Origin of the sequence: Cellulomonas humilata (genome assembly GCF_013359775.1) — a bacterium.
Classification (GTDB): Bacteria; Actinomycetota; Actinomycetes; order Actinomycetales; family Cellulomonadaceae; genus Cellulomonas; species Cellulomonas humilata.
In genome coordinates this window covers 1-56,382 of record NZ_JABMCI010000060.1, presented here as the reverse complement: position 1 = coordinate 56,382, position 56,382 = coordinate 1, and the positions used below count along the sequence as shown (strand labels likewise).

The 56,382-nt window shown below is 73.2% G+C and carries 55 protein-coding genes and 2 riboswitches (1 of these 57 only partly in view); of the genes, 21 read left to right on the top strand and 34 right to left on the bottom strand.

Going from position 1 to position 56,382, the window contains the following annotated elements; translation table 11 throughout:
- Both HP550_RS07850 and HP550_RS07845 read right to left on the bottom strand, forming a co-directional pair.
- Nucleotides 1-247, bottom strand: partial view of an exonuclease SbcCD subunit D gene (locus tag HP550_RS07850; RefSeq protein WP_175347033.1) — the 5' portion only. 917 nt of this gene lie to the left of the window's left edge; only the first 247 of its 1,164 coding nucleotides appear in the window; the start codon lies at nt 245-247; the stop codon falls past the left edge of the window.
- 57 nt (nt 248-304) lie between these two features.
- Entirely contained in the window at nt 305-649 is a 345-nt protein-coding gene (locus HP550_RS07845) for an STAS domain-containing protein (protein ID WP_175347032.1), read from the bottom strand.
- A 134-nt stretch (nt 650-783) separates the two neighbouring features.
- Here HP550_RS07845 and HP550_RS07840 point away from each other — a divergent pair, with 134 nt between their 5' ends.
- Nucleotides 784-1,176: a PPOX class F420-dependent oxidoreductase gene (locus tag HP550_RS07840; protein ID WP_175347031.1), complete on the top strand. Its 393-nt coding sequence runs from the start codon at nt 784-786 to the stop codon at nt 1,174-1,176.
- Here HP550_RS07840 and HP550_RS07835 read toward each other — a convergent pair.
- A complete protein-coding gene (locus tag HP550_RS07835) occupies nt 1,166-1,672 on the bottom strand; it encodes an aminoacyl-tRNA deacylase (protein ID WP_175347030.1) in 507 nt (168 codons plus the stop codon). The genes HP550_RS07840 and HP550_RS07835 overlap by 11 nt on opposite strands.
- A gap of 75 nt (nt 1,673-1,747) precedes the next feature.
- Between HP550_RS07835 and HP550_RS07830 the strand changes: the two genes are divergently transcribed.
- The gene (locus tag HP550_RS07830; RefSeq protein ID WP_175347029.1) at nt 1,748-2,821 is read left to right on the top strand and encodes a protein kinase family protein; all 1,074 of its coding nucleotides are present in this window, start codon (nt 1,748-1,750) and stop codon (nt 2,819-2,821) included.
- A 40-nt stretch (nt 2,822-2,861) separates the two neighbouring features.
- Nucleotides 2,862-7,019 (top strand): ATP-dependent RNA helicase HrpA, encoded by a 4,158-nt coding sequence (hrpA, locus tag HP550_RS07825; RefSeq protein WP_175347028.1) that lies wholly within the window; start codon nt 2,862-2,864, stop codon nt 7,017-7,019.
- Here hrpA and HP550_RS07820 read toward each other — a convergent pair.
- Nucleotides 7,013-7,795 (bottom strand): ABC transporter permease, encoded by a 783-nt coding sequence (locus HP550_RS07820; RefSeq protein ID WP_175347027.1) that lies wholly within the window; start codon nt 7,793-7,795, stop codon nt 7,013-7,015. The genes hrpA and HP550_RS07820 overlap by 7 nt on opposite strands.
- Nucleotides 7,795-8,697 (bottom strand): ATP-binding cassette domain-containing protein, encoded by a 903-nt coding sequence (locus HP550_RS07815; RefSeq protein ID WP_175347026.1) that lies wholly within the window; start codon nt 8,695-8,697, stop codon nt 7,795-7,797. Before HP550_RS07815 ends, HP550_RS07820 begins: the two co-directional genes overlap by 1 nt.
- 81 nt (nt 8,698-8,778) lie before the next feature.
- On the opposite strand from HP550_RS07815, the gene HP550_RS22225 reads away from it, so the two are divergent.
- The 6 genes from HP550_RS22225 (at nt 8,779) to HP550_RS07785 (ending at nt 15,744) form a co-directional block, all read left to right on the top strand.
- Nucleotides 8,779-9,918 (top strand): TetR family transcriptional regulator, encoded by a 1,140-nt coding sequence (locus tag HP550_RS22225; RefSeq protein WP_175347025.1) that lies wholly within the window; start codon nt 8,779-8,781, stop codon nt 9,916-9,918.
- 68 nt (nt 9,919-9,986) lie between these two features.
- Nucleotides 9,987-10,589, top strand: a complete 603-nt coding sequence (locus HP550_RS07805; protein WP_175347024.1) for a DNA-3-methyladenine glycosylase I — start codon at nt 9,987-9,989, stop codon at nt 10,587-10,589.
- Nucleotides 10,590-10,661: 72 nt separating this feature from the next.
- Nucleotides 10,662-10,877 carry a hypothetical protein gene (locus HP550_RS07800; RefSeq protein WP_175347023.1) on the top strand — a complete coding sequence of 72 codons (216 nt, stop codon included), beginning with the start codon at nt 10,662-10,664 and terminating at the stop codon, nt 10,875-10,877.
- A 91-nt stretch (nt 10,878-10,968) separates the two neighbouring features.
- A riboswitch (SAM riboswitch) is annotated at nt 10,969-11,064 on the top strand.
- Between the two features lie 64 nt (nt 11,065-11,128).
- Nucleotides 11,129-12,166, top strand: a complete 1,038-nt coding sequence (locus HP550_RS07795) for a methylenetetrahydrofolate reductase (RefSeq protein ID WP_175347022.1) — start codon at nt 11,129-11,131, stop codon at nt 12,164-12,166.
- A 7-nt stretch (nt 12,167-12,173) separates the two neighbouring features.
- On the top strand, nt 12,174-14,516 hold the full coding sequence (gene metE, locus HP550_RS07790) for a 5-methyltetrahydropteroyltriglutamate--homocysteine S-methyltransferase (protein ID WP_175347021.1): 2,343 nt from the start codon (nt 12,174-12,176) through the stop codon (nt 14,514-14,516).
- A gap of 64 nt (nt 14,517-14,580) precedes the next feature.
- Complete coding sequence (locus HP550_RS07785) at nt 14,581-15,744, top strand: MalY/PatB family protein (protein ID WP_343048045.1); 1,164 nt, start codon at nt 14,581-14,583, stop codon at nt 15,742-15,744.
- Nucleotides 15,745-16,038: 294 nt separating this feature from the next.
- Here HP550_RS07785 and HP550_RS07780 read toward each other — a convergent pair whose 3' ends face one another.
- The 5 genes from HP550_RS07780 to gcvP all read right to left on the bottom strand — a co-directional run bounded on the left by HP550_RS07780 (nt 16,039) and on the right by gcvP (nt 21,524).
- Entirely contained in the window at nt 16,039-16,464 is a 426-nt protein-coding gene (locus HP550_RS07780) for a (deoxy)nucleoside triphosphate pyrophosphohydrolase (protein ID WP_175347020.1), read from the bottom strand.
- Nucleotides 16,465-16,543: 79 nt separating this feature from the next.
- Nucleotides 16,544-16,777, bottom strand: a complete 234-nt coding sequence (locus HP550_RS07775; protein WP_175347019.1) for a helix-turn-helix domain-containing protein — start codon at nt 16,775-16,777, stop codon at nt 16,544-16,546.
- 285 nt (nt 16,778-17,062) lie between these two features.
- A complete protein-coding gene (gene gcvH / locus HP550_RS07770) occupies nt 17,063-17,437 on the bottom strand; it encodes a glycine cleavage system protein GcvH (protein ID WP_175347018.1) in 375 nt (124 codons plus the stop codon).
- A gap of 35 nt (nt 17,438-17,472) precedes the next feature.
- Complete coding sequence (gene gcvT, locus HP550_RS07765) at nt 17,473-18,612, bottom strand: glycine cleavage system aminomethyltransferase GcvT (RefSeq protein ID WP_175347322.1); 1,140 nt, start codon at nt 18,610-18,612, stop codon at nt 17,473-17,475.
- Nucleotides 18,613-18,623: 11 nt separating this feature from the next.
- Nucleotides 18,624-21,524, bottom strand: coding sequence for an aminomethyl-transferring glycine dehydrogenase (gene gcvP / locus HP550_RS07760; RefSeq protein ID WP_343048067.1), 2,901 nt, complete (start codon nt 21,522-21,524; stop codon nt 18,624-18,626).
- A gap of 277 nt (nt 21,525-21,801) precedes the next feature.
- A riboswitch (glycine riboswitch) is annotated at nt 21,802-21,907 on the bottom strand.
- 94 nt (nt 21,908-22,001) lie between these two features.
- Between gcvP and HP550_RS07755 the strand changes: the two genes are divergently transcribed.
- Genes HP550_RS07755 through moaA form a run of 3 tightly spaced genes read left to right on the top strand, consistent with a single transcriptional unit; the run spans nt 22,002 to nt 23,994 of the window.
- Nucleotides 22,002-22,493 carry a MogA/MoaB family molybdenum cofactor biosynthesis protein gene (locus tag HP550_RS07755; RefSeq protein WP_343048044.1) on the top strand — a complete coding sequence of 164 codons (492 nt, stop codon included), beginning with the start codon at nt 22,002-22,004 and terminating at the stop codon, nt 22,491-22,493.
- Nucleotides 22,490-22,903 carry a molybdenum cofactor biosynthesis protein MoaE gene (locus HP550_RS07750; RefSeq protein WP_175347016.1) on the top strand — a complete coding sequence of 138 codons (414 nt, stop codon included), beginning with the start codon at nt 22,490-22,492 and terminating at the stop codon, nt 22,901-22,903. The genes HP550_RS07755 and HP550_RS07750 overlap by 4 nt, the downstream gene beginning before the upstream one ends.
- Nucleotides 22,900-23,994 carry a GTP 3',8-cyclase MoaA gene (moaA, locus tag HP550_RS07745; RefSeq protein ID WP_175347015.1) on the top strand — a complete coding sequence of 365 codons (1,095 nt, stop codon included), beginning with the start codon at nt 22,900-22,902 and terminating at the stop codon, nt 23,992-23,994. The genes HP550_RS07750 and moaA overlap by 4 nt, the downstream gene beginning before the upstream one ends.
- 146 nt (nt 23,995-24,140) lie before the next feature.
- Here moaA and HP550_RS07740 read toward each other — a convergent pair whose 3' ends face one another.
- From HP550_RS07740 to HP550_RS23005, 10 genes are read right to left on the bottom strand one after another with little or no spacing between them, the layout of a single operon-like run.
- The gene (locus HP550_RS07740) at nt 24,141-24,377 is read right to left on the bottom strand and encodes a MoaD/ThiS family protein (protein ID WP_175347014.1); all 237 of its coding nucleotides are present in this window, start codon (nt 24,375-24,377) and stop codon (nt 24,141-24,143) included.
- A complete protein-coding gene (locus HP550_RS07735; protein WP_175347013.1) occupies nt 24,374-24,634 on the bottom strand; it encodes a DUF6457 domain-containing protein in 261 nt (86 codons plus the stop codon). The genes HP550_RS07740 and HP550_RS07735 overlap by 4 nt, the downstream gene beginning before the upstream one ends.
- A complete protein-coding gene (mobA, locus tag HP550_RS07730) occupies nt 24,631-25,245 on the bottom strand; it encodes a molybdenum cofactor guanylyltransferase (protein ID WP_343048043.1) in 615 nt (204 codons plus the stop codon). The genes HP550_RS07735 and mobA overlap by 4 nt, the downstream gene beginning before the upstream one ends.
- Entirely contained in the window at nt 25,242-25,718 is a 477-nt protein-coding gene (gene moaC / locus HP550_RS07725) for a cyclic pyranopterin monophosphate synthase MoaC (RefSeq protein ID WP_175347012.1), read from the bottom strand. The genes mobA and moaC overlap by 4 nt, the downstream gene beginning before the upstream one ends.
- Complete coding sequence (locus HP550_RS07720) at nt 25,715-26,932, bottom strand: molybdopterin molybdotransferase MoeA (protein ID WP_343048042.1); 1,218 nt, start codon at nt 26,930-26,932, stop codon at nt 25,715-25,717. Before HP550_RS07720 ends, moaC begins: the two co-directional genes overlap by 4 nt.
- Nucleotides 26,914-28,020: a molybdopterin-synthase adenylyltransferase MoeB gene (gene moeB, locus HP550_RS07715; RefSeq protein WP_175347011.1), complete on the bottom strand. Its 1,107-nt coding sequence runs from the start codon at nt 28,018-28,020 to the stop codon at nt 26,914-26,916. Before moeB ends, HP550_RS07720 begins: the two co-directional genes overlap by 19 nt.
- A 10-nt stretch (nt 28,021-28,030) precedes the next feature.
- Nucleotides 28,031-28,501, bottom strand: a complete 471-nt coding sequence (locus tag HP550_RS07710; protein WP_175347010.1) for an ACT domain-containing protein — start codon at nt 28,499-28,501, stop codon at nt 28,031-28,033.
- Nucleotides 28,498-29,556, bottom strand: a complete 1,059-nt coding sequence (locus HP550_RS07705) for a lactate/malate family dehydrogenase (protein ID WP_175347009.1) — start codon at nt 29,554-29,556, stop codon at nt 28,498-28,500. Before HP550_RS07705 ends, HP550_RS07710 begins: the two co-directional genes overlap by 4 nt.
- 24 nt (nt 29,557-29,580) lie before the next feature.
- Entirely contained in the window at nt 29,581-30,744 is a 1,164-nt protein-coding gene (locus HP550_RS07700; protein WP_175347008.1) for a pyridoxal phosphate-dependent aminotransferase, read from the bottom strand.
- Nucleotides 30,745-30,799: 55 nt separating this feature from the next.
- Nucleotides 30,800-30,973, bottom strand: a complete 174-nt coding sequence (locus HP550_RS23005; RefSeq protein WP_175347007.1) for a DUF1508 domain-containing protein — start codon at nt 30,971-30,973, stop codon at nt 30,800-30,802.
- Between the two features lie 102 nt (nt 30,974-31,075).
- Here HP550_RS23005 and HP550_RS07690 point away from each other — a divergent pair, with 102 nt between their 5' ends.
- Entirely contained in the window at nt 31,076-32,071 is a 996-nt protein-coding gene (locus HP550_RS07690; protein ID WP_175347006.1) for a CorA family divalent cation transporter, read from the top strand.
- On the opposite strand, the gene HP550_RS07685 is transcribed toward HP550_RS07690, so the two are convergent.
- Genes HP550_RS07685 through HP550_RS07675 form a run of 3 tightly spaced genes read right to left on the bottom strand, consistent with a single transcriptional unit; the run spans nt 32,068 to nt 35,385 of the window.
- Nucleotides 32,068-32,550, bottom strand: a complete 483-nt coding sequence (locus HP550_RS07685; protein WP_175347005.1) for a glutathione peroxidase — start codon at nt 32,548-32,550, stop codon at nt 32,068-32,070. The two genes, HP550_RS07690 and HP550_RS07685, sit on opposite strands and share 4 nt — an antisense overlap.
- Nucleotides 32,551-32,557: 7 nt before the next feature.
- Nucleotides 32,558-33,049, bottom strand: a complete 492-nt coding sequence (locus HP550_RS07680) for a low molecular weight protein-tyrosine-phosphatase (RefSeq protein WP_175347004.1) — start codon at nt 33,047-33,049, stop codon at nt 32,558-32,560.
- A 23-nt stretch (nt 33,050-33,072) separates the two neighbouring features.
- Nucleotides 33,073-35,385: an esterase-like activity of phytase family protein gene (locus HP550_RS07675; RefSeq protein ID WP_175347003.1), complete on the bottom strand. Its 2,313-nt coding sequence runs from the start codon at nt 35,383-35,385 to the stop codon at nt 33,073-33,075.
- Nucleotides 35,386-35,527: 142 nt separating this feature from the next.
- On the opposite strand from HP550_RS07675, the gene HP550_RS07670 reads away from it, so the two are divergent.
- The 4 genes from HP550_RS07670 (at nt 35,528) to HP550_RS07655 (ending at nt 39,225) form a co-directional block, all read left to right on the top strand.
- Nucleotides 35,528-36,454, top strand: a complete 927-nt coding sequence (locus HP550_RS07670) for an NADP-dependent oxidoreductase (protein WP_175347002.1) — start codon at nt 35,528-35,530, stop codon at nt 36,452-36,454.
- Nucleotides 36,455-36,568: 114 nt separating this feature from the next.
- The gene (locus HP550_RS07665; RefSeq protein WP_175347001.1) at nt 36,569-37,234 is read left to right on the top strand and encodes a PadR family transcriptional regulator; all 666 of its coding nucleotides are present in this window, start codon (nt 36,569-36,571) and stop codon (nt 37,232-37,234) included.
- Nucleotides 37,235-37,402: 168 nt separating this feature from the next.
- Entirely contained in the window at nt 37,403-38,410 is a 1,008-nt protein-coding gene (locus HP550_RS07660; RefSeq protein ID WP_175347000.1) for an ABC transporter ATP-binding protein, read from the top strand.
- Nucleotides 38,407-39,225 (top strand): ABC transporter permease, encoded by an 819-nt coding sequence (locus HP550_RS07655; RefSeq protein WP_175346999.1) that lies wholly within the window; start codon nt 38,407-38,409, stop codon nt 39,223-39,225. The genes HP550_RS07660 and HP550_RS07655 overlap by 4 nt, the downstream gene beginning before the upstream one ends.
- 119 nt (nt 39,226-39,344) lie before the next feature.
- Here the strand turns inward: HP550_RS07655 and HP550_RS07650 are convergent, their stop codons facing one another.
- The gene (locus tag HP550_RS07650; RefSeq protein ID WP_175346998.1) at nt 39,345-40,862 is read right to left on the bottom strand and encodes a CoA-acylating methylmalonate-semialdehyde dehydrogenase; all 1,518 of its coding nucleotides are present in this window, start codon (nt 40,860-40,862) and stop codon (nt 39,345-39,347) included.
- Between the two features lie 214 nt (nt 40,863-41,076).
- Entirely contained in the window at nt 41,077-41,841 is a 765-nt protein-coding gene (map, locus tag HP550_RS07645) for a type I methionyl aminopeptidase (protein ID WP_343048041.1), read from the bottom strand.
- 331 nt (nt 41,842-42,172) lie between these two features.
- Between map and HP550_RS21940 the strand changes: the two genes are divergently transcribed.
- On the top strand, nt 42,173-42,940 hold the full coding sequence (locus tag HP550_RS21940) for a VOC family protein (protein WP_343048040.1): 768 nt from the start codon (nt 42,173-42,175) through the stop codon (nt 42,938-42,940).
- An 82-nt stretch (nt 42,941-43,022) separates the two neighbouring features.
- Entirely contained in the window at nt 43,023-43,907 is an 885-nt protein-coding gene (locus HP550_RS22220) for a DUF2510 domain-containing protein (RefSeq protein WP_343048039.1), read from the top strand.
- Between the two features lie 4 nt (nt 43,908-43,911).
- On the opposite strand, the gene HP550_RS07625 is transcribed toward HP550_RS22220, so the two are convergent.
- The 3 genes from HP550_RS07625 to aceA all read right to left on the bottom strand — a co-directional run bounded on the left by HP550_RS07625 (nt 43,912) and on the right by aceA (nt 47,849).
- Complete coding sequence (locus tag HP550_RS07625; protein ID WP_175346996.1) at nt 43,912-44,694, bottom strand: SDR family oxidoreductase; 783 nt, start codon at nt 44,692-44,694, stop codon at nt 43,912-43,914.
- 100 nt (nt 44,695-44,794) lie between these two features.
- Nucleotides 44,795-46,438, bottom strand: coding sequence for a malate synthase A (aceB, locus tag HP550_RS07620; RefSeq protein ID WP_175346995.1), 1,644 nt, complete (start codon nt 46,436-46,438; stop codon nt 44,795-44,797).
- A gap of 112 nt (nt 46,439-46,550) precedes the next feature.
- Complete coding sequence (gene aceA / locus HP550_RS07615) at nt 46,551-47,849, bottom strand: isocitrate lyase (protein ID WP_175346994.1); 1,299 nt, start codon at nt 47,847-47,849, stop codon at nt 46,551-46,553.
- 150 nt (nt 47,850-47,999) lie between these two features.
- Here aceA and HP550_RS07610 point away from each other — a divergent pair, with 150 nt between their 5' ends.
- On the top strand, nt 48,000-49,451 hold the full coding sequence (locus tag HP550_RS07610; RefSeq protein ID WP_175346993.1) for an XRE family transcriptional regulator: 1,452 nt from the start codon (nt 48,000-48,002) through the stop codon (nt 49,449-49,451).
- 1 nt (nt 49,452) lies between these two features.
- Here the strand turns inward: HP550_RS07610 and HP550_RS07605 are convergent, their stop codons facing one another.
- The 5 genes from HP550_RS07605 to HP550_RS07585 are packed head-to-tail and all read right to left on the bottom strand — an operon-like array spanning nt 49,453 to nt 55,447.
- Nucleotides 49,453-50,667, bottom strand: a complete 1,215-nt coding sequence (locus HP550_RS07605; RefSeq protein ID WP_175346992.1) for a lipopolysaccharide biosynthesis protein — start codon at nt 50,665-50,667, stop codon at nt 49,453-49,455.
- The gene (locus HP550_RS23000; protein ID WP_175346991.1) at nt 50,664-51,770 is read right to left on the bottom strand and encodes a glycosyltransferase; all 1,107 of its coding nucleotides are present in this window, start codon (nt 51,768-51,770) and stop codon (nt 50,664-50,666) included. Before HP550_RS23000 ends, HP550_RS07605 begins: the two co-directional genes overlap by 4 nt.
- Nucleotides 51,767-53,257 (bottom strand): glycosyltransferase family 39 protein, encoded by a 1,491-nt coding sequence (locus tag HP550_RS07595; RefSeq protein ID WP_175346990.1) that lies wholly within the window; start codon nt 53,255-53,257, stop codon nt 51,767-51,769. Before HP550_RS07595 ends, HP550_RS23000 begins: the two co-directional genes overlap by 4 nt.
- A complete protein-coding gene (locus HP550_RS07590; RefSeq protein ID WP_175346989.1) occupies nt 53,244-54,659 on the bottom strand; it encodes a glycosyltransferase in 1,416 nt (471 codons plus the stop codon). The genes HP550_RS07595 and HP550_RS07590 overlap by 14 nt, the downstream gene beginning before the upstream one ends.
- Nucleotides 54,656-55,447, bottom strand: a complete 792-nt coding sequence (locus HP550_RS07585; protein WP_175346988.1) for a glycosyltransferase — start codon at nt 55,445-55,447, stop codon at nt 54,656-54,658. Before HP550_RS07585 ends, HP550_RS07590 begins: the two co-directional genes overlap by 4 nt.
- A gap of 395 nt (nt 55,448-55,842) precedes the next feature.
- Between HP550_RS07585 and HP550_RS07580 the strand changes: the two genes are divergently transcribed.
- Complete coding sequence (locus HP550_RS07580; protein ID WP_175346987.1) at nt 55,843-56,115, top strand: helix-turn-helix transcriptional regulator; 273 nt, start codon at nt 55,843-55,845, stop codon at nt 56,113-56,115.
- A 9-nt stretch (nt 56,116-56,124) separates the two neighbouring features.
- Here HP550_RS07580 and HP550_RS07575 read toward each other — a convergent pair.
- Nucleotides 56,125-56,382: excalibur calcium-binding domain-containing protein (locus HP550_RS07575; protein WP_175346986.1), on the bottom strand; the 258-nt coding region annotated here is incomplete at its 5' end.

Sequence of the window (56,382 nt, the reverse complement as noted above, 5' to 3'; positions counted from 1 at the left end):
GGTTGCCGGACGTGACCACGACCGTGGTGAGCTCGGCCAGCCGGGCGAGCGTCTCGGACAGCAGCGTCACGGCCTCCACCGGCGGGATCGCCCGGTCGTACACGTCCCCCGCGACGACGACCGCGTCGACCTGCTCGGCGCGCACGACGTCGACCAGGTGTGCCAGGTACGCCGCCTGGTGGTCGAGCAGATCGACCCCGTGCAGCGTCCGGCCCAGGTGCCAGTCCGACGTGTGCAGCAACCGCATGCCGCGAACGTAGACCAGCCCACCGACACACCCGCCGACCCCGGCAGGAGTGTTGCGTCAGACGCGCGTCACAGGCTCCGCGGGCAGCTCTCCGGACAGTCCGACCATGTCCAGCACGTCCCGCAGCACGCGGTTCGGGTCCAGGAGCGTGACGGGGATCCCCGCCTCGGACGCCGCCAGGTGCAGCTGGAGCACGAACGCGATGCCGGACGAGTCGATGAACGTCGCCTGGGTGGAGTCGATGACGACCGGGTCGCCGGTCACGAGCGCGAGGCCCATGCAGGCACTGGCCTCGTCGCGCAGCGCCGCGTCGATCTCTCCGACGAGGACGATGACGGTCCGAGCTCCCTGCGCCTGGACCCGGATGGTGCCGGCCGCGGCCGCGTGCTCGATCAGGTCCATAGCTCCTCGGTTCATGCCCGACGCGGCACCGGAGCTCCTTTCCGGCGGGACGACGCTACCCGTCCTGCGGGATCGCGCCATCCGAGGGGAGAAACGGACACCGACCGCGGGCGGTTCCCGGTTAGCCTCGAGCGATGGCCCACCACGAGCTCCCGCCCAGCCACGCCGACCTGCTCGAGCGCCCGCTGTTCGCGCACCTCGCCACGGTCGCGCCCGACGGCTCGCCGCACAGCAGCGTCATGTGGTTCGTCTGGGACGGCGAGGTGCTCCGGTTCACGCACACGTCCACGCGGCAGAAGTTCAAGAACCTCCAGCACGAGCCCCGCGTCGCGATCTCGATCCACGACCCGGAGGACCCGTACCGCTCGCTCGAGGTCCGCGGCACCGTCGAGTCCACGGTCCAGGACGACGAGGTCGCCAGCTTCTACAAGTCGCTCCAGGCGCGGTACGGCCAGGCCTACGAGATCACCGACGCCGCCCGTCGCGTGATCTTGACGGTCCGGCCGACCACCTTCGTCACGAAGTAGCGGGCGGTTCGGGGTCGGTCACGTCCGCGACCGTCGCGTCGAGCGCGTGCACGAGCTCTGCCCCGTCGACGTTCGCCGCCACCCCGTGCGCCCCGCCCCCGATGGAGACGGTCCGGGTGGGCACCCGGGAGTCCGCGACGACGGGCCACGCGACCAGCGACCCGAACGGGGTGATCGTGCCGCGCTCGTAGCCGGTGACGTCCTTGGCGGTGGCCGCGTCCGGCATCGAGAGCCGGGACACGCCCAGCAGCGCGCGCAGCTTGGGCCACGAGATGGTCCGGTCGCCCGGGACGAGCACGAACAGGAAGTCGTCGTCGCCGCGTCGCACCACGATCGTCTTGACGATTCCGGCCGGATCGACGCCGCGCGCCTCGGCCGCCTCTGCCAGCGACCGGACCGGTCCGTGGCGGGTGACCTCGAACGCGACACCGGAGGTCTCCAGGCCCGCGAGCGCCCGGCGCTCCCCCTCGGTCGGTGCAGCGGCTGCGTCGCTCATGCGGTCACTGTAGGACGGCCGTGTCGGGCTGACCGGCCTGCGACATGCTGGGCGCCCCACGATGAGAGGTCGCGCATGACCGACGACATCCTCCTGCTCGCGAGCGCTGCCCTCGGCGGCCCAGTGTCTGACGCGAGGCCGCTCGACGGGTCCGAGCGGTCGGTCGTGCTCCGCGCGCACGTGCCGGGAGGGACCGTCGTCGTCAAGAAGTACCCGGACGGGACGTCCGCGGCGTTCGCCCGGGAGGCGGCGGGGTTGTCGGCGCTCGCCCACACGCCCGAGCTGCTGGCTCTCGACCGCGACCACGGTCTGCTGGTCATGAGCGACCTGGGCACGGGTCCCACGCTGGCCGAGCTCCTCCTGGGTGACGACCCCGAGGCTGCGTGGGAGGGCGCTCTGTCCTGGGTGGCTGCCCTCGCCGACGCCCTCGGCCGGTCCCGGGGTGCGACGTCGGTGTTCGTCGCCGCGCTGGGCGACCTGCCTGCCGACGAGCCGTCGGCCGCGGCTCGCGTCGGGGTGCGCAGGCTGCTCGACGACGTCCTCGGCCTGCCCGCCGACCGCGAGATCGACACCGAGATCGACGTGATCGCCACGCTCGACCACCGCGACCCCGCCTCGGACGTCGTCTCCCCCACCGACACGTGCCCCGACAACGCGGTCCGCACGCCCGACGGCTGGCGCTTTCTCGACCTCGAGGGCGCGACCGTGCACCACGTGGCCTACGACGCCGCCTACGCGGCGATGCCCTTCTCCACCTGCTGGTGCGTGTTCGACCCGCCGCCGGGCTTCACCGACCGCCTGCTCGACCGGTTCACCACCGCCCTCGCGCCCCACCTGCCCGACGTGGTCCGGGAGCCGGGGTGGACGCTGGCCGTCGACCGCGCCTGTGCTTCGTGGATCCTCGCCATGACGGGCTGGCTGATCGACGGGGCCGACGAGGACCGCCCCCGCGTGGGTCCGCCCGGTGTCCCGTCGCCGTCCTACCGGCAGCTGCTCACCACCCGCTGGCGCTGGGGCGCGGTCCGGCTCCGTTCCACGCTGCCCGCCGTGGCGGGCCTCCTGGCGGCCGCCGCGGCGTGGGCCGACGACGAGTGGGGGTCGTCCGCCGCACCCGTCGGGCCGTACCGCGCGTTCGCCCGCGACGAATGAACGAGCGGTCCGCGCCCTGCACCTGGGAGACTGGGCCGTCGTGAGCGCGCCGTCCCCCTCCCCCGCCGACCCGTCCGGGTCCGGTGGCGGGCGACCCCCGAGGCGCCGGGGCCGCGGGCGCCGCAGGCCGACGGCCGCCGAGCCGAAGGCCCAGCCCGCCGGCGCGGGTCGACGCTCCTCGGGTCGCGACGACCCCGCGCGCACCACCGCCCGCCGCGAGCGGGCCGCCACGATCCGGCGAGCCGTCGACCTCCCGCCGATCGTCTACCCCGAGCAGCTGCCCGTCAGTGCCCGTCGCGCCGAGATCAGCGACGCTCTCCGCGACCACCAGGTCGTCGTGGTGGCGGGCGAGACGGGCTCGGGCAAGACGACCCAGATCCCCAAGATCGCCCTCGAGCTCGGCCGCGGACGCGCCGGCCAGATCGGGCACACCCAGCCACGCCGGATCGCGGCCCGCAGCGTCGCGGAGCGGATCAACGAGGAGCTGGTCGGCGATGCGCCCCTGGGCGGCGTCGTCGGGTACCAGGTGCGGTTCACCGACGAGTCGAGCGAGTCGACGCTGGTCAAGGTGATGACCGACGGCATCCTGCTGGCCCAGATCCAGCGCGACCCGATGCTCTGGGCCTACGACACGCTCATCATCGACGAGGCCCACGAGCGGTCGCTCAACATCGACTTCATCCTCGGGTACCTCACGCGACTGCTCCCCCAGCGCCCGGACCTGAAGGTCGTCATCACGTCGGCGACGATCGACTCGGACCGGTTCGCCCGCCACTTCGCTGACGCGGACGGGGTCGCCGCTCCCGTCGTCGAGGTCACGGGTCGCACCTACCCCGTCGAGATCCGGTACCGCCCGCTGTCGCCCGACGTCGAGGAGGGCGCACCGGTCAGGAAGCGGGGCGCCGAGGACCGCGACCCGATGACGGCGATCTGCGAGGCGGTCGACGAGCTCTCCCTCGAAGGGCCCGGCGACATCCTCGTGTTCCTGTCGGGCGAGCGGGAGATCCGCGACGCCGAGGACGCCCTGCGCTCCTCGCTCGGCGCCCGCGTCAGCGACCCGCGCACCCCCGGCGCCGTCGAGCTGCTCCCCCTGTACAGCCGGCTGTCCGCCGCCGAGCAGCACCGCGTGTTCGAGCGCCACCAGAACCGCCGCGTGGTCCTGTCCACCAACGTGGCCGAGACGTCGCTGACCGTCCCCGGCATCCGGTACGTGATCGACCCCGGCACCGCCCGAATCTCCCGCTACTCCAAGGCGACGAAGGTCCAGCGGCTGCCCATCGAGCCCATCTCCCAGGCGTCGGCAAACCAGCGCTCCGGGCGTTGCGGGCGCGTCGCGGACGGCATCGCGATCCGGCTGTACTCGCAGGACGACTTCGACGCGCGACCGTTGTACACCGAGCCAGAGATCCTTCGTACATCACTGGCGTCGGTGATCCTCCAGATGATCGCCGTCGGGGTCGCCGCGACGCCCGAGGAGATCGGCGACTTCCCGTTCGTCGACCCGCCGGACACCCGCGCGGTGCGCGACGGCGTGCAGCTGCTGACCGAGCTCGGCGCCCTGGGGGACGGGCGGCTGACCGACGTCGGACGCGCCCTCGCCCAGCTGCCGATGGACCCGCGGCTGGCACGGATGATCGTCGAGGGCGGGCGGCGCGGGGTCGCGCGCGAGGTCATGATCATCGCCGCGGCGCTCTCGATCCAGGACCCGCGCGAGCGGCCCGTCGAGGAGCGCGAGAAGGCCGACCTCTCGCACTCCCGGTTCGCGGATCCGACGTCCGACCTGCTCACCTACCTCAACCTCTGGCAGTACCTGAAGGACCAGCAGCGGGACCTGTCGGGGTCGGCGTTCCGTCGGATGTGCCGGTCCGAGCACCTCAACTACCTGCGGATCCGCGAGTGGCAGGACGTGGTCACGCAGCTGCGCGAGCTGGCCAAGCCGCTGGGGATCGTGATGAACGCCCCGCGGCCCCCGTCCGAGGACGACGGCCTCCAGCTCGAGTGGGACGGCGACCGGATCCATGTCGCGATCCTGGCCGGGCTGCTGTCGCAGATCGGGATGCAGGAGGCGACCGAGGTCTCGACGCGGGGCAAGACGCCGGGGCGGCCGGACCGTCGGGGTCGCAACGAGTACCTCGGCGCCCGCGGAGCACGGTTCGCGATCTTCCCCGGGTCCGGCCTGGCCCGGAAGCCGCCCGCCTGGATCATGGCCGCCGAGCTCGTCGAGACGTCCCGCCTGTGGGGCCGCGACGTCGCCCGCATCCAGCCGGAGTGGGCCGAGGAGGTGGGCGCCCACCTGGTGAAGCGCACGTACTCCGAGCCTGCGTGGTCGACCCGGCAGGGGGCGGCGACCGCGTTCGAGAAGGTCCTGCTCTACGGCGTCCCGATCGTGAACCAGCGCCGGGTCCTGTTCGCCAAGGTCGACCCCGAGCACGCACGCGAGCTCTTCGTCCGGCACGCCCTGGTGCAGGGCGAGTGGACCACGCACCACGAGTTCTTCCACGAGAACAGGCGCCTGCTGGCCGAAGCCGAGGGCCTGGAGGCGCGGGCGCGCCGTCGGGACCTCGTGGTCGACGACGACACCCTCTTCGCGTTCTACGACGAGCGCGTCCCGGACGACGTGGTCTCCAGCCGGCACTTCGACCAGTGGTGGAAGACCGCGCGCCGCGAGCACCCCGACCTGCTGACGTTCACGCGCGAGCTCCTGGTGGGGGAGGCCGGCGCGATCGACGAGTCGGCGTTCCCGTCGCGCTGGCCGCAGGGCGACCTCCGCCTCCCGCTCACGTACCAGTTCGAGCCTGGTACAGAAGCCGATGGCGTGACTGTACATATCCCCCTCTCGACGCTCGCCCGCCTGACGCCCGACGGCTTCGGCTGGATGGTCCCCGGCCTGCGCGAGGAGCTGATCACCGCCACGATCCGCTCGCTGCCCAAGCCGGTCCGCGTCCAGCTGGTCCCGGCGCCCGACGTGGCGCGTGGCGTCGACGCCTGGATCACCGCGCACGCCGCCGACTGGGAGGACACCGTCCGCGCGGGCGACGCCGCTCCGTCGTTCCGCGAGGTGTTCCAGCGTGCGGTCCGGGAGCTGCGGGACGTCGACGTGCCCGACGACGCCTTCGACGACGACCGCCTGCCAGCGCACCTGCGGATGACGTTCCGGGTGGTCGGCGACCGCGGGGGAGTGGTGGACGAGGGCAAGGACCTGCTGGTCCTCCAGCGCCGCCTGGCCGACCGGACGCAGAAGGCGGTCGACGACGCCGTGCGCACCGCCGTGCGCGCGGCGATGGAGGAGGCCCGCAAGGCAGCTCCCCCGGCGACTTCCGTCGAGACACCGGCACCTGCTCCGGCGATCGACGTCGAGCGCACCGGGCTGACCACCTGGCCCGCCGACCTGCCCGAGCTCCCCGAGGTCGTCGAGGTCGGCCGCGTCCGCGCGTTCCCGTCGCTGGTCGAGGAAGGCCAGTCCGTCGCCGTCCGCGCGCTCGCCGACGAGTCCGCCCGCCCCGAGGCCTCGCGCCGCGGGCTGCGCAGGCTGCTCCTGCTCGACGTCGGCCTGACGCAGGGCCGGATCACCACCCGCTGGACGGGAACGCAGGCCCTGACGCTCGCCGCGAGCCCGTACCCGAGCACGGAGGCCCTGGTCAGAGACGTACAGCTGGCCGCGATCGAGAGCCTGCTGACCGAACCGGCGTCGAGCATCCGCACCGCGCAGGCCTACCGGGCGCTGCGCACGACGACGCGGGACCGCCTCGAGGACACGGTGTTCGCCGTGGTCACCGACCTGGTCGCGGTGCTGACCGCCTGGCGCGAGCTGGACGCCGAGATCCGCACTCGGTCCAGCCTCGCCCTGCTGGCCACGGCCCAGGACGTCCGCGCGCAGGCCGCCCGGCTGGTGCACGACGGGTTCGTTAGCGAGGTCGGCGCCGCGCAGCTCCCGCACCTGACGCGATACCTCCGGGCCGCCCGGCACCGGCTGGTCAAGGCGGCCGACAACCCGCAGCGCGACGCCGACCTGGCGTGGCAGGTGCGGGATGTCGAGGACCTCTACGCCGCCGTCGTCGCCAAGCGGCCGCAGGACGCCGGGCTCCGCGACGTGCGCTGGATGCTGGAGGAGCTCCGGGTCAGCCTGTTCGCCCAGCAGCTGGGCACCCCGGGCCCCGTGTCGACCACCCGCATCAAGAAGGCGCTCGCCGCCTACTGACCCCGTCGGAACAGCACGGCCGCTGCCAGCCGCGCGACCACGAAGATCCCCAGGCACCACACCACGGCCGCGAGCGCCGAGTCCCCCGCGCCGGCGCCGAGCAGCAGCCCGCGGAGCGTGTCGGTGATCGGGGTGATCGGGTTGTAGGTCGCGATGGCCTCCAGCACCGACGGCATCGACTCCGGCGGCACGAACGCGCTGGACACGTACGGCAGGAACAGGATCGCGAACGTGAACCCGCTGGCCGCCTCCGGCCCGGACGCGACGACCCCGATGGCGACGGCCACCCACGTGAGCGCCAGGACGAACAGCCCGATGAGGCCGATCGCGGCCACCCACTCCCACGCGGTCGCCGACGCGTCGAACCCGATGAGGAAAGCGATGCCGATCACCAGGGCGGTCGAGACCGCGTTGCGCGCCATGCTGGCGACGACGTGCCCGGTGAGCACCCCGGTGGAGCGGATGGGCAGGGACCGGAACCGGTCGATGATGCCGCCGGTCATGTCGCTGGCGACGTCCACGGCCGTCGTCGACGAGCCGTAGCCCGCGGTGAGCAGGACGATCCCGGGGACCACCCAGTTCACGTAGTCGCCCCCGGTCTGGATGGCGCCGCCGAACACGTAGACGAACAGGAGCAGCAGGATCACCGGGAGCATCACCGCCATGAGGACGGTGTCGAGCTGGCGCAGCGACCGACGGATGCACCGACCGATCAGCGCGGTCGTGTCGTGCGTGGTCCAGCCGAGGGCCGGAGGTGCAGGGGTGAGCGTGGTCATCAGGACTCCCGGGAGGCGACGAGGACGGGGGACTCGGCCGGGCGGCCGGTCAGGGTGAGGAAGACGTCGTCGAGCGTGGGGGAGCGGACCTCCCAGTGCTCGACGTCGATCCCGCGGCGCTCGACGTCGGCGAGGATCCGCCGCACGTCCGCCACCGAGCCGTCGGTCAGCAGACGCTCCTCCGTGCCGTCCTTGCGCCGCAGCTCCACGTGCGCCGAGCCGACCGCCCGCTTGAGCTCGCGCGCCGTGCCGTCCGCGATGACGCGCCCGTGGTCGATGACGGCCACGCGATCCGCCAGCTGGTCGGCCTCCTCCAGGTACTGCGTGGTGAGCAGCACCGTCGTGCCCTCCGCGACCACGGACCGGATGACGTCCCACAGGTCGTTGCGGCTGCGCGGGTCCAGCCCGGTGGTCGGCTCGTCGAGGAACACCACCTGCGGCCGGGACAGCAGGCCCACCGCGAGGTCGAGGCGCCGCCGCATCCCGCCGGAGTACGTCTTGACCACACGCTTGCCTGCGTCGGTGAGGTCGAACAGCTCGAGCAGCTCGGCGCTGCGGGTGCGCACCTCGGCGCGCCCCAGGTGCGCGAGCCTCGCCATGAGGTGCAGGTTCTCGGTGCCCGTCAGCAGGTCGTCTACCGCCGCGAACTGCCCGGTCAGGCTGATCGCCGCCCGGACCTCGGCAGGCTGGCGCACGACGTCCTTGCCGGCGACGTGCGCCGTGCCGCCGTCGGGCCGCAGCAGGGTGGACAGGATGCGCACGGTGGTGGTCTTGCCCGCGCCGTTGGGGCCGAGCAGGGCGAGCACCTCCCCCTTGCCGACGTCGAGGTCGACGCCGTCGAGCACGGTCAGGTCGCCGTAGGACTTGCGCAGCCCCCGGGCGACCACGACAGGAGCAGTCATCGCACTCTCGCTTTCTGTGTATGTCGTAAACTGTGTGTGTACTTCATACACACTTGTAGGATCACGGGTCAAGGAGGTGTCGTGGACGACGACGAAGCACGGGAGGCCGAGGAGGCCCGCCGCGAGGCCGAGCTCCTGCGACGCGACCGGGAGAAGGCCGAGCGCGCGGAGGCCAAGGAGGCCGAGCGCCTGCGGCGCGACCTCGAGAAGGCCGACCAGGCCGCCCGCAAGGACGTCGAGCGCCGCGAGCGCGACCGGCAGAAGGCCGAGCAGGACGCCGCCAAGGAGCGGGACCGGCGCCGCAAGGAGCAGGAGAAGGCCGCTCAGCAGGCCGTCCGGGAAGCTGCCCGGCAGCTGCGCGAGGCGGAGAAGGCGCAGCGCGCCGCCGCGTTGGCGCAGCAGCAGGCCGCGCGCGAGGCGGAGAAGGCCCGTCGCCACGCCGTGCGGGTGGCGGGGTCCGAGGGCGTCCCCGTGGACCTGCCCCCGGGGATCGCCGTCCTCTGGCGCACCCCTCCGGCGGGCCGGCCCGGGCCGCGACCGAGCCTCACGCTGGAGCAGATCGCCGACGCCGGCATCGCCCTCGCGGACGCCGAGGGGCTCGAGTCCGTCTCGATGGCGCGGCTCGCCGAGTCGCTGGGGTTCACCACCATGTCGCTCTACCGGTACGTGTCGTCCAAGGACGAGGTGCTCAGCCTCATGTCCGACCGGGCGACGGGCCGTCCCCCCGTCGTCGGGGCCGAGGTGGGCGGCTGGCGCGACCGGCTCGAGCTCGTGCTGGCGGTCCAGCAGCCGATCCTGCGCGCGCACCCCTGGCTGGCGCGGACGTCCACGGTCCTGCACGCGGTCGGGCCCGGACGGCTCGCCTGGATGGAGGCGATGCTCTCCGCGCTCGACGGCACACCGCTCGCGGAGCACCAGAAGGTCGGCGCCATCGGCCTGCTCGCCTCGCACGGCCTCGACCAGCTGCGGATCGGCGAGGAGCTGAGCGGTGCCGGACGCACCGCCGCGGTCGGCACCACCGCCGAGGGTGCTCCGGCGCCGGACCTGGGCGAGCTCATCTCGATGCTCGCCTCCGCCGACGAGCATCCCGCGCTGCTCCGGGCGGCCGGCCAGGGCGCGTTCTCCTCCCCGGAGGACGCTCCCCAGGACGACGACGGGCTCGACTTCGGCACCGTGCTGATCCTCGACGGCATCGAGCGGCTCATCGCCCAGGCCTCCTGAGCCGCCCACAGCCCCGGCGCGGCACAGGGCTCGGCCGTGGTGTCGGCGGCGCGGGGCAGACTCGACGCATGACCTCGCTCGACGCCCCGATCTCCGGCCGCTGCTTCGGCGACGGCACCCCGCTGTACGAGCAGTACCACGACGAGGAGTGGGGCAAGCCCGTCCACGACGAGCACGCCCTCTACGAACGGCTCGCCCTGGAGGGCTTCCAGTCGGGCCTCGCCTGGATCACGATCCTGCGCAAGAGGCCCGCGTTCCGCACGGCGTTCGCGGACTTCGACCCGGAGGTGGTCGCGGAGTTCGGTGACGACGACGTGGCCCGCCTGATGGCCGACGCCGGCATCGTGCGCAACCGCGCCAAGATCGAGGCGACGATCGCCAACGGCCGCGCCCTGCGTGAGCTGCACGCTGCGGGCCGCTCGCTCGACCAGGTCCTGTGGTCGCACGCGCCCGACCGGACCGGGTACCAGCGCCCCACCGGCTGGGCGGGCGTGCCCGCGCAGACGCCGGAGAGCCGCGCGCTGGCCAAGGAGCTGAAGACGCTCGGGTTCCGGTTCATCGGCCCGGTCACCGCCTACGCGGCGATGCAGGCGTGCGGTGTCGTCGACGACCACCTCGCCACCTGCCCGTCGGCGGCAGGCTCCGTCGGTACCGGGACGCCTCCCGGGTGAGATTTGCTCCTGGCGGGTGATCGTGCGACCCGCCCTCTCGGCACCGCGCGTGTCGCGCACTACAGTGCCGCCATGACGGAGATGCCCGACCCCGACGTTCGGCGTGACGCCGAGCGCGCGGCGGCCGAGGCGCTGACGGACAACGTCGTCCCCGATGCAGAGATCCTCGAGGCCGTGCAGGTCGGGCTGCTGTCCGTCCCCGCGGGCTCGCCGAACTCCTGGTTCGACGTCCCGTCCCAGCGCAGCCGCGTGCGCTCCACCCACCTCGCCCCGCGCCGACCACACTGACGCCTTCGGGCACCTGCATGACCTGCGGACGCCCGCGTCTCACAGGTCGAGCACGGTTGCCCAGCATGTGATCTGCGGACTACCATCGCGCCTACCATCCAGAGCGGCCGAGAGACCTGGCTCGACGACGCCGCAGCAACCCCCCTCCTCGCGAGGGTGTGGGTGCTTCCGCCAGGGGCGATGGAGTGAGTCATGTTCCTACAGGTCAGGTGTCCCCACACCGCTCCGGCGGCGACCCCGCCGGTCGCGCCATGAGCGCCGCCGTGGCCGAGCCGCGCACCCCCGGCCTGCATGCCGCGACCGCGCGCCGGGCGCAGACCGCGAACGACCGACCGACCATCTCGTTCGAGCTCTTCCCGCCCCGGAACCCCGATGCGGCGCCGCGCCTGTGGTCCACCATCCGGGCCCTGGAGTCGGTGCACCCGGACTTCGTCTCCGTCACGTACGGCGCCTCGGGCAAGACCCGGGTCACCACCCGCGCGCTGGTCCGCCGGCTGCTGCGGGAGACGACGCTCAACCCCATCGCCCACCTGACCTGCGTGGGGACCTCGCGCGAGGAGATCACCACGATCGTGGGGGAGTTCCTCGACGAGGGCCTGCGCTCGTTCCTCGCGCTGCGGGGAGACCCACCCACGGACCAGAGCGACTGGGCGGCCCACCCGGAGGGCCTGCAGACGGCGGGCGAGCTGGTCGAGCTGCTGCGCGACATCGAGGCCCAGCGCTGCCTGGACAGCCCGTCGCAGGCGGTGCGGGCGCGGGTGCGCCCCTTGTCGGTCGCGGTCGCGGCATTCCCGCGCGGCAACCACGCCACCGGCGGCACCCGCGCGCAGGACGTCGCGTCGTTGCTGGCCAAGCAGCAGGCGGGCGCCGACTTCGCGATCACCCAGGTGTTCTTCGACGCGGACGACTATCTCGGTATCGTCGCGGAGGCCCGTGAGGCCGGCGTGACCATCCCGATCATCCCCGGCATCATCCCCACCACCGACCCGGCCCGGCTGCTGCGCGTGCAGGAGCTGACCGGCGTCCCGGTGCCGTCCGACCTGATCGACCTGCTCGGCTCCGCCGACGACGAGCTCGACCGTCATCGCCGGGGCATCCGGGCCAGCGTCGACCTGGTCAACGGCGTCCTGGACGGCGGCGCACCCGGCGTCCACCTCTACACGTTCAACCAGCACCACGCCGCACTTGACCTGCTCGAGGGTGCACACCTCGACGGCGGAGCTCGGACAGCTCCCGACCTGGCCAGCTGGCCGCAGGACACGGCACCCCGCCCGACCCCGAGGGACTGAGATAAAGATGAGCAGCACACCCCCGCTGAGCCCGCACTTCCCCGCCAGCTCCGTGCTCGGCTACCCCCGCATCGGCCCGCGCCGCGAGCTGAAGAAGGCCCTCGAGGCGTTCTGGGCCGGCCGCACGACGGCCGACGAGGTCGAGGCCACCGCCGCCGAGCTGCGTCGCCGCACCCGCACGCGCCTGGCCGAGCTCGGCCTGGCCACCGACGTGCCGGCCATCCCGAGCGCGTTCTCGTTCTACGACCACGTGCTCGACGCCACGGCGGTCGTCGGTGCCGTGCCGGCCCGCTTCGCGGACGTCGTGGGCGCCGACGGCACGCTCGACCTGGCCGGGTACTCCACCGTGGCCCGCGGTCGCGGCGACGACCTGCCGCTCGAGATGACCAAGTGGTTCGACACCAACTACCACTACCTGGTCCCCGAGATCGGCCCGGAGACCACCTTCCGGTACGCCAGCACGCGCCCGGTGCGCGAGTTCACCGAGGCCCTCGCGGACGGTGTCCTCACGCGTCCGGTCATCGTCGGCCCCGTCACCTACCTCGCGCTGGCCAAGGCCACCGAGGACGCCCCCGAGGGCTTCGCCCCGATCGACCGCCTGGCGGACCTGCTGCCGGTCTACGCCGAGCTGCTCACGGACCTCGCCGCAGCGGGTGCCACCTGGGTCCAGCTGGAGGAGCCCGCGCTGGTCTCCGACTCGGTCGCCGTCCCGGCCGAGCAGCTGCTCGCGGCCGTGATCGAGGCGTACCGCGCGCTGGCCACCGAGCTCACCCGCCCGCAGCGCCCGGCCATCCTGGTCGCGGCGCCCTACGGCGACCTCGGCGCGGCCTTCCCGGTGCTCGCCGCCACGGACGTCGACGCGATCGGCATCGACCTGGTCCGCGGCCACGCGCCCGCCGAGTCCGTGCCGGGCCTGTCCACCAAGACGCTGGTGGCCGGCGTGATCGACGGCCACAACATCTGGCGGGCGGACCTGGACGCCAAGCTGGCCGTCCTCGAGCAGCTGGAGGGCCTCGGCGCCGCCGCGGTCACCGTCGGCACCTCGACGTCCCTGTTCCACGTGCCGCACACGCTCACGGACGAGCCGAACCTCGACGAGACGCTGAAGACCTGGCTCGCGTTCGCCGACGAGAAGGTCGTCGAGGTCGTCACGCTGGCCGAGGGCCTGACCGAGGGCCGCGAGGCCATCCACGAGCAGCTGCTCGCCGCCACCGATGCGGTGAACTCCCGCCGCACGGCGCCCGGCGTCGTGAACCCCGAGGTCCGCGACCGCGTCGCCGATCTCGACGAGAACGCGTTCGGCCGCGGCTCGTTCGACGAGCGCAAGATCGCGCAGGCCGCCCGCCTGAACCTCCCCCCGCTGCCGACGACGTCCATCGGCTCGTTCCCGCAGACCACCGAGATCCGCACCGCGCGCGCCGCGTTCGGCAAGGGCGAGCTGACGGAGGCGCAGTACGACGAGGAGATGAAGGCGGAGATCCGCCGGGTCGTCGAGCTCCAGGAGAAGATCGGCTTCGACGTGCTGGTGCACGGCGAGCCCGAGCGCAACGACATGGTGCAGTACTTCGCGGAGAACCTGGACGGGTTCGCTGTGACGCAGAACGGCTGGGTCCAGTCGTACGGCTCGCGCTGCACGCGTCCGTCGATCCTGTGGGGCGACGTCTCGCGGCCGAAGCCGATCACCGTCGAGTGGTCGTCGTACACGCAGTCGCTCACCGAGAAGCCCGTCAAGGGCATGCTCACCGGCCCGGTCACCATCCTGGCCTGGTCCTTCGTGCGCGACGACCAGCCGCTGGGCGACACCGCCAACCAGGTGGGCCTGGCCCTGCGCGACGAGATCGCCGACCTCGAGGCCGCCGGCATCGCGATCATCCAGGTGGACGAGCCCGCCCTGCGCGAGCTCCTGCCGCTGCGCGTGGAGGACCACGCCGCGTACCTCGACTGGTCGGTGCGCTCGTTCCGGCTGGCCACGGCCGGCGTCCGGCCCGACACGCAGATCCACACGCACCTGTGCTACTCGGAGTTCGGCGAGATCATCGGCGCCATCGACGGCCTGGACGCCGACGTGACGTCGATCGAGGCGGCCCGCTCGAAGATGGAGATCCTCGGCGACATCTCGGCGGCCGGCTACCCGCGGGGGATCGGACCGGGCGTCTACGACATCCACTCGCCGCGCGTCCCCAGCCAGGCCGAGGTCGAGGAGCTGCTCACCGAGGCGGTCAAGGCCATCGCGGTCGACCAGCTCTGGGTCAACCCGGACTGCGGCCTGAAGACCCGCCGCTACGAGGAGGTCGCCCCGTCACTGGAGCACATCCTCGCCGCGACGCGGACGGTGCGCGCCACCCTCTGATCCACCCGACGGCCCCGGACATCAGCAGGTGTCCGGGGCCGTCGTGCGTCCTAGGGTCGGTCCGGTGACGATCTTCGACTCCGTCCCGCTGGACGAGCTGCGCCGACGGACGAGCGTGAAGTGGCGGCACTACCCGCCGGACGTCCTGCCGCTGTTCGTCGCGGAGATGGACGTGCCGCAGCCGGAGCCGGTGATCCGGGCGGTGTCCGACGCCCTGCGCGCGGGGGACACCGGGTACGACGAGGGCGGCCCCCTCGCCGAGGCGTTCGCCGGGTTCGCCGCGGAGCGCTACGGCTGGGACGTGGACGTGCCGGCCACCCGGACGGTGCCCGACGTCATGCTCGGGATCGTCGAGCTGCTGGGGCTGCTCACCGACCCCGGCGACGCCGTCGTCATCAACCCGCCGGTCTACCCGCCGTTCCGCGGCTTCGTCGAGCACGCCGGTCGCCGGGTGGTCACGGCACCGCTGCGCCCTGACGGGCGGCTGGACCTTGAGGTCCTCGGGGAGGCGTTCACGCAGGCGCGCTCGGACGGGCGTCGCGCGGCGTACCTGCTGTGCCACCCGCACAACCCGACGGGCACCCTGCACACGGCGGCGGAGCTGCGGGCCGTCGGCGAGCTCGCCGCGCAGCACGGCGTGCGGGTGGTCGCCGACGAGATCCACGCGCCCCTGATCCCCACCGCCGCGGACGGCTCGGCACCGCACTTCGTGCCGGCGACGACCCAGATCCCCGACGCGATCGCCCTGCACTCCGCGTCCAAGGCGTTCAACCTCGCCGGCCTACGGGCCGCCCTGGCGATACCGGGTCCCGCGGCGGCGCACGACCTGGCCCGCCTCCCGGAGCTGGTCGGTCACGGCGTGATGCACCTCGGCGCCGTCGCGCAGGCCGCGGCCCTCCGCGACTGCGGCCCGTGGCTGGACGACGTGCTGCGCGGGCTCGGCGACAACCAGCGCCTGCTCGCCGCGCTGCTGGCCGACGCGATCCCCGACGCGGTCTGGGCCGTGCCCGAGGCCACCTACTTCGCGTGGATCGACCTGCGCGCCGCGCCCGCCGTCCGCGCCGGCGCCGACCCCGCCCGGCTCGCCCTGCGCCGCGGGCGGGTGGCCCTCAACCAGGGCACCACGTTCGGCGTCGAGGGCACCGGATTCGTCCGGCTGAACCTGGCCGCCTCGACCGCGACCCTCACCGAGGCTGTCAGCCGAACGGCTCTTGCCCTGGCGAACTGAAACCGATTCGTGACCAACCGCCACCCACCCGGGCTCATTACCCCCCGGGCAACTGCCGATCACTCCCACAGCAGGGCCGTACAACGACGTAATGGGAGATCGACATGGTGAAGTGCGACGAGTGCAACTCCGCCGTGCAGGTGTGCGAGCGGTGTGATGGCGCCGGTCGCAAGCGCTGGTCCGGTGAGTGCAGCTACTGCCGTGGCACCGGCCAGACGTGCATGGCGAACGCCAACCACCGCTGGTGAGCTGACCAGCGCACCCGCCACCGGAGGAGGCAGGGCACGACCGGTCTCAGCCGAGCCGGACCGTCAGGCTCGCCAGCCTGTCGACGATGCGCACGTCCGCGTCGAGCCACGGCACGTCGTGCCACTGGTGCGCCGCGAGCCACCGCAGCTCGTCGTGCTCGACGAGCGGCTCCGGCGTGCCCTCGACCACCTCGGCGAACCAGATGCGCATCACGTACTCGTCCGAGAGACGCCACAGCCCGTCGTCGGGGCCGACGAGCTCGTCGCCGAGGCCGATCCGCACACCGAGCTCCTCGCGGATCTCCCGGTGCAGCGCGTCCTCGGGTGACTCGTCGCCGTCCACCTTGCCGCCGGGGAACTCCCAGCGGCCCGCCAGCCGCGCCGGCACAGCCCGGCGCGCGGCCAACAGCTCACGAGGGTCGTCGAGGTCGTCCACGATCGCAGCGGCCACGACGAGCACGGGTGAGGTCATGCGGTGAGTCTGCCAGTCCCGCGTGACGCGGGGTCGGCTGCCGTGGGACGGCCAGGTGGCTCGAGCCGTCCGATCACGGTCAGCGGATGCCGTGCGCGACGGCCCAGGCGACGGCCTCGGCGCGCGTCGAGGCGCCGATCTTGCGGTACACGCTGCGGACCTGCGACTTCACGGTGTTCCGCGTCACGAAGAGGCGTGTTGCGATCTCCTCCAGGGTGACGTCCTCGGCGAGCTCCGCCAGCACGACACGCTCGCGGCGCGTGAGGGCGTCGTTCACGACACTGACGGACCTGCTCGTCTCCAACATGCTCATGATGTCCTCCGGTGTGCTGCGTGGATCCGGGGGGTCCGGCTCACGCTCTGGGCTGCGTACCGGATGAGAGAGGACTGGTCGTGAGCCATGACGCCACTTCCAGCAATCTCGTCATGCGCGGGTTCCCCCCCGCCATGCGCCCGATCGCGCTTGCCACCCACAATGAACGTCGACTGCTGCGTCAGATACGCCGAACGCGTGAGCATCCGCGGGTTTTCACCCGGACGGCTGACGCGCGAGTGAGCGCGTGTGACATCTGTGTAACGGTGGTGATTCGTCCTGGGTTCAGCCCGCGTTCTGAGCTGTGTACTCCGTGGCAGTCAGCAGCGGCCCGGTCGATGAGACGTCGACCTTCAGCAGCCACCCCTGTCCGTAGGGGTCCGAGTTGACGACCGACGGGTCGTCGACGGCGGCCTGGTTCACCTCGACGACCGTGCCCGAGACCGGCGAGTAGAGCTCCGAGACCGACTTGGTGGACTCGATCTCGCCGACGACCGCGCCGGCGGTGATCTCCTCACCCACGGCGGGGAGCTCGAGATAGACGATGTCACCGAGCGCGTCCGCAGCGATCCCGGTGATGCCGACGGTCGCCGGGGCGCCGTCATCCAGCCATTCGTGCTCGACCGTGTAGTGCAGGTGGGTGGGCAGCTCCGCTGTCATGTGCCTGGCTCCTGTCGACTTCTCTAGGGCTTGGTCTACCGGGGTCGGCGGTAGAAGGGAAGAGCGACCACCCTGACGGGTTCGCGGCGCCCGCGCACGTCCACCGCGAGCTCCGTGCCCGGGGCACTCACCTCGGGGCTGACGTAGGCCATCGCCACGGGGTGGCCGAGGGTCGGCGAGGGCGCTCCGGAGGTGACGGTACCGATCGCCGGGGCGTCGTCGGCGGTCGAGAGCACCACCGGATAGCCGTGCCGGGCAGCCCGGCGGCCGAGGCCCTCGAGCCCGACCAGCACACGCGCGGGCTCCGACTGTCCGCGGGCCTCGAGGGCGGCGCGGCCGACGAACGGCAGCGGGTTGCCGTCGGCGTCGACCTTGTCGAGCTTGACCACGCGGCCGAGGCCGGCGTCGTGGGGGGTGGTCGTCCGGTCGAGCTCGTTGCCGTACAGCGGCATGCCGGCCTCGAGGCGGAGGCTGTCGCGCGCGGACAGGCCGGCGGGGACCAGTCCGAACGGCTCGCCGGCCGCCAGGAACGCCTGCCACAGGGCGGGGGCGAGCCCGGCCGCGAGGAAGAACTCGAAGCCGTCCTCACCGGTGTACCCGGTGCGCGCGACCAGGACCGGCTCGCCCTGGAACGTCATCGGCATGGCCGCGTAGTACTTCAGCGTCTCGGCGTCGTGCCCGGCCTCGGCCAGGCCCGCAGTCGCGCGCAGGATCTCCAGCGCGCGCGGGCCCTGCACGGCGATGAGGGCGGTCTGCGGGGAGCGGTCCTCGACGGTCACGTCGAAGCCCGCGGTGCGCTCGGCGAACGCGGCCAGCACGGTCTCGTGGTTGGACGCGTTGGCGACGACCAGGAACGTGTCCTCGGTGTCCCGGTAGACGATGAGGTCGTCGACGACGCCCCCGTCCTCCGCGCAGATCATGGTGTAGCGGGCGCCCAGCAGCCTGAGCGTGGAGAGGTTGCCGACGAGGGCGTAGTCGAGGAACCGGCCGGCGTCCGGACCCGTCACGCCGATCTCGCCCATGTGCGACAGGTCGAACAGACCGGCCGCGGTGCGGACCGCGGTGTGCTCGGCGATGTCGCTGGTGTACCGCAGGGGCATCTGCCAGCCGGCGAAGCTGGTGAGGGCGGCGCCGAGGGCGACGTGCTCGGCGTGCAGGGGGCTCAGGGTGTCCATGCTCTCGTCCCTCACGCTGTTCCTTCGGAGTAAGCCTCGATGGGCGGGCAGGAGCACACCAGGTTCCGGTCGCCGTGCGCACCGTCGATCCGGCGGACCGGCGGCCAGTACTTGCCCTCGCGGAGCGCGGCCACGGGGAACGCGGCGAGCTCACGGTCGTACGCGTGGTCCCAGCTGTTCGCGCTGAGAGCGGCAGCCGTGTGCGGGGCGTTGCGCAGCGGGGAGTCGGCGAGGGGCCACCGACCGGCCTCGATGGCGTCGATCTCGCCGCGGATGGAGACCAGAGCGTCGACGAACCGGTCCAGCTCGGCCAGGTCCTCGCTCTCGGTGGGCTCCACCATGAGCGTGCCGGCCACCGGGAAGGACAGGGTCGGGGCGTGGAAGCCGTAGTCCATCAGGCGCTTGGCCACGTCCTCGGCGGTCACCCCCGTGTCCTTGGTGATGTCCCGCAGGTCGAGGATGCACTCGTGCGCGACGAGCCCGTTGGGGCCGGTGTAGAGCACGGGGAAGTGGCCCGACAGCCGTGTGGCCAGGTAGTTCGCCGCCAGGACGGCCGTCTCGGTGGCCGTCTTGAGGCCGTCGGGACCCATGAGCGCGACGTAGGCCCACGAGATCGGCAGGATGCCGGCCGATCCCCAGGGGGCGGCGCTGACCGGGGCGACGGTGTTCGTCGTGGCCGACGCGGGCGTCGGGTCGCCCGGCAGGAACGGGGCCAGGTGGGCCGCGACCGCGACCGGACCGACGCCGGGTCCGCCGCCGCCGTGCGGGATGCAGAACGTCTTGTGCAGGTTGAGGTGGCTGACGTCGCCACCGAGCTCGCCCGGACGGGCCAGGCCGACGAGCGCGTTGAGGTTGGCGCCGTCGATGTAGACCTGACCGCCGGCCCCGTGCACGAGGTCGCAGACCGTGCGGACACCCTCCTCGTAGACGCCGTGCGTCGAGGGGTAGGTGATCATGATCGCCGCGACCTTCGGGCCGTGCTGCTCCAGCTTGGCGCGCAGGTCGTCCAGGTCGATCGAGCCGTCGTCGGCCGTCGCGACGACGACCACGCGCATGCCCGCGAGCGCCGCCGACGCCGCGTTGGTGCCGTGCGCGGACGCGGGGATCAGGCAGACGTCGCGCTGGTCGCCGCGGGACGCGTGGTACCCGTGGATGGCCAGCAGCCCGGCGAGCTCGCCCTGGCTGCCCGCGTTCGGCTGCACGGAGACGGCCGCGTACCCGGTGATCTCGGCCAGCCAGTCCTGCAGCTCCGTGACCAGCTCCGCGTAGCCCTCGGTCTGGTCGGTGGGGGCGTAGGGGTGGATGGTCGCGAACTCCGGCCAGGAGATGGGCTCCATCTCCGCCGTGGCGTTGAGCTTCATGGTGCAGGAGCCCAGCGGGATCATCGTGCGGTCCAGGGCCAGGTCCTTGTCCGAGAGCCGGCGCAGGTAGCGCAGCATCGCGGTCTCGGAGCGGTGCAGGTGGAAGACGGGGTGCGTCAGGTAGGCGCTGGTGCGGGCGGTCCAGGCGGGCAGCTCGGCAGCGGCGACGCCGTAGTGGGAGAACCCGAACGACGCGCCCTCCTGGTCGACGTCCACGGTCGTCGCGCGGGCCTCGACGAACGCCATCAGCACAGCCGACACGTCATCGGCGCTGGTCTTCTCGTCGCATGCGATCTGGACATGGTCGGCGTCCGGCGCCCACAGGTTGACACCGTGCCGTGCACCGGCTGCGACCACGTCGTGCGCCAGCCCGGGGACGACTGTGCGGACCGTGTCAAAGACGACGTCGTGCTCGATCTCGACGCCGTGCTCGGCGAGCAGCGCCGCGATCGCTCCCGCGCGCCCGCGGACGCGCTCGGCGATCGCCCGCAGCCCGTCGGGACCGTGGTAGACCGCGTACATCGACGCGACGATCGCCAGCAGCGCCTGCGCGGTGCAGATGTTGCTCGTCGCCTTCTCGCGGCGGATGTGCTGCTCACGCGTCTGCAGGGCGAGCCGGTAGGCGCGGGCGCCGTCGGCATCGATCGAGACGCCCACGAGCCGGCCGGGCAGCATGCGCTCGAGGCCGTTCCGCACGGCCATGAACGCGGCGTGCGGTCCGCCGCCGAACAGCGGGACGCCGAAGCGCTGGGCCGAGCCGACGGACACGTCGGCGCCGAGCTCACCCGGGGAGGTCAGCAGGGTGAGCGCGAGCAGGTCCGCCGCCACGGTGACCAGGCCGCCGCGCGCCTTGGTGTCCTCGATGACCGGGCGGAGGTCGCGCACGCGGCCCGACGCGCCGACCTGCTGGACGACGACGCCGATGAGGTCGCCCTCGATCTCGGGCAGCCCGTCGGTGAGGTCCGCGACGACGACCGGCAGGCCGATGGCCTCCGCGCGGCCGAGCGTGACGGCGAGCGACTGGCCGAACAGGTCGGCGTCGAGCACCACCGTGCCGGCCTTGCCGCGGGCCGCGCGCCACATGAGCGCGACCGCCTCGGCGACGGCGGTGGCCTCGTCGAGCAGCGACGCGTTGGCCAGGTCCAGGCCGGTGAGGTCGGTGACCATGGTCTGGAAGTTGAGCAGCGCCTCGAGCCGGCCCTGGGAGATCTCCGGCTGGTACGGGGTGTACGCGGTGTACCAGGCGGGCGACTCGAGCACGTTGCGGCGGATGACCGCGGGCGTGATGGTGTCGGAGTAGCCCTGGCCGATCATCTGCGTCATCACGCGGTTCTTGCCGGCGATCGTGCGCAGCGCGGCGAGGACCTCCTCCTCGGAGCGCGCGGCGGGCAGGTCCAGCGGGCGGTCCGTGCGGATGCTCGCGGGGACGGCGGCGTCGACCAGCTCGTCGAGCGAGTGGTAGCCGACGACCGAGAGCATGTGCGCCGTCTCGCCGCCTCGCGGGCCGATGTGGCGGTCGGCGAAGACCTCGGCGGCGGGGGTGTGCTCCACGCTGGTGAACGGGACGGCGTCGGACCTGGTGTCCAGGTGGACGGCGAGGGCGCCGTTCACGACGGCGTCGTGCAACTGGCTCAGATCGGTCACGGGCTGCTCCGCAAGGTCGTCCGGACGTGCCGGGACGGTGGGTGGGCTCCCCGCTCTGTCACCTGCACGTGCGTACGCACGTGCAAACCTGAGAGTTTTGCCGGTCCGCCTGTCGGGGCGCGCCGGCTTGCACCGTCGGTGGGACCTCGTCGGATGACCGAGTGGGTCCGCTTTCCAGAGTTGCCTCGCCGTGGCGGTACAGGGGCCTGAGAGATTCCCGGGGAGGGTTGCTCCTTCGGCGCCCCGCACGATGCGCGTTCGATCTGCGGGAGCTCTCCCGCCGCGGTTCGAGCAGCGTGTGAAGTTGTGTGGCCAGCGTACCGGGCGATGTCCAGGGGGCAGGCCGACCGTCCACGGGACAGGCCGCGTGCGTAGATTGGCCCGGTGCAGACGCCCCCACGCCCCGCGACGGTGATCGTGGTGTCGGACCGGTCCGCCGCGGGCGTCCGGCCCGACACCTCCGGTCCCGCCGCCGCGTCCCGGCTGCTCGGCGCCGGCTTCCGCCCGGTCCACGTGACCGTGGTGCCCGACGGGGCCGCGTCGGTCGAGGGCGCGCTCCGCACCGCGCTCGCCGGCGGAGCGCGGCTGGTCCTCACGTCGGGCGGGACGGGCGTCGGCCCGCGGGACCGCACCCCCGAGGGCACCCGCGCCGTGATCGACCGTGAGCTGCCGGGCATCGCCGAGCTGCTGCGCCGCGACGGCGCGTGGACCGTGCCGACCGCCGTCCTCTCCCGCGGGGTCGCGGGCGTGACCGACGGGGGTTCGCTCGTGGTCAACCTGCCCGGCTCGCCCGGCGGGGTCACCGAGGGTCTCGACGTGCTCCTCCCGCTCGTCGACCACGTGCTCGACCAGCTGGCCGGGGGTGACCACTCGTGATCGCCCGGGTACTCGATCAGCCCCTCGACCTGCAGTTTCACGTGGAACATGTGAGCGATCCGCGCGCCGGGGCCGTGGCGACGTTCGTGGGGCTGGTGCGGGATCACGACCCGTCGGTCGAGGGCCGCGTGGTCGGTCTGGACTACACCGCCCACCCGACCGCCGAGGCCGTGCTGCAGGAGATCGTGCAACGCGCCGTGACGGCGGACGTGCTCGGCATCGCCGTCAGCCACCGGGTCGGGCACCTGGCGGTCGGGGAGGCCGCGATCGTGGCGGCGGTCTCGACCGCGCACCGGGCCGAGGCGTTCGAGGTGTGCCGCGCGCTCGTCGAGACCGTCAAGGCCGAGCTGCCGGTGTGGAAGCGTGAGGTGCTCGAGGACGGGTCGCACGTGTGGGTGGGGATGACATGACCGAGCAGCTGGTGGACCGGTTCGGGCGCGTGCACCGCGACCTGCGCATCTCGCTGACCGACCGCTGCTCGCTGCGCTGCACCTACTGCATGCCGGCGGAGGGCGTCCCGTGGCTCGCGCGCTCCACCATGCTGAGCACCGAGGAGATCGTGCACGTCGCACGCGTCGGGGTCTCGCTGGGCATCACGGAGATCCGGCTGACCGGCGGGGAGCCGCTGCTGCGCGTGGACATCGTCGACGTCGTCCGTCGGCTGACCGCCCTGACCGGCCCGTCCGGCAGCCCCGAGGTGTCCCTGACGACCAACGCGCTCCGCCTGCCCGGTCTGGCCTCCGACCTCAAGGACGCCGGGCTGTCCCGCGTGAACATCAGCCTGGACACGCTGGACCGCGCGAAGTTCCTGGAGCTGACACGCCGCGACAAGCTGGTGGAGACGCTCGCCGGGATCGCCGCCGCCGACGCCGCCGGGCTGCACCCCGTGAAGATCAACGCGGTCGCCATGCGCGGGGTGAACGACGACGAGGTGGTGGCGCTGACGCGGTTCGCCGTGGAGCGCGGCTACCAGATGCGGTTCATCGAGCAGATGCCGCTCGACGCCGGCCACACGTGGGACCGCGCGGAGATGGTGACGCAGGCGGAGATCCTGGCGCGGCTGCGGGCGGAGTTCGCGCTCGAGGAGGTCCCCGGCCGCGGCGCCGCGCCCGCGGAGCTCTGGACCGTCGACGGCGGACCCGGCACCGTCGGGGTCATCGCGTCGGTCACCGCACCCTTCTGCGGCGCCTGCGACCGGCTGCGGCTCACCGCCGACGGTCAGCTGAGGGCGTGCCTGTTCTCGCAGACGGAGACGAACGTGCGGGACCTGCTGCGCGGCGAGTCGGCCGAGCCGGACGCCGCCGCGCTCGGGATCGGACCCGGTCAGGCCGTGCGGATCGGTGCGGACGCCCCTGCCCGGCCCGCTCCCGCGGCCGCCGATGTCGACACGGCCCTGGCGGACGCGTACCGCCGCTGCCTCGCGGGCAAGAAGGCCGGTCACGACATCGACGACCCGTCCTTCCTGCAGCCGGACCGCCCGATGAGCGCGATCGGCGGCTGACAGGCTCGAGCGCCGTCGCGGCTCGCGTCTACGCGTTCGCGTGAAGACTTCGTTGCGCCTGGGGGAACGAAGTCCTCACGCGAACACCCCTAGCCGCCTTCGCGTCGCGGCGCTCGGTCGCTGCCGGCGGCGGCACGTCGCCGCAGTCAGCCGCCGGCGAACGGGGGCAGCACATCCAGCGTCGCGCCGACGGGGACCGGGTCGTCGGCCTCGACCCGCGTGCCGTCCGCCAGCAGCGCGCACCGGCCCAGCACCCGGTCCAGAGCGGCCCCGTGCAGGCCCACCATCGCGGCCCTGACCTGCGCGGCGGTCCCCGCGGGCAGCTGCTCGGTGTCCAGTCCGGCGGCCTCCGCGGCGGCGGCGAAGTAGCGGACGGTGATCACTGCTCGGCGGTCCAGGCGGCTGCCTCGGCCTCGATCCGGGCGAGGATCGGCGCCGGGTCGGCTCCCACGGCCGCGAGGCCCGCGATGAACATCGTGATCGGGACGGCCGGCCGGGCCACCTGGTGGGCCACGTCGGCGGCGACGCCCAGCAGCCGGTCGGTGTCCACGAGGGTGGGGTCGACGCCCAGCGCGGCGGTCAGGCTCTCGATCCAGGCGGGCAGGTCGGCGCCGGGCGCGCGGCGGGGGTCGTCGGTCATGGCTCGATCCTGTCACTGAGCGACGCGTCGAGGCGTTGCACTTCTGCCCAGGTGTCGGCGTCGGCGGTCGCACCGTCCGCATCGGGGACGTCGACGAGGCGCAGGCCTCCGACGAGCCGGTGCATCGCGGCCCCGTGCGCGCTGGGGAGCGCGTCGAGCGCGGACTCCAGGGCGACCCGCCGGTACACGGCCACGAGGTGCTGCGGCCGGCCTTCGGCACCGAGCATGCGGGCGCCGTCGGCGTCGGCCACCGCGGCCAGGAGCGCGGGCAGCACCCGTCCTGCGCCGGGCACGTCGCACGCGAGGACGACGACCAGCTCGGGACCGTCGTCGGGCAGGTGCGCGAGGCCGGCAGCCACCCCCGCGACCGGGCCACCGTCCGGGGGATCCTCGAGCACGGTCACGGTCCCGGCCCGCGTGACCTGCGGCGGACCGACGACGACGACATGGACGGCGCCGGTGACGGCCGCGAGCGCGTGGTCGAGCAGGGCGACCCCGCCGACCTCGACCTCGGGCTTGCTGGCGCCCCCGAGCCGGCGGGCCCGACCGCCGGCCAGCACGATCGCGTCGAACGTCGGCGGGCCCGTCAGCCCGTGGCCGGCGTAGGTCACGCCTCGCGCCGCCAGTCGCCCGAGCGTCCGCCCGACTTCGCCTCCAGCTGCACGTCGGCGATGCGGACGGACTTGTCGAGGCCCTTGACCATGTCGACCACCGCGAGCGCTGCCACGGACACCGCGGTGAGCGCCTCCATCTCGACGCCCGTGCGGTCGGCCGTGCGGACGGTGGCGATGATCGAGACGCCCTCGTCGGTGATCTCGAGGTCGACCACCACGCCGTGCACGCCGATGACGTGCGCCAGCGGCAGGAGCTCGGGGGTGCGCTTGGCGGCGGCGATGCCGGCGATCCGGGCGACCGCGAGCACGTCCCCCTTCGGCACCGCGCCGTCGCGCAACGCCGCGACCACGGAGGGCCCGCACTGCACCCGGCCGCTGGCGGTGGCCGCACGGACGGTCGGCTGCTTGGCGGTGACGTCGACCATCCGGGCGTGCCCGGCCGCGTCGAGGTGCGTGAACTGCTCGGTCATGGGCTCACCTTCAGGACGGTGACGCGGTCGCCGGCGGCGACCTGGTCGATCTCGGCGGGGATGACGGCGAGCCCCTCGGCCAGCGCCAGGCGGGCGACCAGGTGCGAGCCGGAGCCGCGCGCGGTCGCGCGCACCACGCGGTCGGGACCCACCCAGCGCACGGGCATGAGCTGCGCGCGGCCGGGCGGCGTGGTCCAGCCCTCGTCGGCCACCGCGGACATCGACGGACGCTCGACGTCGGCGAGCCCGCGCATGCGCAGGATCGCGGGGCGCACGAACATCTCGAACGACGCGAACGAGCTGACCGGGTTGCCGGGCAGCGTGTAGATCGGGGTGCCGCCGGGGAGCCGTCCCAGGCCCTGCGGCTTGCCGGGCTGCACGGCGACCGCGAGGAACTCGACCCCGGGGTCGTCGGCCAGCGCGGCCTTGACCACGTCGTACGCGCCGACGCTCACCCCACCGGACGTGACGATCGCGTCGACCGTGCCGTCGAGGTCCGCGAGCACCGACCGCAGGGCGTCGACGTCGTCGGGCACCGGGCCGATCCGCACGGGCGTGCCACCGGCGTCCCGGACCGCGGACGCGAGCAGCCAGGAGTTCGAGTCGGGGAGCTGGCCGCGGCGCAGCGGCGTGCCCGGGGGGACCAGCTCGTCGCCGGTGGAGACGACCGCGACGCGCGGGCGCCGGTGCACCCGCACGGTCGCGCGGCCGAGCGAGGCGACCGCGGCGATGGCGGCCGGTCCAAGCAGGGTGCCCGCCGCGACCACCACGTCACCGGGCACGGCGTCCTCACCGGCCCGCCGGACGTGCACGCCTGCGGCCGGGGCTTCGCGCACCAGGACGGTGCCGGTGCCGGCATCGGTCAGCTCGACGGGCACGATCGTGTCCGCACCCGCGGGGACCGGGGCACCCGTCATGATCCGCGCCGCGGTGCCGGGTCCGACCACGGGCTCGTCCGCCGAGCCGGCCGGCAGGTCCGCCACCACGCGCAGGGTCGTCGGCAGGTCCACCACGTCGGCCTGCCGGACCGCGTAACCGTCCATCGCGGAGTTGTCCCACCGGGGCAGCGGCTCGTCGGTGCGCAGGTCGTCGGCGACCACGAGGCCGTCCGCGTCGTCGAGGAGCACCTCGACGACCGGCAGGGGCGACGCCAGCGCGAGGGCGGCCCCGCGGTGCTCGGTGAGGGAGCGCACGGTCAGCGCGCGTCCATCCACGCGAGGATCCCGCCGTCGACGTTGGACGCGTCGAAGCCGGCACCGCGCAGGATCTTCGCCGCCGTCAGGGAGCGGGCGCCCACCTGGCAGTGCACGACGATCTCCCGGTCGCGCGGCAGGTCGGCCAGCGCGGTGCCGTCGAACACCGTGCCCAGCGGCACCAGCACCGCGCCGGGGATCGACGCCTGGGCGTGCTCCGCGGGCTCGCGGACGTCGATGAGCAGGAAGTCGTCGGTGCCGGCCTCGCGGGCGGCGAGCCGCCGGACCAGCTCGGGGGCGGTGACGACGGGGACGTCGGACATGGCGGGCTCCTCGGATCTCGGGCGGGCGGTGGGGCGGGCGGCCAGCGGGACCTCGGTCCACCGGCCACGCAGGGCGTCGACGACGAGCACGCGACCCAGCAGGGTCTCGCCCGTGCCCGTGACCAGCTTGACCACCTCGGTCGCCATGATCGAGCCGACCTGCCCGCAGAGCGCGCCGAGCACGCCGGCCTCCGCGCAGGACGGGACCTCGTCGGGCGCGGGCGGCGAGGGGAACAGGTCGCGCAGCTCCACCCCGTGGCGGCCCCAGAACACGGTGGTCTGCGCGTCGAACCGCAGCACCGAGCCCCACACCTCCGGCAGTCCCAGCCGCACGCACGCGTCGTTGACCAGGTAGCGGGTGGGGAAGTTGTCGGTCCCGTCGACGACGACGTCGTAGTCGCGCAGGATCTCGTCGACGTTCTCGCTGGTCAGCCTCACGCGCTGGACGTTCACGCGGATGTCCGGGTCGAGGGCCGCCACGGCGTCGCGCGCGCTGTCGACCTTCGGCCGGCCGACGTCCACCGACCGGTGGATGACCTGGCGCTGGAGGTTGCTGACGTCCACCACGTCGTCGTCCACGATCCCGATCGTCCCGACGCCGGCCGCCGCGAGGTACTGCAGCACCGGGGCACCCAGGCCACCGGCACCGACGACGAGCACCCGCGCGTTGCGCAGCCGGCGCTGACCGTCGACCCCGATCTCGGCGAGCAGGAGGTGCCGGGAACCGCGCTCGGTCTGCGCGGGGGTCAGGGGCGGTCCCGGCGGGACCAGGGCAGGCAGAGGCACAAGTGCCAACCTACGTCGCGGCGGGCGGCTGGATGACCGTCGCCTCGGACCGGGCACCCGCCGCGCGCGCCGCGGCCACGACCGCCTCGACGTCCACCAGCGGCCCCTCGACCAGCACCGGCTGACCCTGCAGCGACGAACCCGACCAGCTCACCGCCGCGTGCCTGGGCGGGCGGAAGTCGACGTCGCGGGGCAGGTGGACGACCGCCGCCGCGCGGACGCCGAGGTCCTCGGCCCGGCGCACCAGCACGCTGCGCACGGCGTCCAGCCGCTCGACGCTGCGCACCAGCACGCGCTGACGGCGCTCGCTGGTCCGGAACGTCACCACGACCAGGCCGTCGTCCCCCGCGACGTCCCCGGTGGCCAGCGACTCGAAGTTCACGCCGCGCGTGGCGAACACCCCGGCGAGCGCGGCGATGGTGCCGGTCCGGTGGTCCGCCCGCACGAACGCCACCCAGCGGTCGTCGTTGTCGGAGATCATGCGCCGCCTCCCAGCCACGGCGCGTTCGCCGCGTCGATCCGGTCTGCCACGGCGGTCAGCCGGCGGACCTCGTCGGGCGCCGGCTCGTCCAGGAGCACCCTCGACCAGCCCTCCTGCCCGACGACCACCGGGACGCCCAGCACCCCGGTGCGGTCCAGCACCTCGCCCGCGAGCGCCACCTGCCCCGCGACCACGATGTCGCGCCCGTCCAGGATGGTGTCGACCAGGTCGATCGTCGCGCTCGCGGTGCCGGCCGCGGTCTTGGCGCCGCTCTGGTGGGTCATCCACGGGCGCGCGACCACCCGCAGGTCCGGCGGCCAGCTGTCGATGAGCGCGAACGCCTCGCTCATGTCCCGCAGGCCCGCGAGCTGCTCCTTGGCCGACGCGATCTCGGCGCCGAACCCGTCCAGCGACCGCCCGCCGCGCAGCCGGTCCACCGCCCGTCGGCGCTCGTCCACGTCGAGACCGCTGATCCGCACGGACGACCACAGGGGCACCAGGTCGTCCCCGTGCTGCCCGGCGACGAACCCGGCCACGCGGTGGCGTCGGACCCCGAGCGACACCGCGATCTCCCGCCGGAACCGCAGGGTGTCCAGCCACGCGCCCATCCCGATCACGCGGTGCCGCTTGAGGGCGGAGGCCATCACCGCGACCCCGAGCTCGACCGGGTTGGAGACCACGACGACGACCTCCTGCCCCGAGCCGTACCGGGCGAGGGCGTCCGCGTAGGCCGTGAACGCGGCGAGGTTCTGCTCCGCGAGCTGCCCCCGGGTCATCGGCGCACCCGCCGACGCCGGTGCGGTCGCGCCCGCGGCGACCACGACGACGTCCGCGACCACGTCCGCCGGGTCCAGGGCCACGTCCAGCAGGGGTGCGTGCTCGTCGTACGCGTCGATCAGGTCCGCGCGGAGCCCGTGCACCGCGCGTCCGGAGGCGCCGTCGAGCCGGCCGACCAGCTGGAGGCGCGACGTCGTCGGCAGGATCCGCCGCTCCACCAGCTGCGTGCAGATCTGCCGTCCCACATCGCCCGTCGCGCCGAGCACCGCCACGTCCATGGCCGCGACTGTAGGCGGCGCGTGTTACGGCAGGGTTCGCTGCCAGGCGACGATCCGGTCCACGGCCTGGCGCACCACGTCCACCGAGGACGCGAACGACAGCCGCACCCAGCGGTGCCCGTCGACCGGGTCGAAGTCGGTGCCCGGCGTCAGCGCGACGCCGGCCTCGTCGAGCAGCCGCGCGCACCACGTGATCGAGTCCAGGCCGCTCGCGGAGATGTCGCCGTACAGGTAGAACGCGCCGTCGGCCGGGGCGATCCGCGCCCAGCCCAGCTCCGGCAGCCGGTCGAGCAGATGTGCCCGTGCTGCGGCGTAGCGCTCGACGTTCTCGCGGGCGGCCGCGTACCCGGCGGGGCTGAACGCGGCGATCCCGGCGTGCTGGGCCAGGGCCGGCGGGCAGAGGGCGACGTTGCCGGCCAGCGCGTCCACGGCGGTGACCAGGTCGTCCGGGAGCACCAGCCAGCCGAGCCGCCAGCCGGTCATCGCCCAGTACTTGGAGAACGAGTTCACGACGACGGCGCCGCGGTCCAGGTACCGGGCGGCGGTCGCGGTCGCCTCGGAGCCGTAGGTGATCCCGTGGTAGATCTCGTCGCTGATCAGCCGCACACCGTTCCCCGCGCACCAGTCGGCGATCGCGGCGAGCTCGTCGGGGTCGATCATCGTGCCGGTGGGATTCGCCGGGCTGGCGATCACCAGCCCCTCGAGCGGACCGTCCAGGGCCTCGAGCTGCGCGACGGTCGGCTGGTACCGGGTCTCCGGCCCGCACGGGACCACCACGACCTCGCACCCGAGGGCCGCGAGGATGTTGGCGTACGCGGGGTAGCCGGGGACCGCGAGCGCCACCCGGTCGCCGACGTCGAACGCCGCGAGGAACGCCAGCACGAAGCCACCCGACGAGCCGGTGGTCACGGCGATCTGGCGCGAGGCGAGCGCCACGCCGTACGTGTCGAGGTAGTGCTGCGCGATCGCCGCGCGCAGGGCCGGGGCGCCCAGTGACTCGGTGTACCCGAGGTCGCCCGAGGTCAGCAGGTCGATCGCGCGCTGCCGCACGACGTCCGACGCCCCCGTGGACGGCTCGCCCGCGCACAGGTTCAGCACGTCCTCGCCGGCGACCCGGCGCGCGTTCGCGGCGGCCAGGATCTCCATCACGGCGAACGGGGGGACGTGGGCGCGGGCGGCAACCTTCATGGGGTCATCGTGACGCACGGGCCCGGCATCGGCGCCGGACCCGTGCACCCGACGGTCAGCTGTTGTCGACGGTGTCCGCTCCTGCGGCGTCGGACTTGATCCGGTCGATCGCGTTCTGGGCCGACGCCTTCGCCGAGTAGCCCTCACTGGCTGCGAGGACGTTGCCGTTGGTGGCGACGATCCGGAACCGGAACTCGCCGCCCTTGTCCCTGTAGATCTCGAACTTCACGCCATCCTCCGAGGGTTTCTTCCGCGGTGCCGCCGGCGTGCGTCGACGGTCCTGCCAGTCTGTCGCGCAGGACGGATCACCGCGCGGTCTAGCCTTCGTGACGTGATCGTGGACTGCGCGCTCTACTCCGCTGGACGCCGCCGGCACCGCATCGACGACCTGCGCCTGGCCCTGCAGGAGGCCGAGGCGGAGGACGGGTTCGTGTGGATCGGCCTGGTCGAGCCCACCGCCGAGGAGTTCGACCAGCTCGCCGAGGGCTTCGAGCTCCCGCAGCTGGCCATCGACGACGCCATCCGGGCCCACCAGCGGCCCAAGCTCGAGCAGTACGGCGGGGTCACGTTCGCGGTGGTCAAGCCCGTGCACTACGTCGACCACGTCGAGGTGGTCGAGGTCAGTGAGCTCGCGATCTTCCTGGGCGACCGGTTCGTCATCGTCGTCCGGCACGGCGACACGACGATCCCGGCGCAGGTGCGGGCGGCACTGGAGGCCGACCCCGAGATGCTTCAGCACGGACCGCCCGCGGTGCTGCACGGGATCCTGGACAAGGCCGTCGACCAGTACCTCGACGTCACCGCGTCGATCGACGAGGACCTCGACCAGATCGAGGACCAGGTGTTCGGTGACGACCCCGGCAACGACCACGCCGAGCGGATCTACAAGCTCAAGCGCGAGGTGCAGCAGTTCCGCCGTGCGGTCGTCCCCCTGGTGCAGCCCCTGACCCGGCTGGCCGAGCAGCAGGTGCCGTGCATCCCCGCCTACTCGCGGCCGTACTTCCGGGACGTCCAGGACCACGCGCTGCGCGCCGCGGAGCTCATCGAGGCGGCCGACGCCCTGCTCACCGGCGTCCTGCAGGCCGACCTCGCGCAGGTGACCGTCGAGCAGAACCGCGTGACGGTCCAGCAGAACTCCGACATGCGCAAGATCTCCGCGTGGGCGGCGATCGCCCTGGTGCCCACCGCGATCGCCGGCCTGTACGGGATGAACTTCGACTACCTGCCGGCCTCGGACTGGGCGCTCGGATTCTGGATCGTGCTGGCCGGCATCGGCGTCGTCTGCGTCGGCCTGCACCGGGCCTTCCGACGCAACCGCTGGCTCTAGCCGGGCAGCGACGCCTCGATCAGCTCGACGATCTCGGGGGCGTCCGGCACGGTCTGCGGGCGGAACCGGTGCACCGACCCGTCCGGCGTGACGACGAACTTCTCGAAGTTCCACGTGACCCGGCCGGCCTTGCCCGACGCGTCCGGTGCCTTGGTCAGCTCGGCGTACAGCGGGTGCTGGTGCCGGCCGTTGACCTTGACCTTCTCGAACATCGGGAACGTCACGCCCCAGGTGGCCGAGCAGTACTCCGCGATGGCCTTCTCGGATCCGAGCTCCTGGAGGAACTGGTTGCTGGGGAAGCCCAGCACCGTGAACCCGCGGTCGCCGTAGGTCTTCTGGAGCTTCTCGAGCGTCTCGTACTGCGGGGCCAGACCGCACCGGGAGGCCACGTTGACCACCAGCTTGACCTTGTCCGCGTACGCGCCGAACGTCGTGGGCTCACCCTTGAGCGTGGTCAGGGGGATCTCGTCGAGGGACATGCCTCGGTCAACCGTTCTTCGCGGGTCGCGCATTCCCCAGCTCGGTACGGACGTGGTCGACGATCCCGTCGGCCGCCGCCTCGATCTGGGCGAGGCAGTCCTCGAAGTCCTGGGCGCCGCCGTACCAGGGGTCGGCGACGTCCAGGTCCCCGGTCGCGGCCGGGTCGAACGAGCGGAAGAGCACCGGCTCGACGTCCAGCCGTCGCAGCGCGCGGGCGTGCGCGTCCGTCATCGCGAGCACCAGGTCGCGCTCGTCGCCCGCCCTGACCTGGCGGGCCCGGTGCCCGTCGCCCGTCGGGTAGCCGCCCGCCTGGAGGACGGCCCGCGCGCGGCGGTCGACCGGGTTGCCGTGCTCCTCGTCGCTGATGCCCGTGGAGTCGACGACCACCCGGTCGGCCAGGCCTGCGTCGGCGAACCGTTCGCGCAGGACCACCTCCGCCATCGGGGAGCGGCAGATGTTGCCGGTGCAGACGACCATGACGGAGTACGGGGTGGGCATCCCGTCATGATCGCTGCTCGACGTCACCTGTGCGCCCGGAACACCTTCGCCGCCGGGCCGAGCCGAAGGAGCACGGTCTCGCCGGTCGCGTCCTTGAGCCCGTCGTTGTCGGTGATCGCGTAGACCTGCCCGTCGCTGCCGATGGTCAGGCCCTCGACCTTCTCCTGCGTCCAGCCGTTGGTCGCCCGCAGGTCCGGGACCAGGTCGCGGACCAGCGTCTTGGTGAGCGTGCCGACCGTGCCCGGTGCGGGGTCCCTGGCCGGGATCTGCACCGTGTAGACGGCCTTCACCTTGGCGTCCGGGCCGTTGAGCTTGTCGCGCTCGACGACCGCGAGGGTGTCCCGGTCCACGACTGTGATCTCCGACAGGCCGATCCAGTCGCCGGCCGTCGTCGTCGTGCCCAGCGGGTAGGCGAACCACGCCCAGGTGCCGATACGCACGTCGTAGCGGCCGATGCGCGCGGCTCCGGCGAGGCCGCCGGGATCGGTGGTCAGCCCGCGCTGGAGCGCGACCCACACGTGCTCGCCGCGGGAGTCCTCCGTCGCGGCGACGCCCTCGATGCCCCACTTGCTCAGCCCCGCCGAGACGTCCGCGGGCAGCGGCACCGTCTGCTGGATCGCGCCGTTCGCGTCGGTGCGGACCAGCGCGTTCGCGGCGCCCGTCGCCCCCTCGGAACCCAGCCAGAACCCGCCCCGCCGGCGCGCCGAGACGCCCTCGATGTCCAGCGACGCCGCCGTGCCCCCCTGCGTCACGACGACGTCGCGGTCGATCACCGCCGGCGTCCGCGACACGTCGAGGCGGAGCAGGTGTGCCGTGGAGTAGGCCGCGTCCGACGCGGTCCACAGGTGCTTCTTGTCGGTCGGGTCGGCGCTCAGCGCGCCGAGCGCGCCCCAGCCGATCGGGTTGCCCGCGGCGTCGTCGGCGGAGACCACGCTCGGGAACTGCGGCGTGCCCGCCGTCCTGGCGTAGGCCTTGCCGCGGCCGAACACGCTCACCGACGACCGGACCAGCACCGAGGCGTCGTCGGTCTCGCTCGACACCAGCAGCAGGTCCCGCGACGGGACCGGCAGGATCCCCTCCGGCCCGTTGGTGGTCGCCAGCACCTGGACGAACCGCGGGTGCGCGGCATCGTCGACGTCGTACACGGCGACGAAGTTCGACCGCTCGGAGCCGACGAACGCGTACCGCTTCCCGCCGAGCGTCGCGACGGCCAGCCCTTCGATCTCGACGCCCTTCTTCCCGGCGCGCGACTCGGAGTGCAGCCCGGTCCGGACGGCGAGCCGTTCGAGCTCAGCTCCGGCGTCCCAGACAACCGTCCCGGAGGTGTCGAAGACCGTCCACCCGCGGGTGCCGCCCTTCCAGTCGCCTTCGTTGGCGGTGGCCAGGTGGGTCGCGTCGAGCCAGGCGACGGCGTCGGGCTCCCGCGGCGTGAGCGGGATCGACCCGGTCTGGTGGATGACCCCGTCCTGCGCGGTGTCGATGCCCGTCACCGCGACGCTGCCCGCGCTGAACACCCGCGAGATGGTCCCGGCCGCGATGTCGACCAGGGCGACGCCGTTGTTCTCCTGCAGGGTCACCGCGACCGTGGTCCCCGTGGGGTCGATCGCGACGTACTCCGGCTCGGGGTCCTGCGGGGTGTCGAGCCCGGCGAGCGCCTCCGCGGTGAACGGCACGGCACGGGTCGTCCAGGTCGCCGGGTCGGTGCCGGGCAGGTCCACGAGCTGCAGGAACCCGCCGGGCAGCTGGGGCAGATCGCCCTTCTTCCCACCGGCCGGCGCGACGTCCTCGTCGCGCTGGTTCTCGATCGCGATCGCCGCGTGCGTCTTGTCGGGCGTGAGCGCGATCGAGTCGGGCTGGCCGCCGAGGTCGATCGTCCGCACCAGAGCGTGCGTGGCCAGGTCGACCACCGCGAGCAGTCCGGACGGGTTCGTGAAGCTCTCCGACGTGTCGACGACCACCAGCACGTAGCCGCCGACCACGGCCACCGACGTCGGCTCCGCGTGGTCGCCGACCCCGAGGTCCGCCGCCAGGTCGAGCGTGCCCAGGCCCCGGGGCTTCGCCGGGTCCGTGATGTCGACGAAGCCGATCCGGCCGGCGAGCGCGTCGGTGTGGATGAACGTCCGGCCGTCCTCGCTGACCGCGGAGATCTCCGCGACCGTCGGGTCCGCGGCCGGCGTGCCCGCCGGGCGGTTCAGGTAGACGGGGTACGTGGCGAGGCGGTGGAACACGGCCTGGGGGGACGGCTTGGGGTGCGCCGTCGCGGCGGTCGCTCCCAGGCCGGCGCAGAGCACGGCGGTGCAGGTCAGCGCGGCAAGGGTGCGGCGGGCGTGCGGCATCGAGGTCCCCTTCGATCGGTGTGCACCGAGGGTGACCAGGACGGATGTCCGAATTGCGGCGGGCCGGTGAACGGCGGTGGGCGGCGACGTGACGTTTGCCACGGAGGGAATCACGGCTCGCCGTCACCGGGTTGTCGGGAGCATGCGAGCCATCACCTACTCCCGCTACGGCGGGTCCGACGTCCTCGAGCTCACCGAGCAGCCCACCCCGAAGGTCGGGCCCGACAGCGTGCTCGTCCGCGTGCGCGCCGCCTCGGTCAACCCCGTCGACTGGAAGGTCCGGGCCGGGTACCTCGACGCGATCATGGACGTGACGTTCCCCGCGGTCCCCGGCTGGGACGTGGCCGGCGTGGTCGAGCGCGTCGGTCTGGACACCCCCGAGTACCAGGTCGGCGACGAGGTCTACGGGTACGTGCGCCGCGACTGGGTGCAGGGCGGCACGTTCGCGGAGTACGTCGCCGCGCCCGTGCGCACCCTCGCGCGCAAGCCGGTCTCCCTGACGTTCGAGGAGGCGGCGGCCGTGCCGCTGGCCGGCCTGACCGCGTTCCAGGCGATCCGACGAGCCGGCGTCCGCGACGGTCAGACCGTCCTCGTGCACGCCGCCGCGGGCGGGGTCGGCGCGTTCGCCGTGCAGATCGCCCACTCCCTGGGCGCCCGGGTGATCGGCACCGCGTCGCCTCGCAACCACGAGTACCTGCGCGGCCTCGGCGCGGAGCCGGTGGAGTACGGCGACGGGCTGGCCGACCGCGTCCGCGCGCTGGTGCCCGACGGCATCGACGTCGTGCTCGACTTCGGCGGCGACGACCTCGTCGGGACGTCGAACGCCCTGCTGGCCGACGGCGGCACGGTCGCGTCGATCGTCGACGCCGCCGCGCGCGACGAGCTGGGCGGGCAGTACGTCTGGGTCCGGCCGAGCACCTCCGATCTCGACGCTCTCACCGCGCTCATCGACGCCGGCACCGTCAAGGTCGACGTCGCCGAGGTCTTCGAGCTGGCCGACGCCGCCGCGGCCCACGAGGCCAGCCAGACCGGTCACGTGCGCGGCAAGGTCGTCGTCCGCGTCGACTGACCCTGTGTCGAGCGGCCCGCATCCTGTCCAGGATGCGGGCCGTTCGTGCTTGGCAGACGCGTACTAGTCGAGATATATTCTGTTCCGAGCATTCGAACTGGAGCAGGAGGAGCCATGGCGCCGCGCAGCCGCAACAACCCGCTGGCTCTCGCCGTGCTCGCGCTCCTGTGGGAACGCCCGATGCACCCGTACGAGATGTCGATGACCCTGCGCGAGCGGCGCAAGGACGAGTCGGTGCGCCTGAACTTCGGGTCCCTGTACTCCGTGGTCGACTCGCTGGTGAAGCACGGGCTGATCGAGGCCGCGTCGACCGAGCGGGAGGGCAACCGACCGACCCGCACGGTGTACCGGATCACCGACGCCGGCGCGACGGAGGCCATCGACTGGCTGACCGATCTGGTGCGCACCCCGGCCAAGGAGTTCCCGCAGTTCGAGGCAGCCCTGTCGTTCCTGCCGCTGCTGGGTCCCGACGACGTGGTCCGGCTGCTGCGGCTGCGGCAGACGTCGCTCGAGCGGCAGATCACGAGCCTCGAGGGCGGGCTGGCCGACGCGCGCGCGATGGGCCTGCCGGCGATCTTCTCGCTCGAGAGCGAGTACGAGGTCGCGATCGTCCGCGCCGAGCTCGGGTTCGTCGCCGCGCTCGCGACGAGCATCGCGGACGGATCGTTCGAGGGCGTCGCTCTGTGGCGTGACCTGCACCGACGCGCCAGCACGCACGGCCGGCTGGACCCCGACGAGCTTGCGGAGGCGCTCGCGCCGTATCTGAGCCCCCCGCAATGAAGAAGGTCGGCCCAGGTGCTGGAACACCCGGGCCGACCACCACGAACCGACCGGGACCCGTGAGGGCACCTGTGCGATCCGCCGCACGAATCAGCATAGGTGGCAGCTCGGTCGGACCACCCGCCGTCCCGACCGGAAGGAACGGACGGCACGACCGAAGGCGGCACCATGCCCGCAGCACCCGTGGTCGAAGCGCTCGACCTCGTCAAGACCTACCCCGGCGGCCGCGGCCGACCGGACGTCCGGGCCCTCGACGGCCTCACGCTCAGCATCCCCGGCGGCACCGTGCACGGGCTGCTCGGCCCCAACGGCGCCGGCAAGTCCACCACGACGAGGGTGCTCACCACCCTCGCGCGAGCCACCTCCGGGGTCGCCCGCGTGGGCGGTCGTGACGTCGTCCGCGACGCCGACGCCGTCCGCCGGAGCATCGGCTACGTCTCGCAGGGGACCGGCGCCGACCCGCTGCTCAGCCCGCGCGAGAACCTCGTGATGGCCGCGCGGTTCCGCGGGCTGTCCCGCGCCGCGTCGTCGGATCGGGCAGCCGCACTGGTGGACCGCTTCGGGTTGGCCGAGGCCGCCGACCGCGGCGCCGGGAAGCTCTCCGGGGGCACCCGCCGCAAGCTCGACGTGGCGCTCGGCCTCGTGGGCACCCCGCAGGTCCTGTTCCTCGACGAGCCCACCACCGGGCTCGATCCCGAGGCGCGCGCCGCGATGTGGGCGGAGATCCGACGACTGGCCGGGGAGGACGCCCTGACCGTCGTGCTCACTACCCACTACCTGGAGGAGGCGGACCGACTGGCCGACGGGATCACCATCGTCGACCGGGGCCGGGTGGTCGCGTTCGGTTCCCCGGACGCGCTGAAGGCCACGCTCGAAGGGGACACGCTCACGGTCGACCTGGTCGAGCCGACCCCCGACCTCGTGCGGTCGGCGGTCGCGTCGATCACCGCGCTGCGCGACGTCGTCGTGCACGTCGAGGGACCGACCGGCCGGCTCGTCGCACGGACCGCCGACGGACCGGCAGTCGTCGGCCCCGTCATCGCCGCCCTCCAGGCGGCCGGCGTGCGGCACGGAGCCGTCGCCGTCTCCCGTCCCTCCCTCGACGACGTCTACCTGCGGCACGCCGGCCGCTCGTGGACGTCGGCCGACGTCGCCTCTAGGGAGGTCGCCCGATGAGCACGCTCACCGTTACTCGTCCCGTCACCACGCCGACCCGCGCGTCCTGGTTGACGCAGACCGCCGAGGTCACCCGCCGCTGGACCGTCGACGCGATCCGCCAACCCTGGGGCCTCGGCGTCGCGATCATCCAGCCGGTGATCTGGCTGGTCCTGTTCGGGAACGTGTTCTCGTCGGTCGCCACCGTGCCGGGATTCGGGGCCGTGGACTACATGACGTTCCTGGTGCCGGGCATCCTCATGATGACCGTCCTGTACTCGGGCGCCTGGGCAGGGACGGGGTTCATCGACGACATCCGCTCCGGCGTCATGGACCGGATGCTCACGTCCCCGGTCTCGCGGTCGTCGCTCGTGGCCGGCCAGCTGGTGCAGCAGCTGCTCGTCTGCGTGGTGCAGGGGCTCTGCGTTCTGGGGATCGGCGCGCTGGCCGGCGCGCAGTACTCCGGAGGTGTCGGGGGCATGGCCCTCGCGATCGGGGCGTCGCTCCTGCTCGCCGCGGCGTTCTGCTCGCTGTCGGCCGCGGTCGCCCTGCTGGCCCGCGACCAGACCGCGCTCATCGGCATCTCGACGATCATCGTGCTGCCGGCAACGTTCATCTCGACCGCCCTCATGCCCGCCGCGCTGCTGCCGGACTGGGTGCAGACGGCCGCCCGCTACAACCCGCTGACCTGGGCGACCGAGATCGCGCGCACGGCGATGTCCCCGTCGGTGGACTGGTCGGTGGTGGCCACCCGGGGCGCACTGCTCGCGGCACTGGCGGCCCTGGTCGCGTGGTGGTCGGTGGCAGCGATGCGCACGTACCAGCGCTCGCTGTAGAACCCGCAACGTCCGCACTCGATGGGGTTCAGACCCGCTCGAGTGCGGACGTTGCTGGTCCCTGGCTGGGACGTCCGCACTCCGTCGGGTTCGGGCCTTCTCGAGTGCGGACGTTGCGGTCAGTGGGAGGTGGTGCGGCCGAAGTGGAAGCGGGCCGTCGCCGGGCTGCTCGGCCAGCGGCTGGTGACCACCTTGCCGCGCGTGTAGAAGCGCACCGACTCCGGGCCGTAGATGTGGCTCTCGCCGAACAGCGAGTTCTTCCACCCGCCGAACGAGTGCCACCCGACCGGCACGGGGATCGGCACGTTGATCCCGATCATACCGACGTTCACCGCACGCTGGAACGTGCGGGCCGCGTCGCCGGAGGACGTGAACAGCGCGGTGCCGTTGCCGTACGGGTTGGCGTTGACCAGGGCGATCGCCTCGGTGAGGTCTGCCGCCCGGATCACCACGAGCACCGGCCCGAAGATCTCCTCGACGTACGCCCGCATGTCCGTGGAGACGCCGTCGAGGACCGTGGGGCCGACGAAGAACCCGTTCTCGTGACCGGCCACCGTGTGCCCGCGACCGTCGACCACCGCGGACGCCCCGTTGGCGACCGCGTCGGTGACGATCTCCTCGATCCGCAGCTGGGACGCCTTGGTGATCACCGGGCCCATGTCGGAGTCGGGGTCGTTGCCGGGTGCGACCCGGACCTTCTCGGCCCCGGCCCGCAGCCGCTCGAGCAGCGCGTCGGCCACCTCGTCCACGACGACCGCCACCGAGATCGCCATGCACCGCTCGCCGGCGGCGCCGAACGCCGCACCGGTCAGGTGTGTGGCCGCGAGGTCCAGGTCGGCGTCGGCCAGCACGACCGCGTGGTTCTTGGCCCCGCCGAGCGCCTGCACCCGCTTGCCGTGCGCGGTGGCCGTGGCGTGCACGTGCTGCGCGATCGGCGTCGAGCCGACGAACGACACCGCCGCGATGTCCGGGTGCGTGAGCAGCGCGTCGACGGCCACCCGGTCGCCCTGCACCACCGAGAAGACGCCGTCCGGCAGCCCGGCGGCCTTCCACATCTTCGCCAGGAACAGCGACGCCGACGGGTCGCGCTCGGACGGCTTGAGGACGAACGCGTTGCCCGTGGCGATGGCCATCGGCGACATCCACAGCGGCACCATGGCCGGGAAGTTGAACGGCGTGATGCCGGCGACCACGCCCAGCGGCTCCCGGAACGAGAACACGTCGACACCCGTGGCCGCCTGGTCGGTGTACTCGCCCTTGAGCAGCTGCGGCATGCCGCAGGCGTACTCGATGACCTCGAGCCCGCGGGCGATCTCCCCGTGGGAGTCGGCCAGCACCTTGCCGTGCTCCGCGGTGATGATCGCGGCCAGCTCGTCGGTGTGCTGCACGATCTGCTCGCGCAGCGCGAACAGCACGGCGGCCCGCTTGGCGACCGGCTCCTGCGACCAGCTCTGCGCCGCGACGACCGCCGCCGCGACCGCCGCGTCGACGTCCGCCTGCTCCGCCAGGAGCACCCGGCCCGACACCTCCCCGGTCGCGGGGTCGTACACGTCCTGGGTGCGGGACCCCTCGGGGGTGGTCACCTGACCCCCGACGACGTGACCGATGAGCGGAGCAGTTTCGACGAGCGCGGACATCAGAGGCCCTCTTTCGTGCGGATCCGCCGGCGTTGCCGGATCGAGCCAATCTAAGTCCGCCGTCAAGAACAGGGAACGCCCGCCGGTCTGCGCCGGGCGAGAACAACCGTGGGGGCGTTCTGGTGGGTCAGAACGCCCCCAGGGTTGTTCTGGATCGATTCACCGGCCGGAGGGTGGACCGGCCTGTGGCGCGGCCTCGGACGTCGCGGTGCGGTCAGTCGCGGGCCGTGAGGACGAGCGGGCCGTCCGGGGTGATCGCGATCGTGTGCTCCGCGTGGGCGGCCAGGGAGCCGTCGCCGGTGCGGATGGTCCAGCCGTCGTCGTCGATCGTGTACTCGTCGCCGCCGGCCATGAACCACGGCTCGATGGCGATGACCAGGCCGGCCTTCAGCTTCTGGCCCGTGCCGGGGCGCCCGAGGTTGGGCACGTGCGGGTCCTCGTGCATGGTCCGCCCGACGCCGTGGCCCCCGAAGTCGGCGTTGATCCCGTACCCGCCCGCACGACCGATGGTGCCGATGGCCGACGAGATGTCGCCCATCCGCGCACCCGCGCGTGCGGCCTTGATCCCCGCGTCGAGGGCCTTCTCGGTGGTCTCGATCAGCTTCTGGACCGTCGGGTCCTGCGTGCCGACCTGGAACGTCAGCGCGGAGTCGGCCACCCAGCCCTGCACCTGCGCGGCGAAGTCGATGCTCAGCACGTCGCCGTCGGCCAGCACGTAGTCGGACGGCAGGCCGTGCAGGGCGGCGTCGTTGACGGAGGTGCACAGCACGCCCGGGTACGGCATCGCGCCGAACGACGGGTGGTAGCCCAGGTAGACCGAGTGGGCGCCGGCGGCGTCGATCATCTGGTGCGCGTGGGTGTCCAGCTGCTTGAGGGTCATCCCCTCGCGGGCGACGTCACGCAACGAGGACAGCACGCCGGCGACGAACTTCCCGGCGGGACGCATCTGATCGATCTGGGAGGGGTTCTTGAGAGCCACGCCTCCAGCCTGCCACGAGATGGGCAGGCAACAGCCCGTGGGCCAGGCCTCCGAAGAGACCCTGCCGCGAAGGACGAGGTCGCGGCTCCCACGGGCTGCGGTGACTGCCATGGATTCGCTCGCCGGTCCGGGTGGGCCTGCGGGCGGATCGTCTGTGCAATCCGTCCGAGTACTTTCGGGCGACTAGCGGACAGTCACCTCACGCGTCCTGGAATAGAACATGTCCTGGACCACCTCCTTCCCGTGTGCGACGACCGTACGTCCGGATTCCGCCGCCGCCAAGGGGTTTTCCGAGTGGCGAACACGGGAACACGTCGGGACGCTGGGACGCGTGATCTCCGCGCTGCACGTGCTGCTGGCCAGCTCCGACCCCGCCGCCGACCGCGCGTTCCTGCGGGACGTGCTCGGCTGGGCGTCGGTCGAGGACGCGTCCTCGGGCGACGGGTGGCTGATCTTCGCCCTCCCGCCCGCGGAGCTCGGCGTGCACCCCGGCGACAGTGCCGACGGGGCGACGCTGCACCTCATGTGCGACGACCTCGACCGGACGCTCGCTGACCTGGCGGCGAAGGGTGTCCGACCGCTCGGCCACCCGCAGACCGAGGACTGGGGCGTCGTCACCCGGATCCCGCTGCCCAGCGGCGGGTCGCTCGGGCTGTACGAGCCGCGGCACCCGTCGCCGCTCACGATCTTCGGCGGACCGGCCGTCCGGGAGCCGGTCACGCGGCACGCGGGCCTGGAGCTCTCCCTCTCGACGACCGTGCTGGAGGCGCGCGACGCCAACGCGCTCGGGGACTTCTACCGACGCCTGCTGGGCTGGCGCGTCATCGGCGAGGAGCCCGGCTGGGTGCTGCTCCGACCGCCCGCGGGCGGGACCGGCGTCGCGTTCAGCTCCGACCCGCTCTACGAGACCCCGGTCTGGCCGGCGACCACGGACCACCAGCAGATGATGGAGCACCTGGACGTCTGGGTGAACGACCTGACCCGCGGCGTCGAGCACGCGCTCGCGCAGGGAGCGAGCCTGGCGGGCTTCCAGCCGCAGGAGGACGTCCGCGTCATGCTCGACCCGGCGGGCCACCCGTTCTGCCTCTTCGAGAGCTGACGGGCCGCCGGCCTGGGTCAAGAACACCCGGTCCGCTGCCGATGTCGTCAGCAGCCTCGATGTGCCGACGACTGGAGCCGACGTGACCACGCCCACCACCGGGAACCCTCCTGCGGGCTGGTACACGGACCCGGGCGACCCGGCGGGGCAGCGCTGGTTCGACGGCACCAGCTGGACCACCCACGTGCAGGCTCCGCCGGCCGCCGCACCCGTCCCGGTGCCCGCGCCCGCGCCGGTCGTCTCGCAGTACGGCCAGGGGTTCGAGCCGTCGACCCCCGACGCGATCTCGCCCGAGTACCGGTTCGGCCAGGCCGACGCCTCGTCCCGGTTCGGGTACCCCGCCGCGGCCACGTCCCGGTTCGACTACCCCGCTGCCTCCTCCTCTCCTGCCGAGGCCAGCTCGCGCTTCGGGTACAGCGCCCCGGCGGTCGGCGGCGGCTGGATCCAGCCGGTCGAGAGCCACTACCTGATCAACCCGTCGTCCGACCTGGGCGACGGCAAGAACACCCCGGCACGGGTCGCGCTGCTGGTCTCGATCCTGGCGGTGCTCGGCGTGCCGATCGCCGCGGTCGCCGGGATCATCCTGTCGATCGTCGGGCTCAAGCGCGCCCGGACGCTCGAGGCGGCCGGGTGGGAGCCCAAGGGCCGGGGCCGGGCGCGGTGGGCGCTGGCCCTGTCGATCCTCGGTGCGGTGATCAGTGCGTTCCTCGTGGCCAACGTCGTGCGGCTCGCGATGACCGAGGCGACCGTGGATGTGGTCGGCTACGACGCCCAGGCGTTCGAGACCGAGATCGCCGCCGGGATCTCCGCGCAGACCGGCATCGCCACGACGGTGCAGTGCCCCGACCAGCTGGTCACCGGCGCCGCGACGACGTTCCAGTGCGTCGCGGTCGACCCCGCAGGCGTGCCGACGACCGTGACCGTGCAGACCGACGCCACCGGCGCCTGGACCTGGCAGCTCGGCTGACGCGCTAGCGGGTCGACCGGGTCCGGAGCCACTCCGCGAAGGTCTGCTGCCCGACCGCGTGCTCCGGAGCGAGGTGTGCTCCGCTCCGGAACGCGCGCAGGGGTCCCGGGAACGGCACGGTGCACACCGGACGTCGCCGGCCGGTCGCCGCGAGGTACGTGCGCATGAGCTCGGTGGTGCTGAGCACCTGCGGACCGCCCAGGTCGTCCGCGCGGCCGGACGGGCCGGCGTCGACCAGCTCCGCCAGCCGCGCGGCGACCTCGCGCACGGCGACGGGCTGGTCGTCCATGCCCGCCGGGGCGAGCGCGACGGGTCCGCGCGACAGGTAGTCCAGCAGGGTGGCGACGAAGTCGTGGAACTGCGTCGCGCGCAGGATCGTCCACGGGACGTCGCCGTCCTCGACGATCTCCTCGACCCTGTGCTTGGCCTTGTAGTAGGCGAACGGCACCCGGTCGACGCCGACGATAGAGACGTAGACCAGGTGCGGGACGTGAGCCGCGCGGGCCGCGAGCAGCAGCTGCACGGCGGCGTCGAGGTCGTCGTCGGGCTTGCGCGGGTCGCTGGCGCAGTGCACCACGGCCGTCACCCCGTCGAGCGCCGGGCGCAGACCGACCCCGGTGAGCAGGTCACCGACCACCCACTCGACCGCGGCGGGGGCGGCCGGCGAGCGGTCGCGCCGGCTGAGCACCCGCACGGGCCGGCCGGCGTCGAGGAGCGTGTGCACGAGGGCACGGCCCAGGGTCCCGGTGCCGCCGGTCACCAGCACGGGGCGTTCGTCGTCAGCCATGCCCTGGATCCTCGCCGATGACGCCCGCCGAATGCGAGACCCGGGGGACGTGCGACGCGGCCCGGGTCGTCGTTGACCCGGGCCGCATCGCGGTCGCTCCTCAGCCGCGGTCGACCAGGAACTGCGTGTACGCCGGCACCGTGAGGAACGTCGGGAAGTCCTCCGCCAGGGCGACCTGCCGGAACAGGTCGGCCGCGTCGTCGTACCGGTCCCCGTCCCACCGCGGCAGCTCGGCCAGCACGTCGGCCAGCACCTGCTCGACCCGCGCGGCGTCGATACGTGTGCCCTCGGCGGTGACGACCTCCTGGTGCACCCACTGCCACACCTGCGACCGCGAGATCTCGGCCGTGGCGGCGTCCTCCATGAGGTGGTCGATGGCGACCGCGCCCATGCCCCGCAGCCACGCCTCGAGGTAACGGACGCCCACCGACACGTTGCCGCGCAGCCCGCCGTCGGTGACGGCACCGGGCTCGCCGCCGCCGGCCGACGGGATGTCCAGCAGGTCCGCGGCGGTCACGTGCACGTCCTCGCGGAGCCGGTGCCGCTGGTCGATGCGGTCGCCGAGCGCCTCGTCGAACACCTCCCGCGCGACCGGGACGAGGTCCGGGTGAGCCACCCAGGTGCCGTCGTACCCCTGCCCGGCCTCCCGCTGCTTGTCCGCCCTGACCTGCGCCAGCGCCTTGTCGGTGACCTCCGGGTCGCGGCGGTCGGGGATGAAGGCGCTCATGCCGCCGATGGCCTGCGCGCCCCGCTTGTGGCAGGTGGCGACGAGCAGCTCGGTGTACGCCTTCATGAACGGGACCGTCATCGTCACGCTGCCGCGGTCCGGCAGGACGAAGCGCGGTCCGCGAGCGCGGAAGTTCTTGATGACGCTGAAGATGTAGTCCCAGCGGCCGGCGTTCAGACCCGCGCAGTGGTCGCGCAGCTCGTAGAGGATCTCCTCCATCTCGAACGCGGCCGTGATGGTCTCGATGAGCACCGTCGCGCGGATGGTGCCGTACCGCAGGCCCAGGTACGTCTCGGTGAACCGGAAGACCTCGTCCCAGAGGCGCGCCTCCAGGTGGCCCTCCAGCTTGGGCAGGTAGAGGTACGGACCGCGTCCCGAGTCGATGAGCGCCTGCGCGTTGTGGAACAGGTACAGGCCGGCGTCGACCAGGCTCGCGGAGGCCGCACACGTCTGACCCGCGCGGTCCGTGAAGTCCAGGTGCTTCTCGGTCAGGTGCCAGCCGCGGGGACGGAACACGATCGTCGGGGTCCCCGCACCGACCGTGTACTCCTTGCCCTCGGGCGACGTGAAGTCGATCTGCCCGCGGATGGCGTCGAACAGCGAGTGCTGGCCGCCGATGACGTTGGTCCACGTGGGGCTGGTGGCGTCCTCCATGTCCGCCAGCCACACCTTGGCGCCGCTGTTCAACGCGTTGATCGTCATCTTGCGGTCGGTGGGGCCGGTGATCTCGACGCGCCGGTCCTCCAGGCCCGGACCCGGACCGGCCACGCGCCAGCTCGGGTCCGCCCGGATGCCCGCCGTCAGGGGCAGGAAGTCGGGGTCGGCACCGTTGGAGAACCGCGTCCGGCGGTGCTGGCGGCCCAGCAGCAGGTCGTGCCGGCGGCTGGAGAAGCGCAGGTGCAGGTCGGTGAGGAAGTCGATCGCCTCGGTGGTGAGGATCTCGGTCGTGCCGGGCAGGGACGGCCCGGTCTGCGACAGATGAGGGCGGATGAGCGGCGGGGGGATGGTGATGGTCATGGCTGTGCTCCTGGTGCTGGGGGCCACGAGTTCGGCAGTTCCGGTCGAGTTCGGTTGCTACAGCTGCCGAACTCGACGCGAACTACCGAACTCGCGGCCTGGGGAAGGGAGGTCAGTGGGTGAACTGGGCCGTCTCCGTGCTGCCCGCTAGCGCGAGGGTGGCGCTCTCCGGGCTGATCGCGGTGGCGACGCGGTCGAAGTAGCCGGTGCCGACCTCGCGCTGGTGACGCGTGGCGGTGTAGCCGTCGGACTCGGAGGCGATCTCGGCCTCCTGGAGCTCGACGTACGCGCTCATGCCGCGCTCGGCGTAGCCGCGGGCGAGGTCGAACATCGAGTGGTTGAGGGCGTGGAAGCCGGCCAGGGTGATGAACTGGAACACGTACCCGTGGCCGGCCAGCTCCCGCTGGAACCGCGCGATCTGCAGGTCGTCCAGCTGCGAGCGCCAGTGGAACGACGGCGAGCAGTTGTACGCCAGGAGCTTGCCGGGGAACCGGTCGTGGATCCGCTCGGCGAACTCGATCGCGGCCGCGACGTCCGGCGTCGACGTCTCCACCCAGATGAGGTCGGAGTGCGGCGCGTACGCCTCCGCGCGAGCGACGACGGGGTCCAGTCCGGGGCGCACCCGGTAATAGCCCTCGGCGGTCCGCTCCCCGGTGAGGAACGGCTCGTCGCGGCTGTCGATGTCCGAGGTCAGCAGGTCGGCGCCGAGGGCGTCGGTGCGCGCGACGATGACCGTCGGCACCCCGGCGACGTCGGCCGCGAGCCGCGCGGCGGACAGGGTCCGCACGTGCTGCGACGTCGGAACCAGGACCTTGCCGCCCAGGTGGCCGCACTTCTTCTCGGCCGCCAGCTGGTCCTCCCAGTGCACGCCGGCCGCTCCCGCCTGGATCATCGAGTGCATGAGCTCGTAGGCGTTCAGCGGCCCACCGAACCCGGCCTCGGCGTCGGCGACGATCGGCGCCAGCCACTCACGGCTGCGTCGACCGGTCTCGGCGAACTCGATCTGGTCGGCGCGCAGGAGCGCGTTGTTGATCCGGCGGACCACCGCGGGCACCGAGTTGACCGGGTACAGGGACTGGTCGGGGTACGTCTGGCCCGAGAGGTTGGCGTCGGCCGCCACCTGCCAGCCGGACAGGTAGATGGCCTCGAGCCCGGCGCGGACCTGCTGCACGGCCTGGTTCCCGGTGAGCGCACCCAGCGCCGGCAGCAGCGTGCGGGAGTGCAGGAGCTGCCAGAGCCGCTCGGCGCCGCGGCGGGCGAGCGTGCTCTCCTCGCGGACCGACCCCCGCAGGGCGACGACGTCCTCGGCGGTGTGGGTGCGGCGGATGCCGGCCCACCGCGCGTCGAGGTCCCAGCTCGCCGCGAGCTCGGCCGCGGTCTCGGTCTGGTCGCCGTGCCTGTACGTGCTCATCGTGATCCTCCGTCATTGGCGGTTCTTCTCGGCCCTTCGGCCTGACCTCGACTTTCCTCGCTGTTCCACAGTTCTTCCCCGGCAAAGTCCGCAGAAGATCGGCGTTCCTTCTCCTGGACAGAAGCGCAGACGCCGGGCGATGGTGGAGGCATGACAACGACGGCCAACGGCGGCCTCGACACGCTGGTGCTGGGACGACGGATCCGGCACCTGCGCACGGGCCGGAACATGACGCTCGACGACCTGGGCACGGCGATCGGCCGGGCACCCTCGCAGGTCTCCATGCTGGAGAACGGTCACCGCGAGCCCAAGCTCTCGCTGCTGGCGCAGGTGGCGGAGGCGCTCGACGTCCCGCTGTCGGAGCTGCTGCGCACCGAGCCGCCCACCCGGCGTGCGGCGCTGGAGGTCGAGCTGGAGCGCGCGCAGCGGGGACCCCTCTTCGCCTCCCTCGGCGTCTCACCGGTGAAGGTCAGTCGCTCGCTGCCGGCCGACGCCCTCGAGGCCCTGGTCCGCCTCCAGGCGGAGATCCAGCGCCTGCTCACCGAGAACGCGGCCACCCCGGAGGAGGCCCGCCGGGCCAACGCCGAGCTGCGGATCCGCATGCGCGCGCAGGACAACTACTTCCCGGAGCTCGAGGACCACGCCCGCCGCCTGCTCACGGCGATCGACCACCCGGGCGGTCCGCTGAGCCAGCGCGCGACCGCGGACATCGCCGCGCACCTGGGCTTCGGCCTCCACTACGTGCCCGACCTGCCGCACTCCACGCGCTCGGTCACCGACCTGGCCAACGGCCGCATCTACCTGCCCCAGGGCAACCCCGGCACCAGCGACGCCCGCTCACCGCTCCTGCAGGCCATCGCCAGCCACGTGCTCGGCCACGCGGAGCCCAAGGACTACGGCGACTTCCTGCGCCAGCGCGTCGAGGCCAACTACCTGGCCGCCGCGCTGATGCTCCCGGAGGACGGCGCGGTGCCGTTCCTCCAGGAGGCGAAGGCCGAGCGGCGGCTGTCGGTGGAGGACCTGCGCGACGCCTTCGCGGTGCCCTACGAGACCGCCGCGCACCGGTTCACCAATCTGGCGACGCGCCACCTGGGCATCCCCGTGCACTTCATGAAGGTCCACGAGGGCGGCACCCTGCACAAGGCGTACGAGAACGACGGCGTGAAGTTCCCGGCCGACCCGCTGGGCGCCATCGAGGGCCAGCCCGTGTGCCGGCAGTGGACCGCGCGCGTGGTGTTCACGCTGCCCGACCGGTTCTCGCCGTACTATCAGTACACCGACACGTCGTCCGGCACGTACTGGTGCACCAGCCGCGTGCAGCCGTCGTCGCAGGGCGCGTTCTCCGTGTCGGTCGGGGTGCCGTTCGCGCACGTGCGCTGGTTCCGCGGGCGGGAGACCACCGAGCGCGCGGCGTCCAAGTGCCCGGACCCGATGTGCTGCCGCCAGCCCCCGACGGACCTCCAGGAGCGCTGGGCCGACAAGTCCTGGCCGAGCGCCCGCCCGCACGCGTCCCTGCTGGCCGCGCTGCCGGTGGGGGTGTTCCCGGGGGTGGACACGACGGAGGTCTACCGGTTCCTGGACCGGCACGCGCCGACGGCCTGAGCTACGCGACGGCGACCGGCGGCCGGCGGGTCGCCACCAGGCACACCACCAGCAACGTCGCCAGGACGGTGACGTTGGTGACCGCGTACGCCCCGACGCCCCCCAGCTGACCGACGAGCCCCAGCGCGACGGGCTGGAGGACGGCCGCCGGCACGACGAGGCGCAGTGCTCGGCGGTGCTGGTCGCGCGCCTGGACCGCGGAGACGAGCACGGTGGTCAGCGCCACGCACAGTCCGGCCGCCGCGGTGGCGGGCAGCAGCACCCGGACCTGGTCGACGTGCGACCCGGCGGCGAGGGTCAGCAGCGCGGTCGGAGCCACGCACATCACGACGGCGACAGGGACCGCGAGCACGAGCAGCAGGCGCACCGACCGGCGCACCAGCCCGGCGACCTCGTCGGGGGCGGCGGCCGCGATCTGCGGGTAGAAGGCGAGCGCGACCGAGGCCGCGACGAACAGCGGCACGCGGCCGAGCAGGGCGGCGACCTGGTACGCGGCGGCGTCGTCGACCGCGAAGCCCGCGCTCGCCGCGAGCACGGTGTCGACGGACCCGAGCGCAGCCAGGGCCACCTGGACGGAGCCGAGCAGCAGGGCCAGTCGCGTCAGGTCACCGAGGCCGCCCAGGCGGAGCGGGCGAACCCCGCGGCACAGCACGCACCCGGCGACGAACAGCGCCGCGGACCCCACCGCGAAGCCGGTCACCGGCGCGAGCGGGTCGGCGGCGACCGCCAGCAGCAGCCACGCGGACAGGCCGATCCGGACCGCCGTCTCCAGCAGCCGCAGCCCCGCGATCGTGCCCAGCCGGCCCCGTCCTTGCAGGACGCCGAGGGGGGCGACGACGACCGAGAGCGTGAACGCCGCGACCGCCGAGGCGGCTGCCAGGGCCGCGCCGGACGTCGCGACGACGATCGCGAAGGTCAACGCGGCGAACACCGCACCCTGCACCGCCGAGGCGACCAGGCCGAAGCCCGCGCCCTGGCCCGGGTCGCGTCCCGTCGCGACGTGCCGCGCGACAGCCCACGGGATCGCCGCCATCGCCCCGGACCCGAGGACCAGCAGGAGGGACTGGACCGAGGCGTACGCGACGTAGTCGCCGGCCGACAGGACGTGCACGAGCACGAGGGCGAACGCGTAGTTGGCCCCCGCGACGACCAGGCTCGTCGCGGACAGCAGGACCGCGCCCCGATCGGCCGTCGGTGGCGCCTGCGTCGTGGTCATCGGCCGAGCACCTCGTCGTACACCGCGGCCTGGGCTGCGGCGGCGTTGTCCCAGGTCAGGTGCTGCACGTGCCGCACGCCCTGCGCGCCGAGCCGCTCTCGGAGCGGGCGGTCGGTGGCCAGCTCACCGAGCGCCGCCGCGAAGGCGGGGACGTCGAACGCCGGCACCCGACGGCCCGTCCCGTCCGTCACCAGCGTGCGCAGGCAGTCGATGTCGAACGCGACGACCGGCGTCCCGACGGCCAACGACTCGGCGGCGACCATCCCGAACGTCTCGTACCGCGACGGCATGGCGACGAACGCGGCGTCCGCGAGCCAGGCGAACCGTTCCTCGTGGGCGATCGCGCCGACGAACCGCACCGACCCGGTCACCCCGAGCGCTGCCGCCCGGTCCTGCAGGCGCCGGCCGTCGGGTCCGATGCCGCCGAGGTGCAGCTCGACCCCGGGAGGCACGGCACCGGACGTCGTCGCGCGCGCCCAGGCCTCCAGCAGCAGGCCGAGGCCCTTCTGGGCGTCCTCGAGCCGGCCCAGGTACTTCACGTGCCGTCGCGCCCCGGTCTGCGGGGTCGTGAACGCGGCAGGCGGGAGCCCGTTGGGCACGACGTCGACCTGCGCGCCGGGGCTGAGCGTCCGCAGCCGGTCGCCCAGGTCGTCGGACACGGCGACCAGCCGCCGGTGCGCCCGGACGCCGGACCGCTCGATCCCCGCCAGCGGGAGGTGGTACTGCCGGCCCTTCTCCTCCGCGAACAGCCACTGCACCACCCCGACGACCGGGCGGGACGTCGCCCGCGGCAGGCCCCAGGTGGAGATCGGCGCCCCGAAGTCCTCGACCACGAGGTCAGGACGGTGCTTCCGCACGGTCCAGGGCTGGGCCAGGAAGTACGACGGGACGGCCAGCAGGTACGTGTCGGCCGCCCCCGCGTGGGTGTACCGGACGCCCTCGGCCTCGTACGGGGTGCAGCCGGGGAACCGGGCGCTGACCACCGTGATGTCGTACCGGTCGGCGAGGCGCGAGTTGATCTCGTGGGTACGCACGGCGCCACCCCCGGCGCCGGGCTTGCGGGGGTCCTCGAACCCGAGGTGCAGCACCCGTGGGCGGCTCACGGCTGCACGTCCCACAGCTCGAGCGTGTTCTCCCGGCCGACGACCGTGTGCACGAGCGTGCCGTGGTCGCGCAGGTCGTCGACGAAGCCCTGGTCCGCGACGCCGTACCCCTGCGCGACGAGCACGGGCGAGAGGAGCACGTAGTCGGTGTCGCCGAGCGCGACGGTCGTCGGGTCCGAGGAGAGCCGGTACCCGTGCAGGAGGAACTGGGCGCTGTCCTCCGTCACCAGGATCGTCGACCCCTCCGGCACGTGGTCCTGCGCCCACGCGAACATCTGCAGGTACACGTCGTCGCGCTGCGTGTGGACGACCACCCACGACGCCACCTGCCCGAGCAGCACCACCGCCACCACCGGGACCGCCACGGCAAGTCGGGCCCGGTCGAGGACGACGGCCAGCGCGACGACGGACGGAGCGAGCGCGATGTAGAACATCTGCTCCTCGAGCGAGCCGAGCACGACGGCGTACGTCACGTAGGCCCAGGACGCCGTCGCCCACGCGGCTACCACCACCTGGAGCGCCTGGCGGGCGTCGAGCGGGCCCGGTCGACGTGCCCGGAGCGCGAGGATGCACAGCGTCAGGGCGCACAGGCCACCCGCGACGAGGACGACGTAGGTGATCCCGACCTCCGCCACGTTCGGCAGCACCCGGTCCCAGAGCGAGACCTCGGCGTCGGGCGCGTTGAACCCGGTCGCCTGGTCGACGCCGAGCAGACGCTGCAGCCCAGTGAGGCGCATCGCCCACCAGAGCTCCGGACCGGCCCACGCGGCCATCGCCCCGTTCACCAGCACGTACCCGCCGACGGAGCCCGCCGTCGCGACGAGCAGCCGGCGCCGGACCACCCCCGACGTCGCGATCGCCACCAGGAGCAGCGTGGCGACGGCGACCATGCCGAACGTCTCCTTGGTCCCCAGGCACAGCCCGCCCGCGACCGCCGTCGCCGCCACCCACCGCCGACCGCGCCCGCGGGCGACCTGCACCGCGGCGGCGACCATCGCGACCACCGCCAGCTGCGCGAACGCCTCGAGCATGAGGCGGGTGTCGAACCGGATCGCGAACGGGTCGAGCGCGAGCAGCAGCCCCGCGACGACCGCGGCGCGGCGCAGACCGGAGGAGCGCAGCACGGCGACGACGACAGCGACCACACCGACCCCGGCGAGCGCGACGAACGGGCGCAACGCCACGATGAGGGCCGCCCGGTCCGGGGCCGCCACCAGGTCGGCGGGCAGCATGAGCAGCAGGAACGCCAGCGGCGGGTGCAGGACGAACGGCAGCCCGTGCAGCAGAGGGCCGTGCACCAGGCCCGTCGACGCCGCGATCTCGGCGTAGGTCGCCTCGTCGAGGAACAGGTCGTGGGTGGTCGCGATGCCGATCAGCCGTGCCGCGCCGGCCAGCGCGGCGAGCGCCACGACGGCGAGGACGGCCCGGCGGTCCCGCGACCTCCCGACGACCTCCCCCCGCGGCCGGACCAGCTCAGACGTGGTCACGGGCAGCCGGTCGCAGCCGGAGCAGGTCGGCGGTGCGGGCGACCTCGAGCGTCACACCGGCCGCTGCCGGCTCCACCCCCCACCGGCTGAGCGCCACGTGGGCGGCGTCGAGGTCCGCCCCTCGGAGCAGGACGGTGACGTGGGCGTCGTCGACCTGCCAGCTGTCCGTCTGACGGAGCAGGACCTGCCAGTCGTCGGGCATGAGCTCGACGGGGACGGTGGCCGCGACGGCGGCGTCCGAGAGGTGGCGCTGGTCCTTGCGACCACGCGCGAGTCTGAGCTCCTCGGCGTGCAGCGCGACCTCGACGCGGCCGGTCATCGTGGCCCACGTGAAGTTCCCGGCCCATTCGCGGGCGTCGGCGGCGTAGCGCTCGGCGCGGTGGGGCGAACCGAGCTCGGTGAGACGGTCGGCGATCTCCGCCGAGAGGTTCGCGTCGTCCTCGACGAGCCATCCCGTGGTCGCGTCGACGATCGAGTCGCGCAGGCCGGGACGGCGGTACGCGAGCACGGGGACGCCGAGCGCGTTCGCCTCGACGACGGACAGACCCCACCCCTCGCCCGCCGACGCGTTGACCGACATCCACGCCGCAGCGAGCACCTGGTCGCGGCCGGCGTCGTCGAGGTCGTCCCGGAAGTCGACCTGCCCGGCGATCCCGAGCGACTCCGCCAGCGCGATGAGCCGAGCACGCTCGGGGCCGCGGCCCACGACCACCAGCCGAGCGTCACGGTGGGCGGCGAGCACCCCGGGGAAGGCGCTGACGACGAGATCGGTGCGCTTGTGCGGGACCAGACGTCCGACGCACACCACGGAGGGGTACTCGGTCCGCGGCACGTCCACGGGCGTCACGGACCACCCGGGGGGCGCCACCCAGATGTCGCCGCGCAGCCGGAGCTGGCGGCGGGCCCCCGTCCGGGTCGACGGGGACACCGCCACGATCGCGCGCCGGCCGTAGACGCGTCGGCTGACGGGTCCCTCGAGCCACCGGCCGAACGCCGCGACCGGCCGCGGGAAGTAGGCGGAGAACTGCTCCTGGTGGATGTGGTGCAGCAGCATCACGACGGGAGTCCGACGACGCACGGCGAGCGGCGTGAAGAAGGGGATGCCGTTCTGGGAGTCGAGGACACCGCCGACGGACCGGCGGTGCCACAGGAGCCACCAGAGGGCGACGGCGTAGACCGTGAACCGTCCGCCGCCACGGACGATGCGGTACCCGTCGCGCTGCTCGTGGCGAGGCCGGCCCGCGACGGCCGCGCACAGCAGGACGACGTCGAACCCTTGCGCGGCGAAGCGTGCGGCGAGCTCCTGGCAGACGACCTCGGCCCCGCCGGCCTCGGGGTGGTCCAGGTCGCGCCAGTTGGTGATGACCAGTGTCCTGCGCGGCTCGGTCGTCGGTTCGCTCACGCCGGCGCGACCTCGCTGCGCAGGACGCGTCGCACCCGCGAGAGCTCCCGGAACGCGGTCAGGCCGTCCCGCACGGGCGAGAACGTCGAGCCGGGGCTGTCGGTCCAGGAGACGGGAAGCTCCATGACCCGCAGGCCGGCGTCCCGGGCGCGGGCCAGGAGCTCGACGTCGAACGCGAAGCCGTCGATCTGCGACGCCGCGAACACCGGCTTGATCGCCTCGGTCCGGAACATCTTCAGACCGCACTGCGTGTCGCTCACCTGGCCGACGATCCGCGAGGCGGCGAGGTTGAACGCCCGAGAGCCCGCGCGGCGCAGCGGCGCCTGCGGCACCAGGTAGACGCCGCCCAGCGCGCGGCGCGACCCGATCACGGCGTCCCACCCGTGCTTCAGGAGCATGAGGCCGGTGATCAGCGCCTGCGGCGGCGTCGACTGGTCGGCGTCGAGGTAGGCGACGAACGGTGCGTCTGCTCGGCGGATGCCGGCGCGCACCGCAGCACCCTTGCCCTGTGCGCGGCAGTTCACCACCTCGATCGGGATGAGGTGGCTCCCCCTCGACCGGACCACCTGGTCGACCGTGTCGTCGACGGACGCGTTGTCGACCACGAGGACCCGGGCGCGCGTGCCGGTGCGGCTCAGGGTCCCGCACAGCGCGTCGAGGGTGGCGCCGATCCGGGCTGCCTCGTTGTACGCCGGCACGATGATGTCGAGCTCGGGGACCGGCGTCGACGTCGTGCGGACGGTCGCCTCCGCGGTGTGGGCGTGGTCCTGCACGGAGTCGTCGGGCACGGGTCCTCCTGTGGTCGGTACGACCGCTCTTCGTCGAGTCGCCGCACAGTGAGTGAGGGCCGGTGGCCCGTGGGGAGCACGGTAGGTGGGGGATTCGGACACCGGTAAGGGGCTGGCGACAGGTCCACTCGGTGGAGTGGACAGTTGTCCAGGAGCGTGACTCCAGTGACATGGGTGCAGCCCCCTGACCCGCTCGCCGACCGGCCGCGGTTCGGGCGCCGAGCGGTCCCACTTGGGTCGCCGCCGGTCCCACCCGGGTTGCCCGGGCCGGTGACCCGGACGCGATGCGGGCCACGGGGGCCCGGCAAGTTCACCCCCTCGCGTTGTCGCGTTTGTGGGGGTGCTCGTCCCACAGGTCGAGATCGTTGTCGACGTCTGCGGTTAACGTGCTTGGCATGACCCCGCGCACCGAGCGCTATCGCGTCGCACCCTGGACCGGTGCCGTCGCCGCGCAGCTGCGTGCGGAGCGCGCCGCCGCGGGACTGACGCAAGAGGGCCTCGCCGCCCGCGCCGGCGTCCCGCGCACCACGTACAAGCGGATGGAAGCGGGCGAGCGGGCGATCTCCTTCGCCCAGGTCGCCCTCGTCCTGGCCGCCCTCCCGGCCCTGGAGATGTCCGAGTTCGTGCTCCGCGCCGAGCGCAGGCTCGCGACCCCCGACGCCGAGTAGCGCGGGCGGTCAGCGGGCGCAGGCGATCCCGTCGCCGTCGCGGTCGAGCTTGCTGCTGTAGCCCGGCTGGCCCGCGTGCAGCGGTGCGGCACCCGCGGCCCGGACGTCGGCGCAGCTCTTGTAGACGACCGTGCTGCCCGACGACGCCGGCGGTGCCGCCGCGGGCGCAGGTGCGCTGGTCGGCGCGGTCGCGGCCGCGCTCGTCGGCGCCTTCGTCGTGGTCTTCGTCGCGGCCGCCGCCGCGGCGACCCGTGCCGCCTCCGCCTC

Bases quoted from the DNA above. Each gene is read 5' to 3' on its own strand.
- HP550_RS07580 (WP_175346987.1), top strand. From the start codon at position 55,843: ATGACCCCGCGCACCGAGCGCTATCGCGTCGCACCCTGGACCGGTGCC.
- HP550_RS07655 (WP_175346999.1), top strand. From the start codon at position 38,407: ATGAGCACGCTCACCGTTACTCGTCCCGTCACCACGCCGACCCGCGCG.
- HP550_RS07830 (WP_175347029.1), top strand. From the start codon at position 1,748: ATGACCGACGACATCCTCCTGCTCGCGAGCGCTGCCCTCGGCGGCCCA.
- HP550_RS07675 (WP_175347003.1), bottom strand. From the start codon at position 35,385: ATGCCGCACGCCCGCCGCACCCTTGCCGCGCTGACCTGCACCGCCGTG.
- HP550_RS07735 (WP_175347013.1), bottom strand. From the start codon at position 24,634: ATGACCGACGACCCCCGCCGCGCGCCCGGCGCCGACCTGCCCGCCTGG.
- HP550_RS07820 (WP_175347027.1), bottom strand. From the start codon at position 7,795: ATGACCACGCTCACCCCTGCACCTCCGGCCCTCGGCTGGACCACGCAC.
- gcvT (WP_175347322.1), bottom strand. From the start codon at position 18,612: ATGGACACCCTGAGCCCCCTGCACGCCGAGCACGTCGCCCTCGGCGCC.
- HP550_RS07835 (WP_175347030.1), bottom strand. From the start codon at position 1,672: ATGAGCGACGCAGCCGCTGCACCGACCGAGGGGGAGCGCCGGGCGCTC.
- HP550_RS07795 (WP_175347022.1), top strand. From the start codon at position 11,129: ATGAGCGCCGCCGTGGCCGAGCCGCGCACCCCCGGCCTGCATGCCGCG.
- HP550_RS07665 (WP_175347001.1), top strand. From the start codon at position 36,569: ATGGCGCCGCGCAGCCGCAACAACCCGCTGGCTCTCGCCGTGCTCGCG.
- moaC (WP_175347012.1), bottom strand. From the start codon at position 25,718: ATGACCGAGCAGTTCACGCACCTCGACGCGGCCGGGCACGCCCGGATG.
- HP550_RS07625 (WP_175346996.1), bottom strand. From the start codon at position 44,694: ATGGCTGACGACGAACGCCCCGTGCTGGTGACCGGCGGCACCGGGACC.
- HP550_RS07805 (WP_175347024.1), top strand. From the start codon at position 9,987: ATGACCTCGCTCGACGCCCCGATCTCCGGCCGCTGCTTCGGCGACGGC.
- HP550_RS07705 (WP_175347009.1), bottom strand. From the start codon at position 29,556: ATGGACGTGGCGGTGCTCGGCGCGACGGGCGATGTGGGACGGCAGATC.
- HP550_RS07775 (WP_175347019.1), bottom strand. From the start codon at position 16,777: ATGAGCATGTTGGAGACGAGCAGGTCCGTCAGTGTCGTGAACGACGCC.
- HP550_RS07700 (WP_175347008.1), bottom strand. From the start codon at position 30,744: ATGAAGGTTGCCGCCCGCGCCCACGTCCCCCCGTTCGCCGTGATGGAG.
- HP550_RS07670 (WP_175347002.1), top strand. From the start codon at position 35,528: ATGCGAGCCATCACCTACTCCCGCTACGGCGGGTCCGACGTCCTCGAG.
- HP550_RS07610 (WP_175346993.1), top strand. From the start codon at position 48,000: ATGACAACGACGGCCAACGGCGGCCTCGACACGCTGGTGCTGGGACGA.
- gcvH (WP_175347018.1), bottom strand. From the start codon at position 17,437: ATGACAGCGGAGCTGCCCACCCACCTGCACTACACGGTCGAGCACGAA.
- HP550_RS07710 (WP_175347010.1), bottom strand. From the start codon at position 28,501: ATGATCTCCGACAACGACGACCGCTGGGTGGCGTTCGTGCGGGCGGAC.
- HP550_RS07685 (WP_175347005.1), bottom strand. From the start codon at position 32,550: ATGTCCCTCGACGAGATCCCCCTGACCACGCTCAAGGGTGAGCCCACG.
- aceA (WP_175346994.1), bottom strand. From the start codon at position 47,849: ATGAGCACGTACAGGCACGGCGACCAGACCGAGACCGCGGCCGAGCTC.
- HP550_RS07845 (WP_175347032.1), bottom strand. From the start codon at position 649: ATGGACCTGATCGAGCACGCGGCCGCGGCCGGCACCATCCGGGTCCAG.
- HP550_RS07780 (WP_175347020.1), bottom strand. From the start codon at position 16,464: ATGACCTCACCCGTGCTCGTCGTGGCCGCTGCGATCGTGGACGACCTC.
- metE (WP_175347021.1), top strand. From the start codon at position 12,174: ATGAGCAGCACACCCCCGCTGAGCCCGCACTTCCCCGCCAGCTCCGTG.
- aceB (WP_175346995.1), bottom strand. From the start codon at position 46,438: ATGACCATCACCATCCCCCCGCCGCTCATCCGCCCTCATCTGTCGCAG.
- HP550_RS07660 (WP_175347000.1), top strand. From the start codon at position 37,403: ATGCCCGCAGCACCCGTGGTCGAAGCGCTCGACCTCGTCAAGACCTAC.
- HP550_RS07800 (WP_175347023.1), top strand. From the start codon at position 10,662: ATGACGGAGATGCCCGACCCCGACGTTCGGCGTGACGCCGAGCGCGCG.
- HP550_RS07650 (WP_175346998.1), bottom strand. From the start codon at position 40,862: ATGTCCGCGCTCGTCGAAACTGCTCCGCTCATCGGTCACGTCGTCGGG.
- HP550_RS07605 (WP_175346992.1), bottom strand. From the start codon at position 50,667: ATGACCACGACGCAGGCGCCACCGACGGCCGATCGGGGCGCGGTCCTG.
- HP550_RS07840 (WP_175347031.1), top strand. From the start codon at position 784: ATGGCCCACCACGAGCTCCCGCCCAGCCACGCCGACCTGCTCGAGCGC.
- moaA (WP_175347015.1), top strand. From the start codon at position 22,900: ATGACCGAGCAGCTGGTGGACCGGTTCGGGCGCGTGCACCGCGACCTG.
- HP550_RS07680 (WP_175347004.1), bottom strand. From the start codon at position 33,049: ATGCCCACCCCGTACTCCGTCATGGTCGTCTGCACCGGCAACATCTGC.
- HP550_RS07815 (WP_175347026.1), bottom strand. From the start codon at position 8,697: ATGACTGCTCCTGTCGTGGTCGCCCGGGGGCTGCGCAAGTCCTACGGC.